The 53,216-nt window shown below is 53.0% G+C and carries 42 protein-coding genes and 6 pseudogenes; 27 read left to right on the top strand and 21 right to left on the bottom strand.

Going from position 1 to position 53,216, the window contains the following annotated elements; translation table 11 throughout:
• Positions 1-172 (bottom strand): annotated as a pseudogene (locus KP707_RS15865) (IS5/IS1182 family transposase); the annotation flags it as partial.
• A gap of 172 nt (positions 173-344) precedes the next feature.
• Here KP707_RS15865 and KP707_RS15870 point away from each other — a divergent pair.
• The 5 genes from KP707_RS15870 (at position 345) to KP707_RS15890 (ending at position 6,449) form a co-directional block, all read left to right on the top strand.
• Positions 345-1,805, top strand: coding sequence for a sensor histidine kinase (locus KP707_RS15870; RefSeq protein ID WP_194303387.1), 1,461 nt, complete (start codon positions 345-347; stop codon positions 1,803-1,805).
• Positions 1,802-2,419 carry a response regulator FixJ gene (gene fixJ / locus KP707_RS15875; protein ID WP_215751932.1) on the top strand — a complete coding sequence of 206 codons (618 nt, stop codon included), beginning with the start codon at positions 1,802-1,804 and terminating at the stop codon, positions 2,417-2,419. The genes KP707_RS15870 and fixJ overlap by 4 nt, the downstream gene beginning before the upstream one ends.
• A gap of 172 nt (positions 2,420-2,591) precedes the next feature.
• On the top strand, positions 2,592-4,223 hold the full coding sequence (locus KP707_RS15880) for an NAD-dependent malic enzyme (RefSeq protein WP_194690193.1): 1,632 nt from the start codon (positions 2,592-2,594) through the stop codon (positions 4,221-4,223).
• 83 nt (positions 4,224-4,306) lie between these two features.
• On the top strand, positions 4,307-5,248 hold the full coding sequence (locus KP707_RS17165) for an AEC family transporter (RefSeq protein ID WP_173585212.1): 942 nt from the start codon (positions 4,307-4,309) through the stop codon (positions 5,246-5,248).
• A 118-nt stretch (positions 5,249-5,366) separates the two neighbouring features.
• Positions 5,367-6,449, top strand: a complete 1,083-nt coding sequence (locus KP707_RS15890) for an IS5 family transposase (protein ID WP_173578274.1) — start codon at positions 5,367-5,369, stop codon at positions 6,447-6,449.
• Positions 6,450-6,745: 296 nt separating this feature from the next.
• Here the strand turns inward: KP707_RS15890 and KP707_RS15895 are convergent, their stop codons facing one another.
• The gene (locus KP707_RS15895) at positions 6,746-7,624 is read right to left on the bottom strand and encodes a LysR family transcriptional regulator (protein ID WP_215751931.1); all 879 of its coding nucleotides are present in this window, start codon (positions 7,622-7,624) and stop codon (positions 6,746-6,748) included.
• 34 nt (positions 7,625-7,658) lie between these two features.
• Positions 7,659-8,528, bottom strand: a complete 870-nt coding sequence (locus tag KP707_RS15900) for a LysR family transcriptional regulator (RefSeq protein WP_215751930.1) — start codon at positions 8,526-8,528, stop codon at positions 7,659-7,661.
• A gap of 303 nt (positions 8,529-8,831) precedes the next feature.
• Between KP707_RS15900 and KP707_RS15905 the strand changes: the two are divergent.
• Positions 8,832-9,591: pseudogene (locus tag KP707_RS15905) on the top strand (IS5 family transposase); the annotation flags it as partial.
• Here KP707_RS15905 and KP707_RS15910 read toward each other — a convergent pair.
• A pseudogene (locus KP707_RS15910) lies at positions 9,589-9,854 on the bottom strand (IS481 family transposase); the annotation flags it as partial. The pseudogenes KP707_RS15905 and KP707_RS15910 overlap by 3 nt on opposite strands.
• Between KP707_RS15910 and KP707_RS16925 the strand changes: the two are divergent.
• The 7 genes and pseudogenes from KP707_RS16925 to KP707_RS15945 all read left to right on the top strand — a co-directional run.
• Positions 9,786-10,187: a transposase gene (locus KP707_RS16925; RefSeq protein ID WP_252348920.1), complete on the top strand. Its 402-nt coding sequence runs from the start codon at positions 9,786-9,788 to the stop codon at positions 10,185-10,187. The pseudogene KP707_RS15910 and the gene KP707_RS16925 overlap by 69 nt on opposite strands.
• Before the next feature lie 226 nt (positions 10,188-10,413).
• Positions 10,414-12,774 carry a TonB-dependent receptor gene (locus KP707_RS15920; protein WP_215751928.1) on the top strand — a complete coding sequence of 787 codons (2,361 nt, stop codon included), beginning with the start codon at positions 10,414-10,416 and terminating at the stop codon, positions 12,772-12,774.
• Positions 12,775-12,857: 83 nt separating this feature from the next.
• Positions 12,858-14,153 carry an MFS transporter gene (locus KP707_RS15925; protein ID WP_215751927.1) on the top strand — a complete coding sequence of 432 codons (1,296 nt, stop codon included), beginning with the start codon at positions 12,858-12,860 and terminating at the stop codon, positions 14,151-14,153.
• A 21-nt stretch (positions 14,154-14,174) separates the two neighbouring features.
• Complete coding sequence (locus KP707_RS15930) at positions 14,175-15,491, top strand: CapA family protein (protein ID WP_215751926.1); 1,317 nt, start codon at positions 14,175-14,177, stop codon at positions 15,489-15,491.
• A gap of 143 nt (positions 15,492-15,634) precedes the next feature.
• A complete protein-coding gene (locus tag KP707_RS15935) occupies positions 15,635-16,060 on the top strand; it encodes a VOC family protein (protein WP_215751925.1) in 426 nt (141 codons plus the stop codon).
• Positions 16,061-16,093: 33 nt separating this feature from the next.
• Positions 16,094-17,407 (top strand): Zn-dependent hydrolase, encoded by a 1,314-nt coding sequence (locus tag KP707_RS15940; protein ID WP_215751924.1) that lies wholly within the window; start codon positions 16,094-16,096, stop codon positions 17,405-17,407.
• Between the two features lie 136 nt (positions 17,408-17,543).
• Positions 17,544-17,799, top strand: a pseudogene (locus tag KP707_RS15945) (transposase); the annotation flags it as partial.
• Here the strand turns inward: KP707_RS15945 and KP707_RS15950 are convergent.
• Positions 17,789-18,301 (bottom strand): IS5 family transposase, encoded by a 513-nt coding sequence (locus KP707_RS15950; RefSeq protein ID WP_215751933.1) that lies wholly within the window; start codon positions 18,299-18,301, stop codon positions 17,789-17,791. The pseudogene KP707_RS15945 and the gene KP707_RS15950 sit on opposite strands and share 11 nt — an antisense overlap.
• Positions 18,302-18,392: 91 nt before the next feature.
• On the bottom strand, positions 18,393-18,545 hold the full coding sequence (locus tag KP707_RS15955; protein ID WP_215751923.1) for a hypothetical protein: 153 nt from the start codon (positions 18,543-18,545) through the stop codon (positions 18,393-18,395).
• A gap of 110 nt (positions 18,546-18,655) precedes the next feature.
• Between KP707_RS15955 and KP707_RS15960 the strand changes: the two genes are divergently transcribed.
• On the top strand, positions 18,656-20,002 hold the full coding sequence (locus KP707_RS15960; RefSeq protein ID WP_373687810.1) for an IS701 family transposase: 1,347 nt from the start codon (positions 18,656-18,658) through the stop codon (positions 20,000-20,002).
• Positions 20,003-20,549: 547 nt separating this feature from the next.
• Positions 20,550-21,749, top strand: a complete 1,200-nt coding sequence (locus tag KP707_RS15970) for a Fic family protein (protein ID WP_215751878.1) — start codon at positions 20,550-20,552, stop codon at positions 21,747-21,749.
• Between the two features lie 163 nt (positions 21,750-21,912).
• On the opposite strand, the gene KP707_RS15975 is transcribed toward KP707_RS15970, so the two are convergent.
• Positions 21,913-22,536, bottom strand: a complete 624-nt coding sequence (locus tag KP707_RS15975) for a TetR/AcrR family transcriptional regulator (protein ID WP_252348921.1) — start codon at positions 22,534-22,536, stop codon at positions 21,913-21,915.
• 145 nt (positions 22,537-22,681) lie between these two features.
• Between KP707_RS15975 and KP707_RS15980 the strand changes: the two genes are divergently transcribed.
• A complete protein-coding gene (locus KP707_RS15980) occupies positions 22,682-23,428 on the top strand; it encodes a glucose 1-dehydrogenase (RefSeq protein WP_016738676.1) in 747 nt (248 codons plus the stop codon).
• Positions 23,429-23,658: 230 nt separating this feature from the next.
• On the opposite strand, the gene KP707_RS15985 is transcribed toward KP707_RS15980, so the two are convergent.
• On the bottom strand, positions 23,659-24,279 hold the full coding sequence (locus KP707_RS15985) for a 2-hydroxychromene-2-carboxylate isomerase (protein ID WP_215751879.1): 621 nt from the start codon (positions 24,277-24,279) through the stop codon (positions 23,659-23,661).
• 203 nt (positions 24,280-24,482) lie between these two features.
• Between KP707_RS15985 and KP707_RS15990 the strand changes: the two genes are divergently transcribed.
• The 9 genes from KP707_RS15990 to KP707_RS16030 are packed head-to-tail and all read left to right on the top strand — an operon-like array spanning position 24,483 to position 35,639.
• Positions 24,483-26,870, top strand: coding sequence for a TonB-dependent receptor (locus KP707_RS15990; protein ID WP_215751880.1), 2,388 nt, complete (start codon positions 24,483-24,485; stop codon positions 26,868-26,870).
• Positions 26,871-26,874: 4 nt separating this feature from the next.
• Positions 26,875-27,861, top strand: a complete 987-nt coding sequence (locus KP707_RS15995; RefSeq protein ID WP_215751881.1) for a LysR family transcriptional regulator — start codon at positions 26,875-26,877, stop codon at positions 27,859-27,861.
• A complete protein-coding gene (locus KP707_RS16000) occupies positions 27,845-29,332 on the top strand; it encodes an NAD(P)-binding domain-containing protein (protein WP_215751882.1) in 1,488 nt (495 codons plus the stop codon). Before KP707_RS15995 ends, KP707_RS16000 begins: the two co-directional genes overlap by 17 nt.
• Complete coding sequence (locus KP707_RS16005; RefSeq protein WP_086633680.1) at positions 29,329-30,333, top strand: membrane dipeptidase; 1,005 nt, start codon at positions 29,329-29,331, stop codon at positions 30,331-30,333. The genes KP707_RS16000 and KP707_RS16005 overlap by 4 nt, the downstream gene beginning before the upstream one ends.
• 8 nt (positions 30,334-30,341) lie before the next feature.
• Complete coding sequence (locus KP707_RS16010; protein ID WP_249195475.1) at positions 30,342-31,403, top strand: extracellular solute-binding protein; 1,062 nt, start codon at positions 30,342-30,344, stop codon at positions 31,401-31,403.
• Entirely contained in the window at positions 31,396-32,502 is a 1,107-nt protein-coding gene (locus tag KP707_RS17170; RefSeq protein ID WP_211510635.1) for an ABC transporter ATP-binding protein, read from the top strand. Before KP707_RS16010 ends, KP707_RS17170 begins: the two co-directional genes overlap by 8 nt.
• Positions 32,499-33,350: an ABC transporter permease gene (locus KP707_RS16020; protein ID WP_211510636.1), complete on the top strand. Its 852-nt coding sequence runs from the start codon at positions 32,499-32,501 to the stop codon at positions 33,348-33,350. Before KP707_RS17170 ends, KP707_RS16020 begins: the two co-directional genes overlap by 4 nt.
• Positions 33,347-34,144: an ABC transporter permease gene (locus KP707_RS16025; RefSeq protein ID WP_016738656.1), complete on the top strand. Its 798-nt coding sequence runs from the start codon at positions 33,347-33,349 to the stop codon at positions 34,142-34,144. Before KP707_RS16020 ends, KP707_RS16025 begins: the two co-directional genes overlap by 4 nt.
• A gap of 19 nt (positions 34,145-34,163) precedes the next feature.
• Positions 34,164-35,639 (top strand): carboxylesterase/lipase family protein, encoded by a 1,476-nt coding sequence (locus tag KP707_RS16030; RefSeq protein ID WP_249195476.1) that lies wholly within the window; start codon positions 34,164-34,166, stop codon positions 35,637-35,639.
• Between the two features lie 56 nt (positions 35,640-35,695).
• Here KP707_RS16030 and KP707_RS16930 read toward each other — a convergent pair.
• The 4 genes and pseudogenes from KP707_RS16930 to KP707_RS16045 all read right to left on the bottom strand — a co-directional run.
• Positions 35,696-36,007 (bottom strand): annotated as a pseudogene (locus KP707_RS16930) (IS5/IS1182 family transposase); the annotation flags it as partial.
• A gap of 71 nt (positions 36,008-36,078) precedes the next feature.
• Entirely contained in the window at positions 36,079-36,738 is a 660-nt protein-coding gene (locus KP707_RS16035; protein WP_211510638.1) for a methionine ABC transporter permease, read from the bottom strand.
• Positions 36,719-37,741, bottom strand: coding sequence for a methionine ABC transporter ATP-binding protein (locus KP707_RS16040; protein ID WP_015074835.1), 1,023 nt, complete (start codon positions 37,739-37,741; stop codon positions 36,719-36,721). Before KP707_RS16040 ends, KP707_RS16035 begins: the two co-directional genes overlap by 20 nt.
• Before the next feature lie 45 nt (positions 37,742-37,786).
• Positions 37,787-40,243 (bottom strand): TonB-dependent siderophore receptor, encoded by a 2,457-nt coding sequence (locus tag KP707_RS16045; protein WP_211501684.1) that lies wholly within the window; start codon positions 40,241-40,243, stop codon positions 37,787-37,789.
• A 192-nt stretch (positions 40,244-40,435) separates the two neighbouring features.
• Between KP707_RS16045 and KP707_RS16050 the strand changes: the two genes are divergently transcribed.
• Positions 40,436-41,479 carry an isopenicillin N synthase family oxygenase gene (locus tag KP707_RS16050; protein WP_063905020.1) on the top strand — a complete coding sequence of 348 codons (1,044 nt, stop codon included), beginning with the start codon at positions 40,436-40,438 and terminating at the stop codon, positions 41,477-41,479.
• Positions 41,472-42,314: a MetQ/NlpA family ABC transporter substrate-binding protein gene (locus KP707_RS16055; RefSeq protein WP_082872748.1), complete on the top strand. Its 843-nt coding sequence runs from the start codon at positions 41,472-41,474 to the stop codon at positions 42,312-42,314. Before KP707_RS16050 ends, KP707_RS16055 begins: the two co-directional genes overlap by 8 nt.
• 308 nt (positions 42,315-42,622) lie before the next feature.
• On the opposite strand, the gene KP707_RS16060 is transcribed toward KP707_RS16055, so the two are convergent.
• The 9 genes and pseudogenes from KP707_RS16060 to KP707_RS16100 all read right to left on the bottom strand — a co-directional run.
• The gene (locus tag KP707_RS16060; protein WP_252348922.1) at positions 42,623-44,953 is read right to left on the bottom strand and encodes a TonB-dependent receptor; all 2,331 of its coding nucleotides are present in this window, start codon (positions 44,951-44,953) and stop codon (positions 42,623-42,625) included.
• A 93-nt stretch (positions 44,954-45,046) separates the two neighbouring features.
• Entirely contained in the window at positions 45,047-45,850 is an 804-nt protein-coding gene (locus tag KP707_RS16065; RefSeq protein ID WP_211510640.1) for an ABC transporter ATP-binding protein, read from the bottom strand.
• Positions 45,844-46,659, bottom strand: coding sequence for an ABC transporter permease (locus tag KP707_RS16070; RefSeq protein WP_249195478.1), 816 nt, complete (start codon positions 46,657-46,659; stop codon positions 45,844-45,846). Before KP707_RS16070 ends, KP707_RS16065 begins: the two co-directional genes overlap by 7 nt.
• Before the next feature lie 175 nt (positions 46,660-46,834).
• Positions 46,835-47,935, bottom strand: a complete 1,101-nt coding sequence (locus tag KP707_RS16075) for an ABC transporter substrate-binding protein (protein WP_252348923.1) — start codon at positions 47,933-47,935, stop codon at positions 46,835-46,837.
• A gap of 8 nt (positions 47,936-47,943) precedes the next feature.
• Positions 47,944-49,188 (bottom strand): SfnB family sulfur acquisition oxidoreductase, encoded by a 1,245-nt coding sequence (locus KP707_RS16080; RefSeq protein WP_211510643.1) that lies wholly within the window; start codon positions 49,186-49,188, stop codon positions 47,944-47,946.
• A 37-nt stretch (positions 49,189-49,225) separates the two neighbouring features.
• Positions 49,226-50,419, bottom strand: a complete 1,194-nt coding sequence (locus tag KP707_RS16085; RefSeq protein ID WP_211510644.1) for an acyl-CoA dehydrogenase family protein — start codon at positions 50,417-50,419, stop codon at positions 49,226-49,228.
• 543 nt (positions 50,420-50,962) lie between these two features.
• Positions 50,963-51,712 (bottom strand): nucleotidyltransferase domain-containing protein, encoded by a 750-nt coding sequence (locus KP707_RS16090; protein ID WP_211510645.1) that lies wholly within the window; start codon positions 51,710-51,712, stop codon positions 50,963-50,965.
• Between the two features lie 582 nt (positions 51,713-52,294).
• Positions 52,295-52,423 (bottom strand): annotated as a pseudogene (locus KP707_RS16095) (IS5/IS1182 family transposase); the annotation flags it as partial.
• A 78-nt stretch (positions 52,424-52,501) separates the two neighbouring features.
• A partial coding sequence (locus tag KP707_RS16100) for a transposase (protein ID WP_215769438.1) occupies positions 52,502-53,216 on the bottom strand: 715 nt, incomplete at its 5' end.

Here is a 53,216-nt window from a genome sequence, read left to right on the forward strand (position 1 = left end):
CAACAAATGGCGGTCGTCCGCCCTTGCTTCCATCGGAATACGCCAGGGCCTTGTCCAGATCAGGACGGAACGCTTCAAAATCCACAGTCCGGGAAAACGCTTCGAGCTGATCGCCAAGCCCACTCAGCCGGGCAAGACGCTCTTCAACATCAAAGAAACCAGACTGCTTCATATCGCCATTCCCTCAATCAACGCAGAAGAAATAGAATCATACAGAAGACCTCAAAACCAGGGGGTTTTTAGAACCCTCCAGGTGCAATGTTTTGATGAATGAGGCTATTACGTAGTAATACTGACTCGCCTTGGCGAGGTCGTTCGCCGACCATTCGGTGAGGAGAACGTCATTGAGGGACTTTTGGGATCTGCCGCCTCAAGAGACCGGTGCGCTGGCACGCCATCGCAGTTTCGCGGCCGCCTCCTCGTACGCGCTCGGGCTCGTGATACTGGGGACGCTCATACGTTTCCTGATCAATCCGTTTCTCGGCGGCAGGACGTTGTTTCTCTTACTGCTTCCGGGAGTGCTCGTCGGCGCGGTGATCGGCGGTCTCTTTTCCGGTCTAGCCGCAGCCACACTTGCATCAGTGATCGGCTGCCTCCTTCTCGCGCATGACGGCGCGCCGCCGATCGAAAACTGGGTCGAGACGATCCTGTTCGCGACACTCTGCGTCCTGATCACGTGTGGTGGCGAATGGCTGCTACGTGCCCGTCGGCGCACGGCCGCGATGGCGCAGCGTATCCTTGAGCGGGAGGCGCATCTCAGCGCCATCCTCGACGCAGTTCCCGACGCTATCATCATTCTCGACGAGCGCGGCATCGTGCAATCATTCAGCAACGCGGCGGAGACACTTCTGAGGTCTAATGCGGCAGAGGCGATCGGGACGAATATCGCAGACATCGTCCCCGAACTCGGAACGGCTCCAGTCTCCGATCGGCACGGAATAGCGGCAGTCGCCCGTCGGAAAGACGGGACGACTGTCCCCGTTGATCTGTCTACCGGACGCCTGACATCAGGAGAGGGCTCCTTTACAATCGCGTTCCTTCGCGACCTCACGGAACGCGAGGAAGCGGACCGACGCGTGCGACAGTTGCAGGCCGAAGTCACACATATCTCACGCCTGTCAGCCATGGGCGAGATGGCAGCCACACTGGCTCACGAACTTAATCAGCCTCTGACGGCCATCACGAACTTTCTCAACGGCGGACGCCGTCTCCTGGAAGCCGAGAACGGGCAGAGCACGCGCGTGCAAGAGGCCATGGACAAGGCGGCCGCGCAAGCGCTGCGGGCCGGTCGGATCATACGGTCGTTGCGGGACTTCGTGTCTCGGGGAGAAGGTGAGCCGGGACTGGAAAGCCTGCGGGCGCTTATCGAAGAGATGGCAACGCTGGCCTTGGTCGGAATTGCGGAGCGCGGGATCGACGTATCCTTTCAGCTGGACTCTGGGGCCGATCAGGTTATCGCGGACAAGATTCAGATCCAGCAAGTCCTCCTCAACCTGATCCGCAACGCCGTGGAGGCCATGGAGGACTGTGACGAACGGCGTCTGGTCGTCGCGGTCGACGCTTTCGAAGGCATGGCACGGATCCGCGTGACGGATACTGGCCCCGGTGTGAGCCCCGAGATTGCGGGCAGGCTGTTTGAATCTTTCTCAACGACGAAGGATCATGGCATGGGAGTCGGGCTGTCGATCTGCCGCACCATCGTGGAGGCTCATGGAGGACGCATCGGAGCGCAGCGGGAACGCGGGGGAGGGATGTGCTTTCTTTTCACTCTTCCCTGCGCCAGGACAGAGGAGTTTGGCGAATGAACCCGGATGGTATCGTCCATGTGATCGACGACGACGAAGCCGTACGCGAATCCCTTGCCTTCCTGTTGCTGACATCGGGACATACCGCGAGGACCCACGCATCGGCGGATGAGTTCCTCGCTATCCTCGACGGGGTCGAGTGCGGATGCATCATAACGGATATCCGGATGCCGGGCATGGACGGCATCGCTCTTGTCGACCGTCTCCAGAAGCGCGCGACGGTTCTCCCGGTCATTGTGATCACGGGGCATGCTGACGTCCCCCTAGCGGTGCAGGCCATGAAAGCCGGCGCCCGCGACTTCATCGAAAAGCCGTTCGACGATCATACCATTCTCGACGCGGTGGCCTCCGCTCTGCGGTGCGATGACGAGAACGGCGCCGAACGCGCGCATGCACATGTCATTCGCCAGCGGATCGCCGCTCTGACGACGCGGGAGCAACAGGTTCTCCGTGGCCTCGTCGACGGTCAATCGAACAAGGTCATCGCCCGGGAGCTTGGGATAAGCCCGCGCACGATAGAGATTTATCGGGCCAATCTCATGATAAAGATGGACGCTCGCAGCCTGTCTGAACTCGTGCGGATGACGCTGACAGCCACGGAGCGGCCGCGATAACACAGTCGACCTGAAATCAGGACGGGTCGTTTCCCTTAGGAGGTTTTACGTACGTAGTTTTCCGGATGCGCTGGAGCTCGGGTGGGCCCAAGATGACATTCAGTCATCCAGCAGCGGCCGTTCCGAACGAAGCGCATGACTTCCGCACGCCGTCGAACCGCGAGGAGAACACATGAGCCAGGCCAGCACGATCCGGGGACAGGAAATCCTCAACAACCCCGCCCGCAACAAGGAAACCGCCTTTACAATGACTGAGCGTCAATCGCTCGGCCTTGAAGGTCTGCTTCCTCCGACTGTGGAAAACATCGACCGGCAACTGGAGAGGGTTCAGACGCAACTCGCCGCAAAGCCGAATGATCTCGAACGCTACATCTATCTCATGAGCCTGGCGGCCAGGAACGAGACGCTATTCTACCACACGCTGATGTCCGACCCCGCGCGGTTTGTGCCGATTGTCTATGATCCGACCGTGGCTGATGCCTGTCTGGCATTCGGACATATCTATCGCGGCAGCGCGGGCATGTATCTCACGCGCGACATGAAAGGTCGCTTCAAAAAAATTCTGCGCAACTGGCCGGTAAAAGACGTTCGGTTCATCTGTGTGTCCACCGGCGGCCGTATTCTCGGTCTTGGCGATATCGGCGCTAACGGCATGGGCATTCCCATTGGCAAGCTCCAGCTCTACACCGCCTGCGCGGGGGTGCCGCCCGAGGCGCTGCTGCCTGTGCTACTGGACATAGGCACCACGAACGCGGCGCTCCGGGCCGATCCGCTTTATCTTGGTCTGCGCGAGCTCCCGCCAGACGAAGCGGAGGTGGATTTGATCTCAGAGGCATTTATCGAAGCCGCTACAGACGTGTTTCCCGGTGTCTGCATTCATTTCGAGGACTGGAAAGGTACCGATGCGATGCGGCTTCTCGCCCGCTATCGCGACAAGGTCCTGTGCTACAATGACGATATTCAGGGAACCGCAGCGATCGCGGTAGCAGGCCTGACCACGGCACTGCAGATCAAGAACGAGACTTTCGCCGATCAGCGCGTCCTTTTTCTGGGCGCAGGCTCAGCCGGGATCGGTATCGCAAGTATGATTGTCTCGGCGATGGTCGAAGCGGGTCTGGGCGAGGCCGAAGCGCGTGAGCGTATCGTACTGATCGATGTCAACGGTCTGATCGAGACCAGCCGGACCGATCTCAACGAGTGGCAGAAGCCGTTCGCGCACGAGGCGAAACCGACGAAAGATCTTCTTGAGGTCGTCAGAACCTTCAAGCCGACCATTCTGATCGGCGTCAGCACCATCGGCGGCGCATTCACCGAGGAGGTGGTCCGCGAGATGGCAAAACTGAACGAGCGGCCGGTGATCTTCCCGCTCTCCAATCCGACGAACAAGGCGGAATGTACGGCCGAGCAGGCCTATACCTGGACAAAAGGCAAAGCATTATACGCCGCTGGAGTCCAATTTCCGGACTTCGAATATCAGGGAAAGAGCTACCACCCGGGACAGGCCAACAATTTCTATATCTTTCCGGCAATCGGCCTCGCCGTTTACGCGACCCGTCCCGCGCGGATCACGGACGATATGTTCATCACCGCCGCCGCCGCGACAGCGGATCAGGTGGGGCCGAGCGCACGCGAGCATGGCATGCTGTTCCCGCTCCAAGCCAACATCCTGGAGACCGAAGTGACGACGGCCACGCGGGTTGCGGAGCATATCTTCGATAGTGGACAGGCCACCGTCGAGCGTCCGGAAAATATCCGCGCCTGGATCGAGGGGCTGCTCTACAAGCCGGTCTACAAGGAACTCTGACACACCTAAGTCATCCCCGGTGATCGGCTCGAGCCGATCACCGGGGATGATGACGCCTTCTCTCACCAACCCGGAGCAGATCCGTGAATCTCGTGATACTCGTCGCCGCCATCGCTCCGGTTGTCCTCATATTCGGGCTGGGCTATCTGGCCGGGAAGTACAAGGATTTCGATCACGATCAGGCCATCGGTTTCAGTCATTTCGCGCTGAAATATGCCCTGCCGGTTGCGCTCTTCCTCAGCATGGCGTCCTTCAAATGCGACTTGCTCCTTCAGCAGGGGCCACTCGTTGTGGTCATGATCATCGGATATTCGCTCTTCTTTGGCGTGAGCTATCTCGTCCTGTGCATGATGACGCGCGACCGGCTGACCGCAGTCCTCCTCGGCTATGCGGTGTCCTCCACAGCCGCACCGATCTATGGCCTGACGGTCCTCGATCCAATCTATGGCGATACGGTCGGCGGCGGCGTAGTCGGTCTGGCTGCGGTTGTCACAAACCTCTTACAGGTTTCAGTCGTCATCTACCTGCTCGAGAGCGCGTCCAGGTCAGAAACGTCGAGACCCTCGTTGGCCCGAACGCTTGGAAAAACGATCAAGAACCCCCTTGTGTGGGCACCGGTGCTGGGCACCATCGTGTCTCTGTCCGGTCTGACGATGCCGCCGGTTTCCGTGTCCGTGCTCAAGCCTCTAGCAGTCTGCGCACCAGGAGCGGCGATCTTCGCCTGCGGGCTCGCGCTTGCGTCTTATTCCCTTAATCTCAGATCTAGGACCGTTATACTGGGATCGCTCGTCTGTGTCGTCTTGCAACCAGCAGTCTTCTTCGTCGCCCTCAAGGCATGGGGACTAAAATCCGCTATGGCGAAAGCAGCTTTTGTCGCAAGTGCGATGCCTACCTCCACACCGTCTGCCCTGTTTGCCCAGCAGTATGGGAAGTGCGAGGTAGAAACAGCCAGCATCATGCTGCTCACGACGCTCGGCATGGTCGTCGTCATTCCCGCCACTGTCGCTATATGCGAGTGGATATAACGCAAAAAAATAGATGATTGGAAAAGTTCTCTGGTTTTAAGACCTGGAGGGTTCGAAAAACTCTCTGGTTATGAGGCCCTGTGTGTGATTCCATCGTTCATCTTACGATGAGGGATGGATGATGATGCAGCCCGGTTTTTTTGATGTTGAAGATCGCCTGGCTCGTCTGAGTGGGCTTGGTGACCAGCTCGAAGCGTTTTCCCGGACTGTGGATTTTGAAGTATTCCGTCCTGACCTGGAGAAGGCTCTGGCCTATGCGGACGGGAGCAAAGGCGGCCGTCCGCCGTTTGATCCGGTGCTGATGTTCAAAATCCTGGTGATCCAGACGCTGAATAATCTGTCCGATGAACGGACGGAATATCTGATCAATGACCGCCTGTCCTTCATGCGTTTTCTTGGTCTGGGGCTGTCAGATCGCGTGCCCGATGCCAAAACGGTCTGGCTGTTTCGCGAGCGTCTGACACAGGCGGGTGCGGTCGATGGTCTGTTCAATCGCTTTGATGCAACCCTGCGGAACGCTGGTTATCTCCCGATGTCAGGGCAGATCCTGGATGCAACGCTGGTCGCGGCTCCCAGGCAGCGCAACACAAATGCTGAGAAAGCGGATCTGCGTGAAGGGCGGATCCCACAGGACTGGCAGGACAAGCCGTCAAAGCTGTCCCACAAGGACAGGCATGCGCGGTGGACGCTGAAGTTCACGAAAGCAAAGCGGCAGGAGGATGGGACGATCCCCGCAACAGATCTTGCCATCCCATTCTTTGGCTACAAATCCCATGTCTCCATCGACCGAAAATTTCGGTTGATCCGGAAATGGAAAACAACCGATGCCGCCGCCAGTGATGGTGCGCGATTGAGAGAGGGCTTGCTGGATAAAACCAATACGGCCTCAATAGTCTGGGCAGACACAGCCTATCGCTCAAAAGCCAACGAAGACTTCATGGAGAAGCAGGGCTTTGTCTCGAAGGTCCACAGGAAAAAGCCGCATCTCAAGCCTATGCCTCGGCACATCCAGAAATCCAACGCCGGAAAGTCCGTTATCCGGTCACGTGTCGAGCATGTCTTTGCTGATCAGAAGTCACAGACCGGACTGTTCATCCGGACAGTGGGTATCACTCGTGCAACCATGAGGATCGGACTGGCCAATATCGTCTATAATATGCGCCGCCTTCTCTTCCTCGAGAGGATTAACGCCCACGCGTAGCAGTCCAGCAGATGATCGTTCCCGATCTGCTCAAAACGCAGAGCGAAAGCCACCCCAGGAGCCATCAATCAGCACGCCAAAACTCTGAAATCAGGAGCCAGACGCATCAATCAACGGTTCTTCGATCTCTCCATCTATAATATGCGCCGCTTCCTCCTCCTCGAAAGACTGAATGCAAACGCATAGCCATCCAGCGAGGGACAACACTCGATCTGCTCAAAACGCAGGTCAAAAATGACCCAAAGCGACGTCAATCAAATCGCCAAAAGCCAGAAATTACCGGCCAAGCACATCAATCAAGGGCTCTTCGATCTCTCCATTTTGAGAATATTAAGAAGCCGATCGACAAGGGGTCTTTTAGGTGTATCTTTTTGAAAAAGAAATCCAAGATTTCTGTATGGTACAGGATCTGGGAGTGAAATTTTTTTCAGGTAAAAGTCTCGCGCCCATGGAAGAGACCAGTCCGGAATCAGAGATACGCCGATTCCTTGGTTAACGATAGTCGTGATGACTTCGAGCGCATCTAGCTCCAGCCGTTCATGAGGCCAAATGCCGGTGCGTCTCAGATAATCATCCGCTAGACGTCCTCCCCACTGATTGCGATCATAGCGGATAAAGGGATAAGTGCGCAGGATTTCATGCGGATCAGTTTCTGTTACCTCTCCTGGGACGAGGACGATGAGAGGCTCCGATCGCAAGGTTTCCCAGATATGGGTGTCCGGAATATTAAACGGAGGCTCCACGATGAAGGCCGCATCAAGGGTCCCGTCCAGAATACTATTGTAAAGCGTGGAAGATGATCCGGGCATGATGTGTAGTTCGATTTCCGGAAAATATTCGAAGAAGCGTTTCAGATGAGGGGGGAGCAGGCCATTCGCGGCACTGTTAATTGCCCCTAGCTTAAGCTTGCCGACAGGAGTGTCGCTTGTCGCTATTACACAAAGCTCGTGGACCGATGTGATGATACGACGGCTTTGTTCAAGAATTGCTAAAGCATGTTCGGTCGGGCGCACATTGCGTCCGTCCCGCTGGACAAGGGAACAGCCAATCTCCTTTTCCAGTGCACGTATCCGCTGAGCGACGGTTGCAGGTGTCAGGTGCTGCTGGCGTGCGGCTCCTACAATGGAGCCTTGTTCGATAACAATGAGCAGGCTTTCAAGAAAACGTGTTTCCATAAACAGTTATCCGGAATGAGAAAAATATGGACCCTTAGACCTTCTTGATAATGAGGAATGGCTCCATGGTCTTGATGAGATGGGCATGTGGTGAGGCGCGTAGCCAGTGCAGGCCGATATGACGTTGGGGTGGGGTTCTGGAGACTGGAATCTTCCGCACTTTGAGTCCTTCCGGCCAAGGCGGAAGCCAATCTGGTAGTAGGGAGATACCAATACCCTGACTAACCATCAGTGCGATGGCTTCAAGAGAGTCCAGCTCCAGCTGCTCCTTAGGAAAAATTCTGTTATCTTTAAGGAAGGTATCGGCAACGCGCCCTCCCCATTGATTACGATCATAGCGTAGGAAAACATTGTTTTTGAGAATATTCAGAGGGTCTTTTTCAGTACAATCTTCCGGGACTAGCACTATTAAAGGCTCCGATAGAAGCCTTTTCCAGCCGCATGTCTTGGGAATACTAAAAGGTGGTTCGACGATGATCGCGCAGTCTAGTTGTCCTTCCAAGACTTCATGATACAGCTTGATCGATTGACCTGGTGTTACATGTAGGTCAATTTGCGGGTATTCAATGAAAAACTTTTTCAGCATAAAGGGAAGAATTCCGGTCAGTGCCGTAGAAATTGCACCGATTTTTAGTTCTCCGGCAAACTCTTCCTGAAAGGCGAGGGATCGTAGCTCTTCAATGCCCTTAATGAGCTGTCGGCTCTTCTCAATGATAGCAAGGCCAGCAGAGGTCGGTGTCACCGTGCGGCCGGCACGGGTCAGTAGAGGTTGTCTAATTTGATCCTCAAGAGCCTTAATTCGTTGCGAAACGGCGGCAGGGGTTAGCGAGAGCTGTCGCGCGGCATCAGCAATGGAACCTCGTTCCACGATGGCGATAAAGCTTTCCAGAAAGCGTGTATCCAAAGTGCAATGTCTCTCGTTTCTGAGATCGAAATGATTTCTTCAGCGTCCATGGTATGCCAATCGCAAGGACGTCTGAAGAGAATTTCGGTTTTTTTAGCGTCTCTGAAGACTGGAAAAGTTAAATGGCAGTCAGCGTCATTGCTTTGGCGACGTAGATCATCCTTTGTGTGCAACGGGGAAGACGTCCTAAGCTATCGTTTGTTATGAATGAAAAGGGCTCGTGATCGCGTGAGGTGTTCCTGCGCTCAGGACCTATTGATTTGATTGCGGAAATCTGATTCAGGCTCTGCGAGGAGACTAAAGGTGAGCGATCTGTTTTGGCTGACGGACGAACAAATGGAGCGTCTGCGGCCCTTTTTCCCAAAGAGCCACGGCAGACCCCGCGTTGATGACCGTCGCGTGCTGAGCGGCATCATTTTCGTGAACCGCAACGGTCTGCGCTGGCGGGATGCGCCCCGGGAATACGGCCCCCACAAGACGCTCTACAACCGTTGGAAACGTTGGGGCGACATTGGCATTTTCATGCGGATGATGGACGGCCTGTCTGCCGCGAAGGCGGAGCCAGCCTCAGATCTTCATGATTGACGCAACCTATCTCAAGGCGCACCGCACGGCTTCAAGCCTGCGGCTAAAAAAGGGGATCCAAGACGCCTGATCGGTCGCCCCAAAGGTGGTATGAATACGAAGCTCCATGCCGGTCACGAATCAGAACGGACGACCGCTGAGCTTCTTCATGACAGCAGGACAGGTCAGTGACTATACCGGTGCCGCTGCCCTGCTGGACAGTCTTCCTGCTGCATAATGGATGCTGGCGGACCGGGGTTATGACGCCGACTGGTTCAGAGACGCCCTGGAAGAGAAAGGGATAAAGCTCTGCATTCCAAGACGGAAATCTCGCGGAAAACCGCTCAAATACAATAAGAGAAAATATAAACGCCGCAATCGCATCGAGATTATGTTCGGAAAGCTCAAGGACTGGCGGCGGGTCGCAACACGCTATGACAGATGCCCAAATATCTTCTTCTTCGCCACCTGCCTCGCAGCAACCGTCATCTTCTGGCTATGTGGCTTGAGCCGAGGTGTTTGGTCCCGGGGGTTGATGGATTGGATTGATAATGAATTTTTCTGGCTCTGAAGTCCATATTTTGCAGACATATTCGTAAGGTGTGAGGCCACTAAGGGTCTTGAGCCTTCGCCCGAACTATAGGCTGCCATGAAGTCGTTGAGGTGTGTCCTCAACTGCTCATGACTGTCGTAATGGAAGCGTTTGACGGTTGCTTCCTTGATCGTCCTGTTCATCCGTTCAACCTGCCCGTGCGGTTCGGGGACTGGGACGCTAGGGCAAAGAGCCGACATCCCGAAGCAGGACCTCTCCTCGATGAAGTCGATCCCAAAGCCTTTATCACCGGCACGGGCTACGAGGCTGATTTGCTTATAGAAAAGCTAGAAGAACGTCAGATCACATCGGTTATTTCATCAAGCGGGAACCGACGCTATCCAAGGAAAATTCGTTTCGCAATCTACAACAAAAGAAATGAAATCGAACGGTTTTTCGTTAGATTGAAGCAGTTCAGAGGCATTGCAATAAGATACGATAGGCTGAAATCAACATTCCTCGCAGCAGTTCAATTCTCTTCTGCCATCATCGGGATTAACTGACGACATGTCCCACTAAAAAACGTTTTTTCCATTTTTATAAAAATCTTAATTGCAGAGATATACGAGCTTTTGCTGGTTTTTTGAATTTTTTTTCCACAATAGGATAGTTTTATTATCTTCTAAATCAAACAGAAATCGCTATATCCGGAAAGTTAAATATGTTTTGGATATGGAACATAAATGTTGCCGGTCTGCAATGGGATCGGTTCATGAGCAGGAGTTCAGGATGATTACGGTTCGGGCTGCACGGCAGGGTTCTGTCATGAGAAAAGCATTCCGCGACTTCCTGATGCTATCTGTTTGTACGGGATGCCTTTCGATGGCAGCGGCTTATGCGGGTACTTCGCAAAAAGACAAAAACCGCCGTGTATCCCCGTCCAGGCATGTGGATGTTAATGTCACACCCGTGCACCATTCAGTGGCAAAGCAGGATCGTCCCGAAGTCATCAGCGTCAGGACGAATCGTCGAGCGTTTGGTTTCGGGGCCGATCAGCGCCGTGCAGGTAATATCACTAATCTGACTGCGGAAGACCTCGTAACGCATCATGTTACGACCGTCGAAGATATCCAGAATCTGGTGCCCAATCTTACGATCCAGACTGAGGGTGGCTCTAACGTTCCGGACTATTACCTACGCGGCATCGGCATGCAGGACTATACCCAGAACAATATGTCTTCGGTCATGACCTATTTTGACGATGTGCCGTATACTATCACGGCAATGAGCTCCGGTCAGATGTTTGACGTGGCATCCGTGGGGGTGGAGCCCGGTCCTGTGGGTTTCGAGCACGGACTTGGCGACACGGGCGGTGAAGTGCGGATTACGACCAACGATCCAACTAAGACCCTTCACTACGGTGCATCTGAAGATATCGCGAGCTACGCACGTAGCAAGACGAATTTCTACGTGTCCGCACCGATCACGAACCGGCTGCAGTTCCGGCTTGCCGGTCAGATGCTGCAGGGCGGAGCTTTTCGCTATAACCGAGTAAATCGTGAGTCGATTGGACGGGCAAACGAAGGCGCGCTACGTGGAAAGCTGGCCTGGCAGCCCGATGACAAGACGAACATCAAATTGACCGCCAACTGGTCACAGGATTCCTCGGAAGCACAGGCGGGGTTCATTCTATCCGACAGCAACAATATCCTCCCACGCGATCAGGATATCTACGTAACCGGCTGGAGCCTTAACCCGCAATACGCCAAGATTCTGGGGCTCTCTCCAAACAGCAAGCCGTCCTATAACGACATGCAGTGGAGCATCAATCTCAACGCCGACCGGGACCTCGGATGGGCCCACCTCGCAACGATCTCTTCATTCCAGCAACAGCAGCGCCATGAGTATATTGATCGTGACGCCGAAGCCTATCGTTCAGGAGATAGTTACCTTACAGGCAGCATGAATGTGTTCTCTCAAGAAATACGTCTCACAGGACTGGCGCTTCATAACCGTCTCGAATGGGCGGCTGGCATGTATTACAATCGTGTACGCGCTTCGGGCGAGAACTGGTTTGACTACACGGATCGCCCCGGAAAATATTATTTTCAGGACAGTGCTCATGTTCAGCCGCAGCAGAATTTTTCGCAGTTCGCGACCCTGAAATATGCCCTGACACCCAAACTTCACCTGATTTTTGCTCTGGAGCATCAAAGCGACGATCGCCAGTTTCTTGACGACGCCGTTTATCGGTACGATCCAATAACGTTATCCAAAACCTATTCAAAGGTTTTCCCCAACCATGGGGCGCTGACAAACCAGTTTTCGGGAAAAGTCGGCATCAATTATCAAATGTTACAGAACGCGATGCTCTATGCTGATATTCGCCGCGGTGTGAAGCCGGGTGGCTTCACCGCTAATACAACCCTGACGGAGCAGCAAGCCGCAGGCTTCAAGCCAGAATGGCTTATGGCGTATGAAGTCGGGTTCAAGAGCGAATTCTTCAATCACCGTCTTCGAATCAATGGCGCCGCGTTCTGGGATTCCTACCATGACCAGCAGTATTTCTCATATATTCTAGTGCCCGGATGGGGAACGGTTGGCTCCTATGTCAATGTACCTCGTTCACATATTTTCGGAACGGAACTCTCGATCAGTGCCCATCCTTTCCGCGGACTCACACTCTCGCAGAACGTCGGATATCAGCGTGGGACCTATGATGATTTCCAAGTTCTGAACGTGCAAGCTGTCACGGCCTATTACGCCAAGACCGGACAGTACAAATCCATTACAGATAGTTATGATGGTGCAGATACGGGCATTCCCAAGCTGACGCTGAACGGAAGTATTTCCTACGAGACGAAACCCGTTTTTCGGAAATATGTCATCACGCTTCAGGGGGATTATTCATATCGTGGTGCCCAGAATACTGTCCCGCGGGGTACCGGAACCTATCTGCTGCCAGCTTACTTTCTCATGAATGGGAGTGTGACCCTCAAACCGCTCAAGGGACGATGGGCTGTGACGGCTTATGCCACGAATATTCTCAACCGTGACTACATCGTCAGCCGTACGCTCGCGACAACGGTCAACATGGGCATTTCCGGACAACCGAGATTCGTAGGCGGCCGTTTTTCTTATAATTTCTGACACCGGAATATTCCGGAAATACTTTAAGGTAGCGGGTGCTTTTCTTGCAGAAAGCATCCGTTGTCACGGGGGAGACGGTATTGATGAACGAAAAGCAGACCAAACTTTACCATCGTCTGAACTGGCGGATCATGTCGTGGATCATTGTGATCTACCTGATGGACAGTATCGATCGTACCAATCTGGGGTTTGCACGTAGTCATATCTCTCAGGATGTGGGACTAACCGCGGCGCAGTTCGGGTTTGCTGCCGGAATTTTTTTCGTCGGTTTAGTGTTGTTCGAGATTCCCATCAGTCTCTGGTCCTCGCGTGTGGGCGCACCCAAGACATTCGCCAGAATTATGGTTCTGTGGGGTATGACATCAGCGGCGACAGGCTTCATCCACAGCCGTGACAGTTTTTATGTCCTGCGTTTTCTGCTGGGGGTTTTTGAAGCTGGGTTTGCTCCGACCTGCACTTACTATCTCGCTCGCTGGTATCCCGAAAACCGGATGTCCGCAGTCATTTTCTGGCACCAACTCTCCTTGCCTCTGGCTGGAATTATCATTGGCCCGATATCGGGGCTGATTCTGGTCCATTTCGATCAGGTTGCCGGTCTGGCAGGGTGGCGGTGGATGTTCCTTCTCGAAGGTCTTCCTTCTATCCTGCTGGGAATCATCGTTGCATTTTTATTGCCCAGAGCTCCGAAGGATGCGTCATGGCTGTCCGCGCAGGAACGCCACATGATCGAGACGTGGAGCGTGCGGCAGAATGTGCGTCATGTGAAGTTCTCCGCCGTCGTACGGGATCCCTCCATCTATTTTCTGGGACTAGGCTTCTTTGCGCTTATGGCCGGAATGTACATGCTCAACTTCTGGCTGCCGTCCATCATCCATGAGTCCGGTGTCCATTCTTCTGTCGCCGTCGGACTGTACTCTTCCTTCCCGTATGTGGTGTCCGTGGCTTCGATGGCGTACTGGAGCGCGCGTTCGGACAGGCTTAAAGAGCGGAGCTTTCACTGCTATGCACCCGCAGTTCTGGCGAGCCTGTGTTTTCTGCTGACAACTGTAATTCCGGACATCTTCGTTCTGAAGATGATCGTTCTCGCAGGCGCTACGGCCGGGATCTACGCCTCTTACGTGGTGTTCTGGGCCATGGCTGCCAACGTGTTTCAGGGAAGTGCCGCAACTGGCGGATTTGCTCTGATCAATGCCGTCGGTCTGTGGGGCGGAGTGATCAGTCCCATGGTTGTCGGAAAGCTGACTTCCATTACAGGAACACTGTCAGCAGGAATGCTGTGCATGGCCGTAACAGTTGCCGTCGGCGCTCTCATTCTGTGGTCCGTGACGCGCAGGATCACGGCACCATCCGTTTCTCCTGTTCCTTCTGAAATTCTGTAACTGTAATTGAAAGATTTGAATATGAAAGTCTGCCTCACGGGTGACAGCATTGTGTTGCGCCGGCTGAACACGGATATTGATACGGTCTGCGCCCCGCTGTTTGACATGATCCGGGACTGCGATGCGTCCTTCACAAATCTGGAGATCATGCCAAGCGACTATCAGGGGGACCCTGCCCTTGATCATGGCGGTTCTCATTTCAGTGCCCATCCTTGGATTCTGGACGAACTTCGCACCGCAGGTTTCGACCTATTCGCGGCCGCTACTAATCACTGCCTAGATTACGGTATTTCCGGTCTTCGCATCGCAATCGGAGAACTAAAAAAGCGCGAAATCCTGTATTCCGGCGTCGGTTTGACCCTTGAGGAAGCGCGTCGGCCAGCCTATTTCAGCCATCCTAAAGGCACGGTTTCAATGCTCTCCTGCTGTTCAACGTTTGCGCGTGGGCAGGAAGCCGCCGATCAGACCCGCAGCATGCAGGGGCGCCCCGGCCTTAATCCGCTGCATTTCAGCACGACCTATCAGGTCAGACCGGAAGAGCTGTCCGTGCTGCAGCAGATTTCCGCAGGCCTTGGACTGGAAAAAATCAAGCAGGAACAGATCAAGCTCGGCTTCGGCTATCCCGCTCCGGAAGGGACGCTGACACTGGATGGAACACGTTTCGTCGAAGGCAGCGCAACCCGTATCCTTACCACTCCGAATGCGCGGGATCTTGAAGAGATCGGGCGCTGGGTCCGTGAAGCCCGGATCGTTTCTGATGTGGTGATCGTCAGTGTTCATACCCATGAAGTCGGATATGACGCGGATGGCACAATCAGTTGGGAAAAACCGGGAGAATTTCTGAAAGCGTTTGCTCGTGACGCTATCGATCAGGGCGCCGATATCGTGGTCTGCCACGGTCAGCACCTGCTGAAAGGCATGGAGCTCTATAAAGGTAAACCAATCTTCTACAGCCTTGGAAACTTCATCGGCCAGAATGAACTCGTCGATATGCTGCCCGAGGATTCCTATACCTTCTATAAAGTCCGCACCGATGTAACGCCCCATCAAGTCTACAAGACCCGGACCCTGAACGACAAGAAGGGCTTCCCTGCTGACCGCCGTTTCTGGGAAACCTTGCTGCCGATCTGCGAATTCGCGGAAGACGGGACATTGTCATCCATGGAAATCCATCCCGTTTCGCTCGGACTGGGCAAAAGCGCCCATACGCGCGGCCTGCCTTTCCTTGCGGAAGGCGAAGAAGGCGAGAGTATCCTGTCACGCTTTGAATCCCTCTGTGCGCCATATGGTGTCAGCTTTACGCGGAGCAAAGGAAAGCTGATCCTGAAACAGGAGTGATACAGCATATTGTTTGCAGGGGGTTCCAAAGTGAAACGCCCTGCAAAGACAATATTTTCTTTCATTAGAAGCCATATAATCGTTCTGTAGTGCGCTGTTTTTGCGTGTTATTTCTGTATTTCTTCTTAATTTCCGGTGTAGAGATGCCTAATCCGTTTCATATTGCCTTCCCGGTCGACGATCTTGAGGCTGCCCGTAACTTTTACGGTGAAATTCTGGGATGCCCGGAAGGGCGCAGCACGAACAGCTGGATTGATTTCGATCTGTATGGCCACCAGATCGTCACCCATCTTATTCCTGGCGCATGTCGTAAAGGAGATGCCGAAGGTGGAGCAGTGGACGGGCACAATGTTCCCATTCCCCACTTTGGTGTCGTTCTGGATATGGACGACTGGAAAGATCTTGCTCAACGCGCCAAACGCCACGGAATTACTTTCGGGTTGGAACCACAGATCCGCTTTGAAGGCCTGCCCGGGGAACAGGCAACGATGTTCTTCTGTGATCCGGCAGGCAATGCGCTGGAGTTCAAGGCATTCGCTGACATGAAACAGCTTTTTGTGAAGCAGTAAGTCTCCATTACCCCGGTCCAGAGAGGAGTTTTTGTGTCCAGTTCCCTGATATCTTCCAATACCGCCGCTGTCGGTTCGGTTCCTGATCCCGAACTGGCGAAGCTGATATTTGATCGCCTGTATGATATCGGTTTTGACGGGAGGGGAATGACCCGTCCGTCCTACGGTGAAGGTGAGAACCAGGCACATGCCCTGTTTGAGGAGATCGCCAGGGAACACGGACTGGAAATCCGCAGAGACTGGGCATCGAACCTGTTCATCACGCTTCCGGGGCGTAATCGTGCCCTGCCTGTGGTCATGACTGGTTCGCATCTGGATACGGTGCCATGCGGTGGCAACTTTGATGGTGCGGCCGGAGCGGTGGCTGGGCTCCTGATCCTTTGTGCATGGTCCACGGCAGGGTTTCAGCCGGAACGGGACACAACGCTGATCGTAACCCGTGCGGAAGAGAGCGTGTGGTTTCCGGTTTCTTATCTGGGAAGTCGGACGGCTTTCGGACTGCTGGATGCCGATGCTCTCGAAACACCGCGCAGTGATGACTGTGTGACGTTGCGCGAACATATGCAGGCCTGCGGTGCAAAACCGGAAGAATGTGGCAGGGCGCCCGTTCTGGACCCGACAAAAATCGACTGTTTCGTGGAGCTTCATATCGAGCAGGGGCCGGTCCTGCTGGAGGCCGACGTTCCCGTCGGGATCGTAACTGGCATCTGCGGCAGCACACGATACCGTTCAGCCGTCATTCACGGTCAGTACGCCCATTCCGGGGCAACGCCGCGCCGTTTTCGTTCGGATGCTGTCATGGCAGGTGCCAGCATGATGATGGCCCTTCACACGGATTGGAAAACCGTTGAAGCCGCTGGCGAAGATATGACACTTACATTTGGTGTGTGTCAGACAGACCCTGCGCAAGCCAATTTTGCAGCCGTTCCAGGAAAGCTGGAACTTGTAATCGATATCCGTTCGCGGGACGAAACGCTGTTGGAGCGTATGAACGCGCAAGTCATCGAGCATGCTCGGTCGGTCGAAGCGGAGTTCACGGTCTGCGTCGATCTCGGACCACGCACGCAAAGTACACCGGCGATCATGGATGAGACGATTCAGGCGCAGTTAAGAGATCTCGCAATGGAAATGGGCATACCAGTCGTTTCAATGGCTAGCGGGGCCGGTCATGATGCGGCAACGTTCGCGGGGCAAGGCGTCCCGACGGAAATGCTGTTTGTTAGAAACGAAAATGGCAGTCATAACCCCGACGAGAGCATGGAAATGGAAGACTTTCTCTTGGGAACCAGTCTGCTGGGACGGCTGTTGCGCAAGCGTGCTTTATCAAACGATACTGTTGTTGCATAAATGTTTTTCAGGGATTTAGACTTTGCGTCGAGTTTGTTGACTAATCGCTATGAACATCCGGAGGGTTCGACGACCCCCTTGGTTTTGAGGCTGCCTTTGTGATTCCATTTTTCCTGTGTTGATTGGAGTATGGAAGATAAAGCCGTCTGGTTTCTTTGATGTTGAAGAGCGGCTCGCTCGGCTGAGCGGGCTAGGTAATCAACTCGAAGCACATTTGCCGGACGATGAATTTTGAGGTGTTCAGCCCTGATCTGGAGCCGGCTCAGGCCTATTCAAAAGGGAGCAAGGGCGGGCGACCGCATTTTGACCCGGTGCTGATGTTCAAGATCCTTGTGATTCAGACCTTGAACGATTTATCTGATGAGCCGACGGAATATTTGATTACGTTGCGTTGACAAAAGATTTGATCCAGAGCCTTGCGGCGGCGATATTGAGGAAGCTCATGAAGGACAAAGCGGTCTTGTCGTAACGGGTTGCGATGCGGCGCATCTGCTTGAGCCTGTTGAACATTCGTTCGATACGGTTACGATCCCTGTAGCGCCGCCAGTCAGTGTTTTGTGGAGTGCTGCGGCCTTTGCGTGATGGAATGACCGGCATGATCCCATGGATCAGAAGGTCCTGACGGAAACTGTCGCTGTCATAACCCCGATCAGCCAGCATGGCCCTGGGGTTTGGAGCCGGAAGTTCCAGCAGGGCATTTACGGCTTTATAGTCCGAGACCTGCCCGCCGGTGAGGACAAAGCCAAGAGGACGTCCCTGATTGTCGCATCGGGCGTGGATTTTGCTCGTAAAGCCGCCGCGTGACCGACCAAAAGCTTCCGCACGAGCCTCCCTTTTGCGCCAGTGGCCTGTGAATGGGCGCGAACCACGGTGCTGTCGAGCATATGCTGCCAGTCATCAGTCAGGCCAAAGTCTACAAGGGTTTGCAGCAGGGCATCCCACACACCCTGTTCAGCCCAACGGCGAAACCGGACATAAACCGAGTTCATTTGCCGTAGCGTTCATGCATGTCACGCCAGGGGCATCCAGTGAGAAAACGGCGGTTATCTCCGGCTGGACGAGCCCAACGTCTACGTTCAGGCGGCAGAAGCGGACCAATCAGTGCCCATTTCTGATCCTTCAGATCGCCTCCTGCCATGCCCGCTCCCTTTTGTCAACGCGCCCTAACACTACTTTGGCAGAAGTATGATTTTTAGGATTCCCATGGAGCTGATTGCGTGATTCATGGGGAGCCAGCTTTGACGGAGGCTGGCATTGGAAGAAGACTGGCAAGCGGATCTTGAGCGATGGCTCGTCCCGTATCTGGAAGGTCTTGGTAACAAGACGCGGCGTAAAATGTGCCCGGCCTATATCGCAGGTCTGATCGGGCCAGGAGATCGCAAGAGCATCCAGCCCATGGCCATGCGTTCGGATGCGGTCCCCTATGACCGGCTACATCATTTCATCGGAGCCGGGCTGTGGGACAAGGCCCCACTGGAAGCGACCTTGTGGAAACAGGCGGATGACCTGGTTGGTGGCGACAGATCCTGGCTGATCATCGATGACACTGCCCTGCCGAAGAAGGGGAAAGCCTCTGTAGGCGTTGCGCCCCAATACGCAACCGCACTAGGCAAGAATGCGAACTGCCAGACAATGGTCTCTGTGACACTGGCTTCGGGTGAAGTTCCGCTGATGCTGAGCCTGCGGTTGTTCCTGCCGGAAAGCTGGACAGGCGACGTCGCGCGCATGGATAAGGCAGGCGTACCTCGTGCCTTACAGGACTACCGTACGAAGCCTGAAATCGCGCTTGAGGAAATTGATCGCGTCATCGCAGCAGGCGTACGCTTCGGCTGTGTGCTGGCTGATGCAGGTTACGGGTTGTCAGCCTCGTTGCGGCAGGCACTGACCGCACGGGGTCTTTGCTGTGCTGTCGGTATTCCACGACACCAGAAGGCCTATCCCGACGATGTTCAACTGATCTTCCCGGTTGCAGGCCGTGGTCGCCCACGCATGCGGCACGTTCCGGATGTCACGTCCGTGGCTGCACACACCATGCTCGAAGGGGCAAAGTGGCGGCAGGTCAGTTGGCGCAAGGGAACGAAAGGACGTCTGACGGCTCGGTTCGCGGCCATACGCGTGCGCATCGCGGATGGCGCACCCCAGAGGATCGGCTCTGCCGGAGCCCAACACATGCCGGGCGAAGAAGCCTGGCTTGTGGGGGAGCATCGCTCGAATGGCGAACGCAAATACTATCTCTCGAACTTACCAGCCGACACGCCAATCAAGGTTCTGGCTGGCGCGATCAAAGCGCGCTGGATATGCGAACAGGCCCATCAGCAACTCAAGGAAGAGCTGGGCCTGGATCACTTTGAGGGACGATCCTGGAGCGGACTTCACCGCCATGCCTTGATGTCGATGATGGCCTACGCCTTTTTGCAATCCCGCAGGCTTGCTCAGGCGGGACAAAAAAAAAGAGCCCTCGGGCCACCACCACAACCCAGTCTACCAGCAGTGCGTCAGGCCATCCTTGACCACATGTCTCGTTCATCCCCGACACAATGCCCTCATTGCGGATGGACACTCAAAAGGCATCCTAACTCCATTCTGCCAAAGTAGTGCTAGACGACGATCCTGGAGCGGACTTCACCGCCATGCCTTGATGTCGATGATGGCCTACGCCTTTTTGCAATCCCGCAGGCTTGCTCAGGCGGGACAAAAAAAAAGAGCCCTCGGGCCACCACCACAACCCAGTCTACCAGCAGTGCGTCAGGCCATCCTTGACCACATGTCTCGTTCATCCCCGACACAATGCCCTCATTGCGGATGGACACTCAAAAGGCATCCTAACTCCATTCTGCCAAAGTAGTGCTAGGCGGATCCGATTGGCTGACAACGCCAATGTTCCCAGTTCAGTAGGGTTCGCTTAGCTTCGGCCATACGTGTTGTCATGAAGCTTTCGTCTGCGGCAGCTGAACGGCCTTCTCTGATCGTGTTCTGTGGTGCGATCATCAATATCGCCGCTGCTTTTCTTATGTCCTGAAAGTATGCTGAACAATGGGCACAAACCTTTAAAACATCTCCACCAGAAAATTTTATTTAAAGTATTCTCCTAAAACCTTTAATAAGCATCTCTATTGCGTATCTCTGATAAAGGTTTTTGGGCATGAAGCGAACTGAACTATCCGGTGGTGTCCGTGAGCGTCTGGTCCGTCTTCCTACCCCTTATGAGCATCACTACGGGGTTCTTCCTCTCCCTCTGCCGGAGGAAGGGATTCCTCTTGAAGAGATCGCAGCGCTGCATTCCCAGGCCCAGCTGGCATTGGGACAGGCTGATGAGATTGCGCGCGCTCTTCCAGATCCTTATCAGATCAGTCGTATTCTCAGCCGCCGTGAAGCCGTCAGCAGTTCGGCGATGGAAGGAACTCACAGCACCCTGGATGAACTTCTTATCGCTGACGAAGATGACGATCAGGGAGGGCAGGCGGTTAGACAGGTTCGGGATTACGCGCTGGCTCTGGAGCGGTTCGTGCCATCGGCTCTCACTAAGGGCCGTCAAATCTTTCAGGTCGATCTGATCCAGAACCTGCATCGTAGTGTACTCGGCCATGATGCGTCCTACCGAGATACTCCGGGAGACTTCCGGCAGGAGGTCGTATGGATCGGCGGCAATGGGCACATTGCCTATTCCGTCTATAATCCTCCACCACCGGCTGAAGTCCCTCATTTGCTGGAAGAGACCCTGGATTATATGCGGGAAGACGGGATGCAGATGATGACCCAGTCCTTGATTACCCGGATGGCGTTAGCCCATGCTCATTTCGAGGCTGTTCATCCGTTCCGAGACGGGAATGGTCGCGTGGGTCGGCTCCTGCTGCCCCTGATGATGGCAGCTGAGAAACACATTCCGCTCTATCTCTCACCGTATATAGAGCTCCACAAACAGGCCTATTATGCAGCTCTCAAACAAGCCCAGCAGAAACTAAACTGGCTTCCTCTGATCGGCTTTGTGTCGAATGCCATTGTTCAAACTGTTCAGGAGTTACGCATCACCCGTGAAGCTCTCAGAACCCTGAATGCTGCATGGTTGACCCGTCGTTCGTTCCGAAAGGGATCAGCAGCGCTACGAGCGCTTGATATCCTTAGGGATTATCCGGTTCTGACGGCTCCACGGCTGGGAACTTTGCTGTCGATTACGCCACCCGCTGCTCACACGGCAATTAGCCAGCTTTGCCAGGCTGGGATCCTGAGAGAGCGAACTGGCTATGCCCGCAATCGAATTTACGTTGCAGATGAAGTGCTTGGCATCCTGAACCGACCCTTTGCAGAAGATCCTATAATTCCAGGCTCAGGTACCCAAGTCTAATGCCCTTGCTTTGATTGTGGTCGGTGAGCGAACAGGGGACCTTACATTTTGTCTTTCGAGCAGCGATAGTTATGTCGTATAATATTTCTTATGCCAACTAGTATGCTTTTGCATCATGGAGTTCATAATCAATCGGTTTGATGAAGCCTCTTAAAAATCGCGCTCATGCCTTTGGCCACGCGTTCATTCCGATCCGCGCAATTTCCTGCAACCGCTCTTGTGATGCTCCGTCACGAGCTTGGACAGCCATGCCGCGTAGGAGGGACCCGTAGAACGCTGCCAAAGCCTCAATATCGGTATCTATCGGCAAATCTCCTACCTCCAATCCCTGTTGCAAGCGTGCAGCCATAGCGCCTTCTGCCTGTGTCCTCTGGCTGGCCAAGAGGTCGCGCAAACGGTTCTGGTTAGGCGAGCATTGTGTGGCCGCGACTGAAATCATGCATCCTGCCGGCCGGTCGGCGCGTGTGAATTCAACGGCAGCTGCTGTCGTTAAATCCTGAAAGACAGTTCGCGTATCGGCATCTTCACCAAGGATGCCGAGGAACCAACCTCCAGCGACACTCATGTAGGTCTCAATCACCTCGTGATACAGTGCCTCTTTGCTTCCGAAAGCATTGTAAAAGCTGGAAGCACTGATCTTCATGACTGAAATCAGATCATCGAAGCTCGTCCCCTCATAGCCGCGATCCCAAAACAAGCGCATGGCGGCACACAAGGCTTCCTTGCGATCGAAAGATTGAGGGCGCCCCCGCCCTCGCCGCACACTTGGGTCTTTTTTTGGTGTCATCGCTCCATAAATCCTTGAAACCAGAGATCCAAACCCTATATGCCTTATGTTGGAGCGATTACTCCACATTTAAATCCGTTGCTCTCTACCAACCGGGCATAAAGTACGCATGTGCGTTCTGGCCCATACAGACAGGCACATATCCATGAGCAAACTTTCCGGAAAAGTTGCAATCGTAACCGGCGCCTCTAAAGGAATTGGGGCTGGTATTGCCAAGGCACTCGCCGAAGCGGGGGCCGCTGTCGTCGTCAATTACGCCTCAAGCAAGTCCGGAGCGGACGCCGTCGTCTCAGCCATTGCCAGCAATGGCGGTCAGGCCATCGCTGTTCAGGGAGATGTTTCTCTTAAATCCGATGCGCAGGCCATCGTGGATGCGGCGATCAGTCAATTCGGGCGTTTGGATATTCTCGTCAATAATTCCGGGGTTTACGAATTTGCTTCGATCGACGAGATCACCGAAGACCATTTCCATCGTCTCTTTAATGTCAATGTGCTTGGCACTTTACTGACGACCCAGGCCGCCGCCAAACACCTTGATGATGGCGGTAGCGTTATCAATATCAGCTCCGTTGTATCTCGTATTACGCCACCAAATTCTGCGGTCTATACGGGAACAAAGGGAGCCGTTGATGCCATTACAGGTTCTCTCGCGCGTGAGCTGGGGCCGAGAAATATTCGGGTCAACGCTATCAATCCTGGCCTGATTGAAACAGAAGGCACCAAAACTGCTAATGTTGTGGGTTCCGAAATGGAACAGCTCATTATTTCACAAACACCACTGGGACGTAGCGGCCAGGTTCAGGACATTGCTCCACTTGCCGTATTCCTCGCCTCTGATGATGCGCGCTGGCTGACAGGCGAAACACTCATTGCCTCCGGTGGGCTGCGCTGACGTTTGACGTTAACCCGGCAGACCTCTGCCGGGTTAATATTTGATTATTGGTTTGTATTTACAAACAATATTGTTCGCGAAATATCCTCTACCAGGAAGACTTAAGCCATATTATCTAGAGAATGCTTTTGTCCTAGGAATAGGGCTACCGTGGCTTATGAGCTCTCCGCTTAAACACAGTTTCCAGAGTGCGTTGGGAAGGTAACGGCGGATACGAAGGAAAATAATAGTCATAGTCCCCCATGAATTCTTTGTTGCACAAAGTCCAGCCTGTCTTGCCCCCAAAACAGTTCGTTTCCAACGACGTAAGTAGGAGTACCAAAGATACCAAGCTGTTCTGCGTCAGACAGGTTTTTTTCCCATACAGCGTACACCTCTGGCGTTTGGGAAAAGACTAAGAGTTCTTTGGTGTCGCTATGGAGTACGTTTTCAACAATACCCTCAAGCGTATTCGTATCTGCGATATCCTGATCATGGGCCCATAATGCGGATTGAATCGCCCACGACAAAGCGACATCGTCATAGCCTTTGAGACCCGCGGCAATAACAAGACAAGCCGCATACTCTATGGTTCTGCAGGGATAATATTTCGGTTTCAGATTAAGCGGAATATCCAGAAACTTCCGCCAGCGGGTCAATTCAACCACATGATAATTCTGCCGGGCAGTGGGGCGCTCCCGCAAAGGGATTCCGCCATTACTCTGGATAATCCGAATTGGTCGCAGCACAAGTGATACGCCTTCCGACCGAGCAATTTCACGCAGCTTTGGCATCCCAAGATAAGCCCATGGCGACGAGATTCCATAAAAAACCTGGATCGTCCCCACGTTCGATGGCTGCTCGTTGGTCATTTTTGTTCCTTACATTGACAATATGAAAGAGTGATCGTGAATGAGAATGAGTTTAGATCATTAACCTCGTTGCGTCATGCGCTAACATAATATACGACTCAGTGAGTAGCTTATGGTTATAAACTTATTAGTATAGTGATTAATGAGTTCAGCCAAAATGCGAATGGGCCTGTTTCCTCCAACCTTTTCGTCCGGATTCCGCCATGTCCGCATCTCGTGAGTTTCCAGCACTTCTGATCCTGCTTCTGTTGACATTAGGGGGCACTGCTCAGGCTGCAGATGAGCAATCGTCCGATCATGACGTCATGCATAGACAGCCAGTTCCTTCCCGCACACCAAAGAAGGCGGCCACAACCCATGAGGCTGCCCCGGTCAGCAAAGCGGAAGAAATTCATGTCAGAACAGAGACGCTCTCCGGAGGTGTGACCAATACGACACCCGGCGGAGGCCTCATGCCGGTTCAAACAGTTCCACGCATGCAGAGCGGGGTTACACGAGACTATATTGCGAAGCAGTCCCCGACCACGAACACACTTAACCTGCTTCAGATGTCCCCAGGGGCTGTTGTGGCCAATTCTGATCCTCTGGGTCTCGCGGACCATACGAGCATTACCGTTCGTGGTCTGGACCAGACAGAGATCGGTCTGGTGTTTGAGGGAATGCCTGCGGGCGATCCCATTTATGGGATCGCCGATACGTCCGAATGGGCAGACACGGAAAATATTGGTCGTGTCGATCTGGCGCAGGGAAGCAGCGACATTGCCGCTCCTGTCTATAATGCAGGTGGCGGCCAGATTACCGAAACGTTGCTGGACCCCAGTCACAAAGCCGGAGCACTGTTATCGCTTTCAGGCGGAACGCATGCGACGAACAAAGATTTTTTGCGTCTGGATAGTGGAGAAATCGGCCATTCCGGTGTCCGGGCATTCATGTCTGGTTCGTATACCCGCAACAATAACTGGCGCGGGCCAGGAACGAACCGTCGCTACCATGTCGATTCCAAAGCGGTAAAAGAATGGGGCGCAGACAATCGAGTCTCAGCAGTCTTTACCTGGAATACGATTGACGAATCCCCAACACGATATCTGTCTCTTGCGCAATGGAAGCAGTACGGAAAATCCTACAATTATTCTGGCGAATATACCCCAGGCAGCACAACCTATTACCGACTCTATCAATATAAGCGCTCTTCAATGATGATCAGCGCTCCAAGCCACTTTACGCTTGCAAAAGGTCTGACGGCTGATATCGCCCCCTACTATCAGTGGATGAGCGGGTCGGTCCCAAGTGGGACGACCCTGACACCTGGAAGCCTGTATCTTGGCAACCAGTCTGCGGGAACCGTCAGCTTCCCTACGCTCTATAACGGGAAAGCTGTGGCCGCAGCAATTGCAGGCTCCAACAGCTTCAATACGGGCTTCTCAGGTCATTTCACGCTGAAGACAGGCGTAAATACTCTCAAGGTTGGTTACTGGTACAGCAATCTGACCAAAAACTCCCTCTACGATTACTCTCCTGTCAGTGCGGCAGGTGACATCATCAATAATAATATCCGCACTCAAAACGGCTCCATCCTGGCGACCAAGAATTTCCACATGATGCAGCAGGTCAATGGCTTCTTCATTGAGGACGGGTTGTCTCTACTGAATCATCGGCTTGATCTGACCGCTGGGTTCAAAGCTGTGCTTCTGGCACGATCCGGAACAAACAACATTCCAGGTGCGACCTATCGTTGGGGAACAAATAGCGCAGTTCCGCTGCCGCGTTTCGAGGCCAGCTACAAGATTGACAAAAACAATCAGATTTTCATCGACGCGGTAACAAATTTCCACGCACCGATGTCAGACGTACCGTATTATGACGCTTTCAGTGTCTCGACCGGAAAGATATCGACGGCTGGAAAAACTGACCTCAAGAATGAATACTCCATTTCCGAAGAAATTGGATATCGTCATACTGGTCTTATCAATGCCTCCATTGGCTTCTTCAACTACAATTTTACAAACCGGCAGATTTCGACATCCGTTTATGTTGATGGCGCATTGACGACAAACCTCATCAATGCAGGCGGCCAAACGACGCGTGGAGCGCAGGTCGAGATTTCCCTTCGTCCCTGGCATCATTTGAGCCCATACGTTTCGGGGCAGTATCTCCATGCAACGATCGACAACAACCTTGCTGTTGGAAACGATCTTCTCCCAACCAAAGGGAAGAGTGCAATTCTGACACCGAAATTTTCGGCATCTGCAGGCATATCTTATGATGACGGTCAGTTTTTCGGCAACGTATTCTTCAATTACGTTGATTCACAATACTCAACGTTTATGAATGATGAGAGTATCCCCGCTTACAAGACGGCCAATATGACGCTGGGGTACCGCATGAAGACTTACCACTTCATCCATCGCCCGACGATCCAGCTGAATCTTGTGAACCTCGGTGATAGCAACTACCTGTCCAGCGCCTATACGGTTCGGACAAATGCCAAGACCACAAAAGGTATTTATGGGACGTCCATCGCAGGCACTGCACCCAGCTATTATCTCGGGGGTGGATTTGCAGCGGTAACATCAATCACCCTCGGATTTTGAAACCATGATTACAGGACGTCAGATCGAAGCCTTTCATGCTGTCTTTTCGATCGGCAGCATGACAGGCGCGGCACGTCATCTCGGGCGCACGCAGTCTGCTGTCAGCCGTCTCATTATGGAACTGGAAAAAGCACTTGGCTTTACCCTTTTCGAGCGGAACGGGACGCGGCTGCATGCTACGCAGGAAGCACGGCTCCTTTATGATGAGGTCAAGCGCTCCTTCATCGGACTGAAGAACATTGAGGAGAAAGCCAGACAAATCGCTGCAGGTGGAAACCATCGCCGGATTACATGCGGCGCCACATCTGCACTCTCTGGCGGTCTTGTTCCCCGGGCCATCTCCGGTCTGATGCAATGCAGTTCAGACATTTCAATGTCTTTCAAAGGCATGCCAGCCGATGAGGTCGTCCGCTCCGTGACGGATGGCAGTGTTGATGTCGGTCTGGCGACCCTGCCCATCGACGATACCAATCTGCACATTCACTGGATTGGAGAAGCATCCTGTGTGGCCGTTCTGCATGAGGATCACCCTCTTGCCCAATCCGACAGCCTTTCTCTTCGTCAACTGCATACCCAGCAGGTTCTGACCGTAGGAAATCCCTTTCGGCTGCGACGCACGATCGACGCAGCTCTTCAGGCATCCGGGAACAGCTCGTTCACCAGGATAGAAACCAATACATCCCTCAATGCTGTCATGAGTGCCCGTGAAGAACTGGGAGTGGCCATTGTAGAGCCTGTAACAGCCTACGGCATTCCCATTGGCGGTACGGTCGTGCGGCCTATTGTGGAACATATTCCCTGGGCGTGGAGCGTGTTGACACCGGCGTTTTCGGCAGCTGATAGCGGCATTCTTCGCTTCATCGAACAGATCGAAATTACAGCGCGTGCCCTTTTGCCAGATTTCATCCGGCACCCACCCGAAGCGCTCGAAAAACTTCACACACGCCTTTTTCAGACCGAGCCAGGAGCACCAGATGCCAAAAAGAATTGAGGCCACCACAACAGCGCCAGCGCTCGATCTTCAGGAGCTTGAAGCCCGTATTCGCCGCGATCTGGATTATCTGAACCTCCCGGCAAAGCCATGGGTGCTTCCGCTCCATGATGCGCCTGAACCAACCTATGACATGGTGGTCATCGGCGCAGGCATGATCGGGCTCGCGGCGACTGCGGCTCTACGGCTTCGTGGCATCAGTTCAATCATCTGCCTTGATCGCGCTCCTGAAGGCACAGAAGGCCCATGGGTCACCTACGGCCGCATGGTGACACTCCGTACAGCGAAATCTGCCTGCGGCCCGGCTTTGGGCATTCCCAGCCTGACGTTTCGCGCCTGGTTTGAAGCGCAGTTCGGTAACGCGGCGTGGGAACGCCTAAACAAAATTCCACGCGCACAGTGGATGGATTACCTCATCTGGTATCGACGCATTCTGGATCTACCAGTTCGTAACGGAATGGACGTTACAGATATTGCCCCGCAGGACGATGGGCTCATCAGGGTTACAGTGCGAGGAGAAAGCACTCCAGTTTTGGCCCGACGCGTTATACTGGCAACAGGAATAGACGGACTGGGCGCCCCATCCCTTCCTTCTGTTGCCAGTGGGATCTCCTCCCGGTTCTGCGCCCACTCCGCCGATATGATCGATTTCACAGCGCTTGCTGGAAAGCGTGTTGGGGTCGTAGGAGCAGGCGCCTCTGCAATGGACAACGCTGCGAGCGCTCTGGAGGCTGGCGCTGCTGGCGTTGACCTTTTCGTCCGTCGCGAAGCCCTCCCAAGTGTGGACAAGTTCACCGGGATCAGCAGTGATGGGCTGGTCATGGGATATGTTGGCCTGCCAGACGCAGTAAAATGGGAGATGATGCGCCTTGGGCTTGATGCGCCAGTCCCTCCCCCACGCGACAGTACGCGCCGGGTTTTCAGGCACAAGAATGCAAGACTGCATGTGAATGCCCCCCTGCTCTCGGTCGAAGAAACAGCATCTGCGTTAACCGTCACAACGCCTCATGGTGAAACGGAGCTGGATTTTCTGATTTTTGCGACCGGTTTTTCCTGTGAAGTTACATCTCGACCAGAACTTTCCTCATTTGCGTCCAAGATCAGCCTCTGGGACGATCATTATACGCCTCCAGCCGGAGAAGAGAGTAAATCTCTCGGCCAATCTCCGTATCTGGCACCGGATTTTTCGTTCGTTGCACGCGAAGACAGTGACAAAGAGCCGTTATCCCGGATTTATTGTCTGTGCTTTGCCTCTGTGCTGAGCCATGGCAAGCTCACGAGTGGCGCACCCGCGATGGATGAGGCTGTTCAAAGGCTGGTCCATGGTGTCGCAGCATCTTTCCTGCGCGAAAACAGCCAGGACTGGCTGAATATTTTCCGTGAGTTCGACCGACCAGAACTCCTTGGGGATGAATGGCACCCCAAACAGATTGTCAACGGCACATCCACAAAGGTGAAGAGTAACGCATGACCGAGGATTCCTTTCAGCTGCACCAACGCAGCATCGTGATTGATGGCCTTCAGACCTGTGCCTGGAGCCGCGAAATCTTTGAACAGATGCGTGCCGGCGGCCTGACCGTTGTCAATGCTGCGTCCCTGCTGTGGGAGAACTTCAGTGAGGGCATGGCGTATGTCCGAACCTGGGAGCGGCACTTTGCTGAAAATGCAGATCTGATCATCCCAATCCGCTCCGTCGCGGATATCGAGACCGCCAAACGCACCAATCGCACAGGGATCAGTATCGGCTGGCAGAACACGTCCCCATTGGAAGACCGTCTGGATTATGTACGGCTTTTCAAACTGCTGGGCGTCAATACCATGCAGTTGACCTACAACACCCAGAACTATTCAGGGGCTGGCTATCTTGAAGAACGTGACAGTGGCCTGACAGGCTTCGGACGCGAGGTTCTTCATGAAATGAACCGCCACGGCGTGCTGTGCGATCTAAGTCACGTAGGCGACCTGACGTCAGCCGACGTGATTGAGCATTCCCGACGCCCGGTCTGTATTTCACATGTGCTGCCACGCGCGCTTCGCGATGTGAAACGCAACAAGCCAGATCATCTGTTCCGGGCCTGTGCTGAAAAAGGCGGCATCGTGGGTGTCAGCCTGTTCTCTCCCGGATTGCGTGCGGGGAATGATGCGACAATCGATGATTATCTGGATGCCATGACGCATGTCCTGAACATCGTGGGTGAAGACCACATTGCGATGGGTACCGATTTCAGTACAGGACATCCCCGCCCTGGCCCGTGGCTGCTTTGGGCGAACCGGGACAAGGGATATGGACGTCAGCTGACAGAATTTGGCCGTACCACGATCCGCAAGCCAGCGGGCTTTGCCAGCATCCCAGAAACACCCAACCTGACAGCCGCCATGATGCGCCGTGGGTGGTCCACAGGGTTAATCGAGAAAATTCTCGGACAGAACTGGCTGCGCCTGTATCGCGACACATGGACACCAGAGGTCTGACGCGGCTCATGCCAACCGCTCCCCACTTCACGACGCGCCGCAAGGTTCTTGGCGGTCTGGCAACACTGCCCGCATGGCGACATGCACGTGCGGCGGATGGCGATCTGGAATTGTCGGTAGCCGGCTTTCATGGACCGTTCCAGAAAGCGTTTCAGGCCATCGTGATCAACAGTTTCGAACGCGCCATGCCGGGCGTCCGCGTGACGTACCGTCCCATCATCAATTCTGCACAGCTTCTTGCAGCGCTACGGCTGGAACGGGAAGCACCCCAGATTGATGTCGCCATTGCGGATGTATCGGTCGCTATTCTTGCCAAACAGGAAGGATTGACTTCCATTTTACGGGAAGAAGAGATTCCGAGCCTGCGCGACATTCCAGACTGGGGACGCTTCGATGCCATGAATGGCGTCGCATTCTCACGGGATAATCTGTCGCTCATTTATGACAGCCGTGTTCTGACGCGTCCTCCGGAAAGCTGGCGTGAACTTGGACGGCCCGATTTGACGGACCAGATCGCCATGCCTGTCGAGGATACGCGTGGCGTTGTACTCCTTCCGCTTCTGACCCGCATGGCTGGAGGGGACTACAGGCAGAGCATCGAGCCGGGACTGGCCCTCATGCGGCAGTTTTCCCCCTATGTCGCGACCTGGAACGCACAGCCCGACATTTACACCCTGACGCTGGCCCAGACGATTGCCCTGGGTGTCGGATGGAACGGCCGTGGTCAGATGCTTGCACGGGACAATCCGGATACGCTGCGTGCTGTCGTTCCATCTGAAGGCAGCGTCGCGCAGATCAATACGCTTAATCTGACGGCCCCTCCGCAACGCACCAGACTGGCGCAGGCCTTCATTGAACATGCACTGTCCCCGGACGTGCAGACAGCCTTTGCGAATGTCGCGTTTTATGGGCCTGTAAACCGTCAGGTTGTGCTGTCAGACGAGACATCCGAAGCAATTTTCGGCCGACTAGAGACAGCACGCCGTGAAATGCATCTCGACTGGGGCTTCGTTAGCCAGCACTACAATAGCTGGATCCGCCGTATTCAACGTGAGGTCATCAGTGGCTGAAACAGACTCAACACCAGCCTATCTCTCCGTCAGCGGCTTCACGAGGCAATTTCCGGGCGCAGACAGGCGTTCCGTCGATGACGTCAGCTTTACGTTGAAACGCGGGCAGATGCTGACCTTGCTGGGCCCTTCCGGATGCGGAAAAACCACCCTGCTCCGCATGATTGCAGGCCTTACCCCGGTCGATTCAGGACAGTTGCACGTTGCGGGACGTCAGATGACGGAAACCCCTCTTCACGCACGCAACATGGGAATGGTATTTCAATCCTATGCCCTGTTTCCTCACCTCTCCGTCGCCCGCAATATCAGTTTTGGCCTGGATGTCCGGGGGATCAAAGGGGAAGAGAGCCGGCGGCGTGTAGCGGAACTGGTCTCTCTCATGCACCTGACCGGGCTGGAGAACAGGCGCATCACCGAACTCTCCGGCGGACAACGGCAGCGAGTGGCACTGGCGCGGGCGCTTGCCATCGAACCTGACATTCTCATGCTGGATGAGCCGCTGGCCAATCTTGATATCCGGTTGCGCGATACGGTGCGCACGGAAATTCGTGCGCTCCAGCAACGCCTTGGGATCACAGCCATCTTTGTCACGCATGATCAGGACGAAGCTCTGTCCATTGCGGATCAGGTCGCCGTCATGTCGGAAGGACGCCTCCAACAGTTTGGCACACCGGCAGATCTGTATACTCGTCCCGCAAACCGGTTCGTGGCCTCTTTCGTGGGACGCAGCAACTTCATCGAGGCTGTATGGGTCGATAGCAAACGTATCCATGCGGAAGGCATCGGCACACTGTTCATTGGCTTTTCCGAAGGCTGGAAAGGTCGCAGAACCCTCTTGATCCGCCCCCATCGCATCAGACTGGGCAACAGTCTCGAAACATGCTGCCAGGGTGTGGTCGAAAACGTTGTTTATACGGGTGAGCGCCGAACTTATCTGGTCCGTGTCGGGTATGTAACACTCACCGTTGAACAGCAGGAAGATCAGGGCCAGCCGGCCCAGACGGGAGACATTGTTGACCTGCACTGGCAGGCCAGCGACATGTCAGTCCTTCAAGAGCCTGTCTCCGATGCCGTCACTTCAGGCCATCCGAGTTCATGAGGGTGTCTGTCCGAAAACAGCCTTCCTGGCTGCAGGCCCTGCTCATCCTTCCGGGTGTTGCGGCCCTTGTCGTGACATTCGTCTTCCCGCTCCTCTGGCTGGCCAGGACGTCTCTCCAGCCTACGACCGGACATACACTCTCCCTCCACGCCTATGTCCGGCTTTTCGAGGACAGTTTTTACTGGTGGGTCATTGGACGCACGATTTTCATTGGGCTGCTCTGTGTTGTCATTACCGTCCCAATGGCTTTTCCCGTCGCGCTTTTCCTTGCCCGGTCGCAAAGCCGCTGGCGAGGCACCCTGACAGCGCTGGCCATTGCGCCCCTCCTGACATCCACAGTCATCCGGACCTACGGCTGGATGGTCATCCTCGGGCGACATGGCCTCATTAACACGACCCTCGTGTGGGCTGGCATTCTGGCGCAGCCCACACGATTGGATAACGGTCCCTTTGCCACGGTTGTCGCGCTGGTGGAGATCCTGCTGCCTTATGGCATTATTTCCATCCTCAGCCACCTGAGCCGTCTGGATGCGGAGCTTGAACAGGCGGCCTCCCTCCTCGGGGCACGTCGCCTTCAGGTCTTCTGGCGCGTCTTGCTGCCTCTCTCCCTTCCAGGACTGATGACAGCCTCGCTGCTTGTCTTCGTTCTCGCAATCAGCTCACTCGTGACACCTCAGTTGATGGGCGGAGGGCGCGTCTTTGTCCTTGCAACAGAAATCTTCAACCAGACGACCATAGCTCTGGACTGGCCATTTGCCGGCGCCCTGTCCATTACCCTCCTGGCCTTTTTCGGAATATTCGTGACGCTCTATCAGAGAATTCTTCAGCGCGTGGAGAGCCAGTCATGAAACACGACCGAACCGTCAGGGTGGCGTGGCATCTTCTGATTGGCCTGATTTACCTATTCCTGCTCGCACCATTGATTATCGTGCTGATCGTGTCGTTCGATATACGTCCCTACCTCAGCTTTCCACCCGCGAGTTTTTCCCTAATTTCATATGCCAGGGTGTTGCATAACCCCCTTTTCCTTCAGGCTGGAAAAACCAGTCTGTTGATCGGAGGATGCTCTGCGGGGCTCTCCCTGATTGTGGGGACGAGCGCTGCTTTTGCTCTGGTGAGAGGCCACTTCCCGGGACGGCAAAGCCTGCAATGGTTCTTTCTTTCTCCAATGCTGATGCCCCATATCGTGCTGGCGGTCGGACTGATGATGACCCTGCAACCGCTTGGCCTCCTGGACACGCTGACAGGATTGATTCTGGCCCATATCAGCATCACACTGCCCTATACGACGCGCATTGTGTCCTCCGGGATTGCACAGTTGGACCGCACACTAGAAGAAGCCGCTCGCATTCACGGCGCTTCGCCCTGGCAGAGTTTCTGCCGTGTCATTCTACCCGCACTCAGGCCACACCTCATCACCGGATTTCTGATCGCATTCCTGTTTTCCTTCGACGAAGCCGTTATCGCCCTGTTCATTGCAGGCCATAGAGCCGTTACGCTGCCACTCGCCATCTATCAGTACATCCAGTTCCGGACGGACCCGCAGGTCGCGTCGCTCTCAGTCCTCGTGGTGCTCCTCAGTCTGGTACCCATCATCATCATTGAACGTCTGATCAATCTTCGTCGGGCCGTCGGCGGATAAAGCAGTGAAGGAACCTCTCATGACGCAGATTATGATCGAAAGTGGCGCGATAGAAGGCTTCACAGAAAACGGAATTCTGACATTCCTGAGCGTTCCCTATGCCGCCCCTATTGTTCCTGGAAATCGGTTCGCAGCACCTCAGGACGTTGCACCCTGGACCGGTGTGAGATCCGCTCACCGCCTTGGTGCCGTCTGCCCACAGATCCCAACCTATGGACCTGTTGGGAAAGGGGCCACATCCATGCTGGATGCCGGTGAGGATTTTCTAACCCTCAATATCCGTAGTCCAGCCCGGGAGGGAAAAGCTCCCGTTCTTGTCTGGCTGCACGGAGGCGGATACGCCGTCGGTTCCGGAAACGAACCACTCCTCCAGACAGGCGCCTTCGCAGCAAGCGGAATTGTTGAAGTAACGCTCAATTACAGATTGGGAGCACTGGGATTTTTAAGCCTGGATGGCGCGCCCGAAAATCGCGGGCTACTTGATATCATCAAAGCTTTGGAGTGGGTTCAGAAGCACATCGCCCTCTTTGGAGGAGACCCTGAACGCGTCACTCTGGCCGGACGATCTGCGGGTGGATTTGCCGTTTCCACTCTTATGGCCATGCCTGCGGCAAAAGGATTGTTTTCCAGGACCATGATCCAGTCCGGAGCTACTCCAGCGGTACTACCATACAAAGACGCACGCCTGACGACACAACGCTTTCTCAAACGTCTCGGCCAGCCATCACTTCAAATCCTCGAAGAGATACCCATTCATCAGCTTCTCGCTGCTCAGCGAGCGATCTGCAATGAATCCTACGAACAGCATGACTTCACTCGAGACGGACGAGTGACAATTGTAGGAATTCCCTTCCAGCCAGTCATTGACGCTGCGTCCTTACCCCTTGATCCAGAAATAGCCGCTGTCCAAGGACTGGTAACGCAGGTTCCAGTTATGATCGGCACGACATCGGCGGAATACCTGTCCCATTCCAGCGTGCACTCGCATCTCACATTTACAGATACTGCGCGCTTACTGGACCCAAGAGTACAGCCTCTCGGCCTGAGTGGGACCGATATCGTGAACCGCTATCGGGATGCCCTACCCCACCATGACCCTCTGGGAATATGGCGTGCGGTCGCAGGGGATCTTGTCTTTCAAAACCCGACGACCCGCTATGCCCTTGCACTGAGCAAATTTCAGCCCGTTCATAAATATCTTTTCGGAAGCATCGGCCCCAATGAAACGGGTGCCCCACATGGTGCCGAACTGGCAAACGTATGGTGGCGGGAAGGCTATAACAGAGCGAACTTACCAACGAGATATCAAGATGTTGATCCAAAGATTTCGCGTATCATACATAATATCTGGAGAGACTTTGTTTCGGTAGAAGAACGGTCAGAAATAAGATGGGAGGCATTTTCAACCAATAATAAGGCCACCTTGTCCATTACAAAGGACGGTGCGGCGTTTTGCACGGACCTATTTTACCCAAGGGTTTGCCTTTGGACATGATAGATTTCCATCTGAGATGCTATCTGTTGAGTGAATGTTTGCATTAAATATAGGGCTCATAGCCAGAAGATGACGGTCGGGCATCTGTCGTAGCAGGTTGCGACCTGCCACCAGTCCTTGAGCCTTCCGAACATAATCTCGATGCGGTTGCAGCGTTTATATTTCCGCTTGTCGTATTTGCTCGGTTCCCCGCGAGATTTCCAGGGTTTGACCCCTTTTTCTTACAAGGCGCGTCGCTAAGCCAGTCCGCGGCATACTCACGATCTCTCAGCAGCCATTGGGCAGGAAAAGACTGTTCAAAAGGGAAGCGGACGTCTGTTTTCCTCATTAACTGCATAAAGCGTCGTATTCATGCCATCTTTGATGCGTCAAATTATCTGCTCGTCCGCCAGCCATCTTCCGATCACCATCCGTCATCTTGTGGTTATATGCCCTGAGACTAACGATTATATGCTTTCAAACGTGCAGAAACTATATTCCCGCAAAACTGAACGATAATCGTCAATGCAACAAGAATACTCACGACCCATAACATCATGGCAGTATTAAATCTTTGATATCCGTACCTGATCGCCAGATCTCCCAGCCCCCCTGCACCAACAACACCTGCCATGGCGGACGCACTGATCAGGCTAACCATTGTCACGGTCAAACCAGAAACCAGACCAGGCAACGCTTCGGGAATGAGCACAGAGCGCACGATTTTTGCTCGTGTTGCACCCATTGCGCGAACGGCATCGATTAATTCTGGACTCACCTCTCTTAACGACACTTCTGCAATGCGCGCAAAATAAGGGATCGCTGTGATGGAAAGAGGCACGATTGCAGCAGCGGTACCAAGCGCGGTCCCCACCACGAAGCGCGTAAAAGGAATAAGGATCAAAAGCAGAATAATGAACGGGACTGCTCTTGTCAGATCGACAACAAATCCCAAAACCCTGCCGATAGACCGTATAGGCCATAGCCCACCGGGTCTTGTGATGGTTAAAAGAATAGCGAGAGGCAAACCAAAAAAAACAGCGATCACGGCAGATGCGAAAACCATTTCAAGGGTTGCCAGAGTTGCTTTGCAAAACAGTTCAAAGATCTGAAGACGCATACCCGATGACCTCCAGTTCTTCGACATTTTGCGAAAGCCATTGAATAGCATGCTCATGATTATGCGATAAAGTCAGAACAAGGGTGTCGTGACCTCCTGAAGACTTTCCACGAATATCAGCCTGTAGGATAGAAGCCGTAATACCGAAAGTCCGATAGAGATCAGTCAGTAGTGTTGACGATAGCTCATTCTGCATACTGCCTAAACGCAAAACCGGCATAGCGCCCGAAAACGCCTTCTCGGTCACGAATGAGCGCAGGCAGTCAGCGAGATGTACCTGATCGTCATTGATGAAGGATCTCGTTAACGCATGATGGGCCTGCCCTTTGGCAAGGGCCTCGGTTGAAATATCTTCAACAATGTGTCCCTGATCGAGCACGAGCACTCGGTGAGCAAGGTTTCGTATAACATCCATTTCATGGGTAATCAGAACGATCGTGACGCCTAACTCTTTATTTATTTCTTCAAGAAGAGCGAGAATGGAGGTGGTTGCCTCTGGGTCTAGCGCAGATGTTGCTTCATCACACAAAAGAATAGCCGGATTTCCTGCTAGAGCTCTCGCTATTCCTACTCTCTGCTTTTGCCCTCCGGAAAGCTGTGTCGGATATTTTGTCTCCTGCCCTTCAAGTCCGACCAGTTGTATCAGCTTCTCTATTCGATAGAGGCGTTCTTTTTTAGGAATCCCTAAAATCTCGAGTGCAAGAGAGATGTTGCCTGTGACCGTTCGGGACTGCAGAAGGTTGAAGCTCTGAAAGACAAGACCAATACGCTGCCGAAGGGCTAGAAGATCACGCTCTTTAAATCTGCTTAGATCCTTTCCTTCAATAAAAACGTGACCTGTATCAGGCGTTTCTGCACCATTCAAACAGCGCAAAAGTGTCGTTTTTCCCGCTCCGGAGCGCCCTATAATTCCAACAATTTCGCCTGCCTGAACGGAGAAACTGACTTTTCCCAGTGCAATACGCCCGTCAAACGCCTTGGAAAGGTTTTCAACTTTTAGCATCTCATGACTCTTTCAGGCCTACAGATTTTCTAAATATTCCATGTTTCAAAGCGTCAGATCAGCCCGCAGATAGTAAAAGCCTCCTTCTTCGGACAGCTGCTGACTGAGCGTATCATAAAGATTGTTATTATAATCTGCTGTGAAAGAAGGCACCCGGCTTGGATGGGCATTTCCGACGTTGTTGCCACCCAGCGCCAGATGAAGCTGCGGGAGGACCTGATAGCCAACTTCCAGATTGGTGACGAAACGCGGACGATTAATCTGATGATAGAAATCTGTCGTCGAGAAAGCGTTGCTGCCGGAGACAAATGTCAGATTGGATGTCGTATGACCATAGCGGATTTCATGAACGGCCACATTCCACTTTCCGCGACGCCAGATCCCACCAAAAATCAGCTTATTGGCCGGATTTTCCGTTGACATCAAACTGATCTGCTGAGCATTCAAAACAGGTGTCCCCTCCCCTGTTCGTGCAATATCTTTTACGTTCGTATGATTGAAATTGACTGCTGCGTCCCAGTCTACTTTTCCGTATTGGCCGAAATCTGAAGAATATCGTGCAGTAATATCAAGACCCGTTGTCCGGGTATTGGCGCCATTTGTGAAATAATTCGTACTAACGGCAGATTCGTCTCCAGCAAAGCCGGAGGTATCTACCCCTGCGGCTGAGTAGGCTTCCACCGCACGCGCTCCAGAGGCATATCCTCCGTCAACAATGCGATGCTTGATGGAGATCGTATAACCGTCAACATTGATATGAAGCCGAGGGAGTGGATTCAAAATCATTCCGATGCTAAAATTTGTAGACTTTTCCGGTCTGAGCCCGGGAGACCCTAAAGCACGCGCAGCAGCTGAATTGGCTGCAATTTGACCCGTTGCATAATTGGGACTGGAGATAAACGCTGCGAAATTCTGTTCCGCAAGAGTAGGCGCGCGAAATCCGGTACTTGCAGTCCCCCGGAAGCCGATATAGCGATTAATGTCATAGCGTGTGGAGATCTTACCCGTTCGGGCGTTGCCAACATCATTATAATGTTCAAAGCGACCTGCCAGATCTACTCTCCAGCGTTTAACAATCTGCGTTGAAAAATCGACGTAGGCTGCGGCGACATGTCTGGATGCGTCAACAGCGTCTTCTGGCGTCTCGCCCTGATACCCCTGCGCTCCGCTCAGATAATACGATAAAGGTTCACCCGCCCCGATTGAATATGTATCGCGACGATACTCACCGCCAAATGCGATGTTCAACGGGCTGTAGAGAAAAGGGATGTCGACGCCCCGTCGAATGTCGAGATTATTCGTCCATTGCTGATTGGAGTAATTGCCAAGATAAAAACGAGAGGGAGAAGACCCTGTTTCCTTGTAGGCATCGGCATTGGCGGAATTGTAATCAGCAAGGGTGTCATGGTCTCCGCCAATAGTGGAGCTCAAATCCCAGTCAAAGCCATAAAGTTTTTTTCCCCGAAAGCCGAGCGTAAAGCCGTAGTCATTTTCGGGCATGGTCTCAACAGGTTCAAAGCCATTCGGATACATGCCGGAAAGCCCGTCCGCTGCGGTTGTGCTCGGAGCACGGAGAAAGGCCCAACGCTCAGCGTCCCGGTGTGTAAATGTTCCAAAACCATAAAGCTCGATACTGTCTGTCAGATGATAACCAAAATTCGCTTCGATTGACTCCCTTGTCACCTGAGGCTGACCGGTTGCCAGATCATTGTTTTTGCCGGTTCGGGGATCAATGCCGGTTCTCTGGGTCCGATCCTGATGCTTGAATTCTGCACTGATATTCAGATACCCGCGTTGACCCAGTTTGAAACCTGCATTGAGATTTTCTCCTGTGGTAAAACCATCTCCCGCAGCGTATCCACCGTTTGTAGCCTGCATATGAATACCGTGATTATTGGACTTCAGAATGACGTTTATGACACCAGCGATGGCGTCCGATCCATATTGAGCGGCGGCGCCGTCCTGCAGGATTTCAATATGGTCGATAGCGGAGATGGGTAGCATATCCAGATCAACAGGGGTTGTACCCTGTTGAGACGAAGCATCGACTGCAATTGCTGCTGTGGTATGTCGTCTTTTACCATTCACAAGAACCAAGGTCTGGTCAGCGTTCAGTCCTCGCAGACTTAGCGCATCTATGACTGATCCTTGATCCGAGCCATTCACTTCTCGGCTAATAGATGGTGAGAGTTGGACAAGCGCTTCCCGGATGTCAGTCATTCCAGTCGCACGAAGCTGATTACCTCCAATAATCGTAATGGGGCTCACACTTCTTGCCGCAGTTTGAGAGGGATCGCGCGTTCCTGTAACAATGACCTGCTCCGGCTCCTCTGATTGAACAGTGTTCGTCCGGGAAGTAGAAACCGGTTTTTTAATAAAATTCTGCTTCTCAATTGATTTTTGCGTTTCCGGACCATCCTGACGGGGCTCGCTTTCAGCTGCAACCGCCGTCGAAAACGAAAGGCTGACCAAAAGTGGTGCCACGATATAACCACTACGCATAATAGTTTTTCAAAAGGTGAATTTCAATATTCGATTATGTCATAGTGTTTTAGGAGTCAAACAACATATTGCATGTGGATTTAATATATAATGCGATTTATGATGGCTATATATGTCATTGGCCCGTTCCTCCGGGCCGCCGCAAACCGACTTTGCTTTTATGGAAAGTCGTAGTTGAAAGTGATCAAACGCATGACGCAGAAGAAACTTTCCCTGCCAACCATCGACCTGTCACTTTGGAAAGATCAGAAAGCGCCAGATGATGTCTTTCTCAACTCCCTTCGAAAGGCCGCACACGCGTACGGATTTTTCTATTTAGAAGGTCATGGAATTTCAGCAGATCTGAATGCTGAGCTCATGATGCAGGCAAAGAATTTCTTTTCTCTGTCTCTTCCTCAAAAAGAGCAGGTTGCCATGATCAACTCTCCTCATTTCAGGGGTTATAATCATGCCGGCCGGGAACTCACACGAGGTAAAGCGGATTGGCGGGAACAGCTGGACATTGGCCCAGAGAGACCTGTCATTCAGGATTTGACGGGAAAGCCTGCTTATTTCCGTCTTCAAGGCCCCAATCAATGGCCCGAAACACTTCCACGTTTTAAAGAAGCAGTTCTGTCGTGGCAGGATCAGGTTCTGAGTGTTCTAAGACGCCTTCTTGAAACTCTTGCCCTCTCTCTGGGGCAACAGGCGAGCGCTTTTCATCCTGTCGTCAGCAACACGCCTTATCAGCTATTAAAACTGATCCATTACCCTGGTCGCCAGGATGATGGAAAGAAGCAGGGCGTTGGCGCCCATAAAGACAGCGATCTCCTGTCTCTGATCCTTCAAGACGATGAAGGCGGATTGGAAGTAGAACTGACAAACGGTGAATGGCTTCAGGCACCTCCCCAGCCGGAAACATTTATCGTCAACATCGGAGAACTGCTGGAAGTCGCATCTGGTGGATACTTCAAAGCCGCAGTTCATCGCGTAATCAGCCCCGCTGCCGGACGGAATAGGCTCTCTGCTGCGTTCTTTCTTGGTGCACAACTTGATGCCACGATGCCGACTTTCTCCTTACCAGACCCTCTCGCAGGCACCAGCAGCGGTATCACTCAGGACCCCGAAAATCCTTTGTTTTCCCAAATCGGACAAAACACCCTCAAAGGTCGCCTGCGTTCTCATCCCGATGTCGCTGCGCGCCATTACAACGATCTTTTCACTGCCGCTCCATCGAAAGATTTGCACCATGCATAAACGTTTCACGAATGCTCGCGCCCAAGGGAGCAATACTCTTCTCGATCGTCGGAAGCTTCTGATGATTTTAGCTGCCACGCCTATAGTTGTGTCATCAGCAAGAGCAGAATCAAAGCCTGTTCGGATTGGGATACTTTCGGGAGAAGACGAAGATATCTGGCACATCGTTCAGGACAATGCCCATGCTGACGGCCTGACGATTGAAATCGTTACCTTTTCCGAGGGCAATCCAATCAATGCAGCACTAGCGGCGGGAGACCTTGACGCCAACGCGTTTCAGCATGGCCCATACTTAGAAGCCCAAAATGCGGCCCTCGGATCCCATATTGTCCCGGTTGGAAATACTTATTTCGCACCAATCGGCTTTTATTCAAAAAAATGGAAGACGCTTTCCTCACTTCCTGACGGCGCAACTATTGGAGTTCCCGCTGACCCAACAAACGAGGGGCGCGCATTGAAACTGCTTCAGTCTCTGGGATTACTTAAAATTTCGTCTGACGCAGGAAATATGCCAACCGTGCTTGATGTTTCTGAAAATCCGAAAAACCTGACAATCAAGGAGTTGGACGATCCGGTCCTGGCACGCTCCCTGGCTGATCTGGATGCAGGCGTCGTGATTACAGAATGGGCCTACAAAGCAGGCATTAACCTTACATCGGAACGGCTTGCGCGAGAAAGTATGGAGAACAATCCATATATCAATTTCATCGCCGTCAACCAACCAGATGCCCATGCCACGTGGGTTCTGCCCCTCGTGCGGGCTTTCCAGAAACCGAACGTCCGCGCAAAGCTACTGGAAGCCTATCATGGAGCAATCATACCATCATGGACATAGTGACCAGAAAACTTAAAATCGACGATTAATCCATGCTTGATTTTCGTCACCTACTTCCAATCATACTATACCATCAAAATCGAGGATTCACGATGAATGGTGCGCTGTATTACTGAGCTTACGATATGAATTATTTCCTCTTCTTTTAAAGAATGACTACAGCCGCTTAGCGATCCCAAAATACATCTGAGGATGCCCTGCCAATCAGGCAGGGCAAACAGCGCCAGCCAGCCTCACCAACCAGTGTCCGCGGCATCTAATGATTATGATGCAAAAATACTAATAATATTCCTCTTATCTCTTAAGATTTAATTCAGTCCAACATCAATACCAGCGAATACACCAAACCCATCTCCAACCAATTCAGCTGCTGCATCTCCATTCGTAGATGTGTAAACGGGGACGACCCCCATTGCGTAATGCTTGTTAGCAAGGTTATGAAACTGGAGATAAACGCGGCGGCTTTTCTTTGGCCACAGATAGCCCACTGTATAGCTATAAATATGATATGGCGCAGTCCTTGCCCCGTTATCATAAGATGCGACGATTGAAGACGCGGCCTCAACATCAAATGTAGTATAAAATCCGTTCTTAAAGTCTGCGTGCAGTTCGCCCTGATAATAATGTTCTGGAACTCCGGGTAGGCGATTGTGACCGAAAACAGAATCATGGTTGTAATGAAAATCAGACCAAGTATAGGCTTGCATGTAAGTGATGGCATTCCCATTCCACTTAAACAGCGTACCGTTGATCCCTGCTTCGACGCCTTGATGTGTGGTGCGAGAAGCGTTTGTAAAGACCGCGCTGTTATAAAGCTGTGAATCTGCTGTCACTGCTGAAAGGAGCTCGTTATGGACGGCAGAATGATAGTAAGAGACGCTCCACCGCTGGCTCTTATACGTCCCTTCCGAGCCAATTTCGAAAGTGGTTGCAGTCTGTGGCTCCAGCTTCTGCCATCCCTCAGTCTGACCTTTGGCTAGACCTGATGTGTATTGCTTACCCGATAGAAACTGCCAGTCTTGGGCGGACTGAACGCTTCGACTGACATTGCCGTAAATACGTATATCAGGCGTGAATTGATAACGAAATCCGCCGCGCGGCGCGAAATTCAGTGGAGCCGTGCTGAAGTGGTTGCGAACGGGGTAGACTACCGACCCGGAACGGGGATCGTAACTCAAGCCCCCTCCTGCTGTAAGCCAAAAGTTTCTAAATACTTCAGTATTGTTGCTAACATGGAACACAGTGCTACTACCACCAAGTTTCTGCTTGGTGAGGAGTGTGCCTACCGGCACATTCGGATAGGCAGCTTGGCGACGAACAAGATTCATAAAATCGCTACCAGGTAGGTCGCCTGTCGCGTAAATACCGGCAGTTGTATCCGATTTATGACCAAATACTCTATCATTCCTTGAATATTTTATATTTCCGCTAAGGTAAAAATTGTTATAAATCGATGCAGTATTACCAAGCTGGTGATCCATTGGTGCATCAATGTAGGTAGCTCCAATTACGAGCCGAGAAGCATCGTCGATCCGGATGGTTGTCCGGTTACCAAAATACTTTGTTCCTGGTTCGATCGTATAAGTTCCCCAAGTATTATAAGGATATTGTGCCTGTTTTGGATTGTCTCTGACCTGTGCACGCGTCAGGTAATAGGGATTGCCTTCATACGTCTGACGGTAACGGAAGAAGAAACGTGTGTCGACCGAGTCATTAAAGCGATAACCATAGTTGAAATTGATACCGAACGAGGTGGCTTTCGTCTGATCCTGGTAGCCTGAACGATATGAGTTAGTAACGCTAACGTAATAGTCAGACTTGCCAATTACTTTCCCGGAAGAAAGCTGCTCTTTCAGGTATCCAAAGCTGCCCGCTTCAACACGTGCCTGATAGGTTTTTGCGTCATAGCCGGTAAAACTATGAAAGTTGATGAGGCCCCCCAGCTGAAGTGAGCCACTCTCAAGCCCGTTACCTCCACGCAGCACCTCCGTATACTGAATGCCTAAAGGCTCCATGAGTTCATTGAATGAGCCAATAGGCGTGGTTGCAGGCAAATCGTCAAACAGCACGATAACACCGGCACGCGTCGCGTTTGCACCAACCTGAAGCCCTGATCCACGAATGGATAAGCGGAGATCGTCCGAGCCAGCTGGAGCCTGTGCATACACTCCCGGCTGGTAACTCAATAAATCGGCCGACGTTGCATTACGCTGCTTGAGAACCATCGCAGAGTCAATGATATTGGTACCGCCTGGAACTGAGAGCAGACGGGCTCCTGCCCGTCGGATTGGAGACAGTCTGCGAGCTGTAACGTTCAGGTTTTCGACATCCTTTGCATTTGCTCCTCCCATATACATGCCGCCCATGTCGTCATCCTCAGCAGATACGGTTTTTGTCGTCCTAGCCTCCTCACGCGCCTTGCCTGAGGAGTCTGGTTTCAGAGACTTTTGCACTCCCGTCTTAGTAGGGAGGGAGTTCGTTACATGATGATGATGATGATGATGACCTGACATACTCATGGACTGCGCAAGGGCAGTGTCTATACTCTCCAAGGATACTGAACTCCAAAGGAGAGTCGTTAGTGACTTCGTCAGTAATTTCTTAATGAACAGAGAATTATTTTTATCTTGATAAGGCATGTTTTATCCTGTCTTTAGGTGGGTGTTTTTATTATTTTTACATTCGATGCACTCTACATCGGTCCGAATTCGGCATACTGAAATTAATAATATTCACCTAAAAAATTCCTCACCATGACCAAGAGCGACTAGGCTTTGTCGCCGTAAAGAAATAAATTCTGGGTCATCACGAAAGCGCGGAAAGGATAGATTATTTTCAAGATCAAGAATGATTTCTGCGGGCCGTGATGAAAACACAAGTATTCTGGTCGCTAACAATAAGGCTTCTTCCACATCGTGCGTCACCAGGACCGTTGTGAAGGTGTGGCGTCGCGCAAGCATCAGCAACTCTTCTTGCATGGTCATGCGCGTTAGTGAGTCCAGTTTTCCGAATGGTTCATCCAACAGCAGCACGCGAGGACGATTAACCAGCACACGGGCAAGAGCCACTCGTTGCGCCATGCCACCAGAAAGCTCATGGGGATATGCTGCCGCGAAATCAGACAGTCCCACCATTTGCAGAGCCTGCAATACACGCTCTTTCTCTTTGCCGATCCCCTGTGCTTCAAGTCCGTAGGCGACATTTTCCTTCACCGTTCGCCACGGCAATAGCAAAGGATCCTGGAACACCAGCAATCGGCTAGGGTCTGGTCCGACAACGCGTACGTAATCTACGCCAATCTCCCCTCTTTTCGGCATTTCCAGTCCGGCAATCAGGCGCAGCAGTGTCGATTTTCCACATCCACTCGGCCCCAGCAGCGCCAATGTTTCTCCACTCGGCACGTCAAAAGTCACATTGCCGAGAACTGGTAATACCTGCGCATCATTGTCAAAGGCGTGTGAGACCGATCGCACCTGAACTGATGCCCCGGGAAAATCCTTCGTTTCCGAGGTGTTAGGTTGCGCCGCCCTTACCACTCGACTGTTTCCCGGTTCCAGCGCAGCAGACGGCGGCGTATTGCAAATAGTACCATTGTTACGCTCGAAAACAGGACCGACATCACGGCGAGAGCCGCGTAGAGATTAGCATAAGCTGCCCATCCCTGAGCCCATTGCAGGTACCAGCCCAGTCCGGCTTTTGCCCCTAACATCTCCGCTACAATCAGAACGATAAATGAAGCACCGAGCCCCATAAACAGACCAACGAAAACATTCGGCAAGGCTGCAGGAATTACAATTGTGCGAATGAGGAAGCCTTCCGATGCCCCTAGCGTCCGTCCTACATCGTACAAACGGGAGTCAACAAGTGCCACGCCTGATGCCGTCAGCACTGCAACCGGAAATGCCGTCGCCAACGCAATCAGAAAAACGCTTGCGGCCGTAATGGTCGGAAATATGAATAATGCGATTGGTAACCATGCAATGGACGGCAACGGTCCAAGCAAACGAATAATTGGATGCCCCCAGTATCTTGCCTCTGGCGACCATCCCATCGCAACTCCGACCAGAAATCCCGTTAATGATCCCAATCCAAACCCAGGAATAAGGAGCAACAACGAATGGACCACACTTTGTGCCAAACGTTCGGAATCTACCCTATAGACATCCAGTATTGCCTGAGGTGACGGAAAGAAAGGTAGAGGTAGCCACCCTGTCTTGGCGGTCATAACTTCCCATACCGCCACTGCCCCGCCTAATGCAGCAATCCGTCGTCCATGATGAGCCAAAGATGAGAAGCTGCTCATGTTGCCAAGCAGCACGGAGAAACCAGAGAAAATAATAATCATGATTTCACATGCTTCCAGCGACTGAGCCGCGGGAGTACGTACGTGGTTGGGGAATAATGCGGTTACCGAAAAAGCCGTTGCCCATGTGACAGCACTAATGACTCCTGGCCACCACAGACGAAAGACAGAATGTCCAGCAGTCGGTGCAACATTTTCGGCGGGGAACTGAGTTTTATCAAACATGCATCGGCTCCCCCTTGGTCACATCATCAACAATGTTCTGTGCGAATGCCTGTGGGTCGAGATCAGCACTCATGACGCCAATTGTTTTGAGTTGCGCCGCATAGAACGCCACTTCCGCCGCCAAGTCGTGTCCCACCGGATGCATGTGATGCGTCTGCATTCGCAAAACAGCAGCAATATCCTCTACAGGGGCCTTGATCGCTCCGTATTGTACAAAGGCCTTCGCTACCTCCATAGGATCGGCAACGCAGATTTCCGCTGCCTCTATCATGGCATCAATCATCGCCAGAACAGCCGAACGGTCTCGCCGCAACACCGTATTACTTGCTGCCACGACGCAACATACACGTCCCTGCCAAGGCGCAGCCAGGTTGGAAAGAATTTCCACCAAATCACCACCTGAACGTCGCTGCGCTGAATACATAAGAGGATCGGAATCCGCGTAAGCTTGAATATCCCCTCTCATTAACGCAGCCTCCAAGAGCGGCGCCGGATACACCTGCCACACCACGTCTTGTAGGGGATCAATTCCATTGCTTTTTAACAACAGTGCGAACGTGTTATATGCAAAACCTGTGGCATCCGCGATGCCGATAGTTTTGCCCCGGACGCTGGATATGTCTTTCGTTATCCCGGCGCGACGCGATCCAACCATGCGCATGCAGCCTCCGTGCGTGCCCGCCACCAGCTTCAGGTCAAACCCCTGCTCCAGCGGCCGCATAAACTGCATGATCATTCCCGCACCCGCATCGACTTTTCCGGTCGCGACCGCCTCCAGCAAGCTCGGCGTATCAGTCCAGTTCGTAAACTCGACCTTCAAACCGCGATCGCGATAAAGTCCGGTTTGTTCAGCCAGAATCATCGGGGCAACGCATGGTGCATTGACCGGGAGTGATAACCTGATGATACGCAGTCCATCCGCGGTGCGCGGCAGAGGATGAGCACCCGAATGCCGGGCTGCCAGGAGCGTTCCCCCGACGACACTAGCCAATCCTCCCAGGACCATAGCTCGGCGTCCCCATCGTGTATTTTGTTCGGGCGGTATCGGCTCGCGAATATCGTTGGACACTGGATTGGTCGGAGATCTGGACATGACGCGCCTTAGCTCCAAGGATGTAATGGCGGTCGGCGACCATTCAGGTAGTAGTCGCCAACAATTGCGTATTTCCACCTGACCGGATCATGCAGTGTGTGAACACGTGCATTCCGCCAAAATCGGTCGAGGCCCAAGGCGCGATTTGTAGAGGCAGTTCCAGCCAGTTCGAACAGACGATTTGTACTTTCGATGGCGATTTCCGTCGTCAGGATCTTAGCCTTTGCGGTAGCTATTTGAGCTGCAGCTACGGAATCTACGCTATTTTCATTTATGGCCTCATCAATTGCCCGTCCGGCTATGTCCAGAAGCGCCTTTGCGGCGCTCAATCGAACATGCAAGCCACCGAAAGCATGGATCGTATAAGGATCATCACTCGCCTTTTCGGCAGGGCTGTCGACCCAGCTTCGTGTGCGTGTACGAACAAAATTCTCAGTTGCTGCAATTGCTGCTTCCGCTATCCCTGCGTCGATCGCCGCTTGAATAAATTGCGAGATCGCACTGTCTGGCGTAGGCTTTTCGGGAAGATAGGCCTTCCACGCAGCAATAACTCTTTGCTCGGGTATCCGTACATTCTCGATCAAGACTTTACCGCTGCCTGTGCCACGCTGGCCGAAAGCTGCCCAGTCATTGATGACAGTCAGTCCGGGAGCGGTACGATCGGCTATGGTAAGCCAGCCTCGTCCTTCGTCATCCAACGCTACGATCTGAACCAGATCGGCGGCAATAGCCCCGCTCGCGTAGTGCTTTACGCCGTTAACGATTACGTCTTGCCCTTCTCTCACGAAAGTAGTTTTCAATTCCGAGACAGTTCGTGTACCAATTTCGGAGAACGCGTTTCCAAAGCGCTTTCCCCTCAGAATTTCGGCGAACAGATCTGCCTTTTGTTCATCAGTGCCGGCAGAACGGATGACTGCCACTGTAGCAAGATGGTTCTGCGTCAACTGTCCTATCGACGAATCTGCCGCCGAAATTACCTGGATAACGTTGCCGACTGTCACGTAGGATACTTCTGCTCCCCCGTAAGCGCGCGGAACGGTCATTCCCCAGAGGCCGGACGTGGAATAGATATCTAGTTCGGCCGCAGGAAACAAATCTTTACGATCGCGCTCCACGGCCCCCTCCCCAAGGCGAGTTGCGATATCCCGAGCGACTGCAACCGCCTCGGCATCATCGTGGATTACGTTTGCTACCGGTCTGACAGATGGCGGCGGAACAATGCCTCCATCGCCTATAACAAGAGATATGCTCATTAATTGTAATCCGTGTGGTATTACTTATGCGAAGAAATCAGAACGCTAGGGATTTTTGTCCCGCGTTACGGCGAATCAGGGCGCTATGCGGCGCATGAATGCGCCCACACAATGCATCCCGATGACATCGCTCCAGTGGATTACCCATGTTCAGCCCTGTATTTCCCGCGAGCGAGAGCAATTGTAGTGTTAGCTCCGCCGCGCCATCGATTACTTTTGTTTTGATGACCGCAGCCTCACGATCGGCGTCCTCTATCTGGCCAGCAGCAATATGAGTGGCATAGAGCTCAAGTAACATCTGGTTTTCATCCAGCGCCAAAGCGACGTTTCCGATGGCCTCCTGTACCGAAGAGAGTGTTGCCAAAGGTCGACCAAGATTTGACGGCACGCGTGTTTGTAGAAAATTCAACGTCCAATAAAAGCCTGCCCGTACAATCCCATCATATAATGCGCCTAAGAGGCCGGTATTCCACCGCATCATGTTCGTCAGTACCGGATGTGGTTCGGTGCCTTCAACAAGGGTTATAACGTTATTTGTCGGTACGACGACGTTGCACAACTCAACCTCGTGACTATGGGTTCCCCGCATACCGCTATGATTCCAGTTGCGGTGTACACTCACCCCCTCAGCTTGCGCAGGCACCAAGAACAATCCAACACGTGGCGTCGTCTCGTCAGTGCGCGCTCTGACCAGCAGCCATGTCAGTGCTGGGATACCAGTGACATAAGCTTTACGACCGCTGATGCGCCAGCCGTCCCCACGTGTCGCAACAGCCACAGTTTCGGGTAAACCACCATAAGAGGCAGAACCCAAATCTGGTTCTGCCAAAGCGGCATTAATCAAGCCTGGCTGACAGAGATTTTCTTGCTCAAGACGAGCCGCCATTGGCTCTGGCCATCCTGATCGATCTGCGATCGTAGCGTGTATCATATAATGATTCAGAATAATCAACGCGCTAGAGGCATCCCCCTGCGCCAGCATTCCAACAATTGTCTGCGCCTCCGAAAGAGACCCGCCTAACCCCGTCGATATCGTTCGGCTGGGAAGTGTAATCAGGCCTGAAGCGATGAAGTCAGAAATATTCTCAAACGGAAATTTACCATCTCGATCACATGCTGCCGCGCGACTTGCAAAAATATGGCGTAATGACGTTGCCTTTGCGAAGACATCTGCCTTTGCCTTAATGCTTTGTTTCGTTGTTGAAATACGAGGCACAGGAATTGAAAGCATACAAATACTCGCCGCACAATGTACTATTATCTGTAGTTATTGTTTGTATTTTATATGATAAAAATAATTATTCTTTCATAAATATATCTCATATATACGTTTAACTATACAAACAACTATTATGAATAGTTAATATAAAACTCAATAAATCATTCCTATTTTATCTCTTAAGAACTCTTCTTTTGCGTTGGAGGTGGAGTGTTCAAACTGGACTTGCTAAGGTTTTATGCCGATTACCTGGGCGTTTTGAGCTCGCATCGGGAGACATACGAGACCAAAGCGGTGACGCACACAGAAGAATTTTGCCAAGAACCGGTCCTAATTCCGATTATCGGACATCGGGTGTCGAAGTACAAAAAAGAGCTGCAAAGGTTTTTCCGATGTGTTTGCTGCGGGTGTTCGTCCACCGATAAAAACGCCCCCCGGGAAAAGACCATCCGATCATCTCTGCCTCTTTAATAAGAATAAGAAGCATTTCAATTCATACACGTCTGCAACCATCTTTAGGTGCCGCTGTCGGCAAAAGATGAGCGATAGCTACCATTAAATCACGCGCCAGGAGCCGGGCGCAACGCGGCAGTCACCGTCGAACAGTGTTCCACCGTGGGGCGCCAGTTCCGCCTCGACCAACTCAATGACGGGATGGACATCGCCATTCGTGAATAGTGTTTGGAAAGCCTTGTCGAATCTGTCCGCCAGCCCGGCATCTGTTTCTCGGAGCATGCGCGGCGCCCATTTTCCCGTACCATTCCAGCGTCCCCGACCGCGCAATGCGAGCTCTACAAGTCTGGGATGGAGCGAGGCACCGATCGCTATCACCTCCTGCAAAGTTCGATTGCCGCGAAGGTCATCGACTGCATCTGTTAATTCATAGCGCAGCGCATTCAAACCTGTGGACGATAAAGGAGGCGGCCCCTTTGCCAAAAGATCTGACATCTCTCTGCGCAGTGCCACGGCTTTGTCATGCTCTCGACCGATAATTTGGCCTTCTGCAATCATATTCAGAATACTGGGGCGACCTCGTGACATGTCGTCTTTGACGAACCAAGCCAACGTTTCGCGATCATGAACGAAAGCCTCGATGGGCATGTCTCCTACGACGAAGCTCTCTCGGTATGCGGCTTCGAGATGATCGTAGATGACAACGAGATCTATATCAGAAAGATAAGTACCTTCACCGCGCATGATCGAGCCCGCGACATAAGCGAAGGACGCCGCCTCATAGCGTGCCTGGAACACGCTTGTTGCTGTCGCGAGGGCTTCAGCCGGACTAGAAGAGTAACAGTCTGCCATGCGGAAGATCTTCGACGAGGTTCAGTAGGTAAGCAATAGAAAATAAATGACTGTTCTGTAGACGACACCGGTCAGACGATTGTCGTCGAACGCGTATTCGACTAAACAGGTAGAGAACGCTACGGATTAGCTTAGGGAGGGAGGACACATGACTGCATTTCGCCATTACCTCCACCGCCGTGGCCCTGTTTCTGCCCTGCGATAATTATTCGCAGGGCGGCCCCGCCTGACGCTGATTGCTTCGTGCCGGACTGCCCTTGATGCATCCGCTGACCCTTTGTGGGGTCAGTGCCTCAACAGGCTTGTTCATCATGACACTCGTTACCTTGCGCGACCTCGGTGTCGCGTCTCCGCGCACGCTGTTTCAAAATCTCAACCTTTCGCTCTGTTCTGATCAGCGGAGCCAGTAACGGAGGCGGCAAATCAACCCTGCTGCGCTGCGTCGCAGGTGGAGGGATCGAAGAACCCTTGATTGATGTGCTTGGCCGGTAATTTCTGGGTTTTGGCGATTTGATTGACGGTTTTTGCGATGGCGTCCAGTCTGCGTTTTGAGCAGATTGGGAGTTGTCTCTCGCTGGATGGCTATGCGCTCGCGTTCAATCTTTCGAGGAAGAGGAGGCGGCGCATATTGTAGACGATATTGGCGAGCCCGATCCTCATGGTGGCTCGACTGATACCGACAGTCCGGACAAACAGCCCTTTCTGGGTTTTGGCGATTTGATTGACGGTTTTTGCGATGGCGTCCAGTCTGCGTTTTGAGCAGATTGGGAGTTGTCTCTCGCTGGATGGCTATGCGCTCGCGTTCAATCTTTCGAGGAAGAGGAGGCGGCGCATATTGTAGACGATATTGGCGAGCCCGATCCTCATGGTGGCTCGACTGATACCGACAGTCCGGACAAACAGCCCCGTCTGTGACTTCTGATCGGCAAAGACATGCTCGACACGCGACCGGATAACGGACTTTCCGGCGTTGGATTTCTGGATATGCCTGGGCATAGGCTTGAGATGCGGCTTTTTCCTGTGAACCTTCGAGACAAAGCCCTGCTCCTCCATGAAGTCCTCATTCGCTTTTGAGCGATAGGCCGTGTCAGCCCAGACCGTTGAGGCCGTATTGGTTTTATCCAGCAGCCCCTCTCTCAATCGCGCGCCATCACTGGCGGCGGCATGCGTTGTTTTCCATTTCCGGATGAACCGGTATTTCCGATCGATGGAAACATGCGATTTATAGCCAAAGAACGGGATGGCGAGATCGCTGGAGGGCATGGTTCCATCATCCTGCCGCTTCGCCTTCGTGAACTTCAGTGTCCAGCGCGCATGACGATCCTTGTGCGACAGCTTTGCGGGTTTGTCCTGCCAGTCTTCAGGAATACGGCCTGCTCGCAGATCCGCTTTCTCTGCATTGGTGTTCCGCTGCTTCGGAGCCGCTACCAGCGTGGCATCCAGGATCTGGCCTGACATCGGCAAATACCCGGCGTTACGCAGGGTCGCATCAAAGCGGTTGAAC

Origin of the sequence: Gluconobacter sp. P5E10 (genome assembly GCF_018812145.1) — a bacterium.
GTDB classification, from domain to species: Bacteria; Pseudomonadota; Alphaproteobacteria; order Acetobacterales; family Acetobacteraceae; genus Gluconobacter; species Gluconobacter cerinus.

Excerpts from the sequence above, each read along its gene's own strand:
- fixJ (WP_215751932.1), top strand. The coding sequence starts at position 1,802 with ATGAACCCGGATGGTATCGTCCATGTGATCGACGACGACGAAGCCGTA.
- KP707_RS15880 (WP_194690193.1), top strand. The coding sequence starts at position 2,592 with ATGAGCCAGGCCAGCACGATCCGGGGACAGGAAATCCTCAACAACCCC.
- KP707_RS15890 (WP_173578274.1), top strand. The coding sequence starts at position 5,367 with ATGATGATGCAGCCCGGTTTTTTTGATGTTGAAGATCGCCTGGCTCGT.
- KP707_RS15895 (WP_215751931.1), bottom strand. The coding sequence starts at position 7,624 with ATGGAAACACGTTTTCTTGAAAGCCTGCTCATTGTTATCGAACAAGGC.
- KP707_RS16925 (WP_252348920.1), top strand. The coding sequence starts at position 9,786 with ATGGAAGCGTTTGACGGTTGCTTCCTTGATCGTCCTGTTCATCCGTTC.
- KP707_RS15920 (WP_215751928.1), top strand. The coding sequence starts at position 10,414 with ATGATTACGGTTCGGGCTGCACGGCAGGGTTCTGTCATGAGAAAAGCA.
- KP707_RS15925 (WP_215751927.1), top strand. The coding sequence starts at position 12,858 with ATGAACGAAAAGCAGACCAAACTTTACCATCGTCTGAACTGGCGGATC.
- KP707_RS15930 (WP_215751926.1), top strand. The coding sequence starts at position 14,175 with ATGAAAGTCTGCCTCACGGGTGACAGCATTGTGTTGCGCCGGCTGAAC.
- KP707_RS15935 (WP_215751925.1), top strand. The coding sequence starts at position 15,635 with ATGCCTAATCCGTTTCATATTGCCTTCCCGGTCGACGATCTTGAGGCT.
- KP707_RS15955 (WP_215751923.1), bottom strand. The coding sequence starts at position 18,545 with ATGGCAGGAGGCGATCTGAAGGATCAGAAATGGGCACTGATTGGTCCG.
- KP707_RS15970 (WP_215751878.1), top strand. The coding sequence starts at position 20,550 with ATGAAGCGAACTGAACTATCCGGTGGTGTCCGTGAGCGTCTGGTCCGT.
- KP707_RS15975 (WP_252348921.1), bottom strand. The coding sequence starts at position 22,536 with ATGACACCAAAAAAAGACCCAAGTGTGCGGCGAGGGCGGGGGCGCCCT.
- KP707_RS15980 (WP_016738676.1), top strand. The coding sequence starts at position 22,682 with ATGAGCAAACTTTCCGGAAAAGTTGCAATCGTAACCGGCGCCTCTAAA.
- KP707_RS15985 (WP_215751879.1), bottom strand. The coding sequence starts at position 24,279 with ATGACCAACGAGCAGCCATCGAACGTGGGGACGATCCAGGTTTTTTAT.
- KP707_RS15990 (WP_215751880.1), top strand. The coding sequence starts at position 24,483 with ATGTCCGCATCTCGTGAGTTTCCAGCACTTCTGATCCTGCTTCTGTTG.
- KP707_RS15995 (WP_215751881.1), top strand. The coding sequence starts at position 26,875 with ATGATTACAGGACGTCAGATCGAAGCCTTTCATGCTGTCTTTTCGATC.
- KP707_RS16000 (WP_215751882.1), top strand. The coding sequence starts at position 27,845 with ATGCCAAAAAGAATTGAGGCCACCACAACAGCGCCAGCGCTCGATCTT.
- KP707_RS16005 (WP_086633680.1), top strand. The coding sequence starts at position 29,329 with ATGACCGAGGATTCCTTTCAGCTGCACCAACGCAGCATCGTGATTGAT.
- KP707_RS16010 (WP_249195475.1), top strand. The coding sequence starts at position 30,342 with ATGCCAACCGCTCCCCACTTCACGACGCGCCGCAAGGTTCTTGGCGGT.
- KP707_RS16020 (WP_211510636.1), top strand. The coding sequence starts at position 32,499 with ATGAGGGTGTCTGTCCGAAAACAGCCTTCCTGGCTGCAGGCCCTGCTC.
- KP707_RS16025 (WP_016738656.1), top strand. The coding sequence starts at position 33,347 with ATGAAACACGACCGAACCGTCAGGGTGGCGTGGCATCTTCTGATTGGC.
- KP707_RS16030 (WP_249195476.1), top strand. The coding sequence starts at position 34,164 with ATGACGCAGATTATGATCGAAAGTGGCGCGATAGAAGGCTTCACAGAA.
- KP707_RS16035 (WP_211510638.1), bottom strand. The coding sequence starts at position 36,738 with ATGCGTCTTCAGATCTTTGAACTGTTTTGCAAAGCAACTCTGGCAACC.
- KP707_RS16040 (WP_015074835.1), bottom strand. The coding sequence starts at position 37,741 with ATGCTAAAAGTTGAAAACCTTTCCAAGGCGTTTGACGGGCGTATTGCA.
- KP707_RS16045 (WP_211501684.1), bottom strand. The coding sequence starts at position 40,243 with ATGCGTAGTGGTTATATCGTGGCACCACTTTTGGTCAGCCTTTCGTTT.
- KP707_RS16050 (WP_063905020.1), top strand. The coding sequence starts at position 40,436 with ATGACGCAGAAGAAACTTTCCCTGCCAACCATCGACCTGTCACTTTGG.
- KP707_RS16055 (WP_082872748.1), top strand. The coding sequence starts at position 41,472 with ATGCATAAACGTTTCACGAATGCTCGCGCCCAAGGGAGCAATACTCTT.
- KP707_RS16060 (WP_252348922.1), bottom strand. The coding sequence starts at position 44,953 with ATGCCTTATCAAGATAAAAATAATTCTCTGTTCATTAAGAAATTACTG.
- KP707_RS16070 (WP_249195478.1), bottom strand. The coding sequence starts at position 46,659 with ATGATTATTATTTTCTCTGGTTTCTCCGTGCTGCTTGGCAACATGAGC.
- KP707_RS16075 (WP_252348923.1), bottom strand. The coding sequence starts at position 47,935 with ATGTCCAGATCTCCGACCAATCCAGTGTCCAACGATATTCGCGAGCCG.
- KP707_RS16080 (WP_211510643.1), bottom strand. The coding sequence starts at position 49,188 with ATGAGCATATCTCTTGTTATAGGCGATGGAGGCATTGTTCCGCCGCCA.
- KP707_RS16085 (WP_211510644.1), bottom strand. The coding sequence starts at position 50,419 with ATGCTTTCAATTCCTGTGCCTCGTATTTCAACAACGAAACAAAGCATT.
- KP707_RS16090 (WP_211510645.1), bottom strand. The coding sequence starts at position 51,712 with ATGGCAGACTGTTACTCTTCTAGTCCGGCTGAAGCCCTCGCGACAGCA.